Source organism: Glycomyces sp. NPDC049804 (assembly GCF_040674615.1).
Lineage (GTDB): Bacteria > Actinomycetota > Actinomycetes > Mycobacteriales > Micromonosporaceae > Glycomyces > Glycomyces niveus.
The window spans coordinates 288,358-343,981 of sequence record NZ_JBFAMQ010000003.1; the positions used below are offsets into that span (position 1 = coordinate 288,358).

General features: G+C 70.0%; 54 protein-coding genes, 3 tRNA genes and 2 pseudogenes (1 of these 59 cut by a window edge). 40 read left to right on the top strand and 19 right to left on the bottom strand.

The genetic code is table 11. From position 1 onward, the window contains the following. Positions 1-1,155: the 5' portion of a DUF222 domain-containing protein gene (locus AB0K52_RS06015; protein WP_363526784.1), read on the bottom strand. Its footprint begins 423 nt before the window's first position; the window shows 1,155 of its 1,578 coding nt (coding positions 1-1,155); it begins with the start codon at positions 1,153-1,155; its stop codon lies beyond the left edge, outside the window. 392 nt (positions 1,156-1,547) lie between these two features. On the opposite strand from AB0K52_RS06015, the gene AB0K52_RS06020 reads away from it, so the two are divergent. The 6 genes from AB0K52_RS06020 (at position 1,548) to AB0K52_RS06045 (ending at position 5,795) form a co-directional block, all read left to right on the top strand. Beyond that, positions 1,548-1,630, top strand: a tRNA-Leu gene (locus AB0K52_RS06020). Between the two features lie 497 nt (positions 1,631-2,127). Beyond that, complete coding sequence (locus tag AB0K52_RS06025; RefSeq protein ID WP_363526787.1) at positions 2,128-3,807, top strand: ATP-binding protein; 1,680 nt, start codon at positions 2,128-2,130, stop codon at positions 3,805-3,807. After that, entirely contained in the window at positions 3,807-4,238 is a 432-nt protein-coding gene (locus AB0K52_RS06030) for a roadblock/LC7 domain-containing protein (protein WP_208496753.1), read from the top strand. Before AB0K52_RS06025 ends, AB0K52_RS06030 begins: the two co-directional genes overlap by 1 nt. After that, positions 4,238-4,609 carry a DUF742 domain-containing protein gene (locus AB0K52_RS06035; RefSeq protein ID WP_208496752.1) on the top strand — a complete coding sequence of 124 codons (372 nt, stop codon included), beginning with the start codon at positions 4,238-4,240 and terminating at the stop codon, positions 4,607-4,609. Before AB0K52_RS06030 ends, AB0K52_RS06035 begins: the two co-directional genes overlap by 1 nt. After that, entirely contained in the window at positions 4,587-5,189 is a 603-nt protein-coding gene (locus tag AB0K52_RS06040; RefSeq protein ID WP_363526791.1) for an ATP/GTP-binding protein, read from the top strand. Before AB0K52_RS06035 ends, AB0K52_RS06040 begins: the two co-directional genes overlap by 23 nt. A 12-nt stretch (positions 5,190-5,201) precedes the next feature. Beyond that, on the top strand, positions 5,202-5,795 hold the full coding sequence (locus AB0K52_RS06045) for a GAF domain-containing protein (RefSeq protein ID WP_363526794.1): 594 nt from the start codon (positions 5,202-5,204) through the stop codon (positions 5,793-5,795). An 83-nt stretch (positions 5,796-5,878) separates the two neighbouring features. On the opposite strand, the gene AB0K52_RS06050 is transcribed toward AB0K52_RS06045, so the two are convergent. Further along, complete coding sequence (locus tag AB0K52_RS06050; RefSeq protein WP_363526796.1) at positions 5,879-7,075, bottom strand: acyl-CoA dehydrogenase family protein; 1,197 nt, start codon at positions 7,073-7,075, stop codon at positions 5,879-5,881. Positions 7,076-7,472: 397 nt separating this feature from the next. On the opposite strand from AB0K52_RS06050, the gene AB0K52_RS06055 reads away from it, so the two are divergent. The 3 genes from AB0K52_RS06055 (at position 7,473) to AB0K52_RS06065 (ending at position 10,471) form a co-directional block, all read left to right on the top strand. Continuing rightward, entirely contained in the window at positions 7,473-9,206 is a 1,734-nt protein-coding gene (locus AB0K52_RS06055) for a bifunctional metallophosphatase/5'-nucleotidase (protein ID WP_363526799.1), read from the top strand. A gap of 155 nt (positions 9,207-9,361) precedes the next feature. Beyond that, positions 9,362-10,135, top strand: coding sequence for a Bax inhibitor-1/YccA family protein (locus AB0K52_RS06060; RefSeq protein ID WP_363526802.1), 774 nt, complete (start codon positions 9,362-9,364; stop codon positions 10,133-10,135). A 63-nt stretch (positions 10,136-10,198) separates the two neighbouring features. Next, positions 10,199-10,471 carry a hypothetical protein gene (locus AB0K52_RS06065; protein WP_363527229.1) on the top strand — a complete coding sequence of 91 codons (273 nt, stop codon included), beginning with the start codon at positions 10,199-10,201 and terminating at the stop codon, positions 10,469-10,471. On the opposite strand, the gene AB0K52_RS06070 is transcribed toward AB0K52_RS06065, so the two are convergent. From AB0K52_RS06070 to AB0K52_RS06080, 3 genes are read right to left on the bottom strand one after another with little or no spacing between them, the layout of a single operon-like run. Beyond that, positions 10,468-10,782, bottom strand: a complete 315-nt coding sequence (locus tag AB0K52_RS06070) for a helix-turn-helix transcriptional regulator (protein WP_363526804.1) — start codon at positions 10,780-10,782, stop codon at positions 10,468-10,470. The two genes, AB0K52_RS06065 and AB0K52_RS06070, sit on opposite strands and share 4 nt — an antisense overlap. Continuing rightward, positions 10,782-11,150, bottom strand: coding sequence for a type II toxin-antitoxin system RelE/ParE family toxin (locus AB0K52_RS06075; protein ID WP_363526807.1), 369 nt, complete (start codon positions 11,148-11,150; stop codon positions 10,782-10,784). The genes AB0K52_RS06070 and AB0K52_RS06075 overlap by 1 nt, the downstream gene beginning before the upstream one ends. A gap of 23 nt (positions 11,151-11,173) precedes the next feature. Beyond that, on the bottom strand, positions 11,174-13,255 hold the full coding sequence (locus AB0K52_RS06080) for an FUSC family protein (protein WP_363526810.1): 2,082 nt from the start codon (positions 13,253-13,255) through the stop codon (positions 11,174-11,176). Positions 13,256-13,312: 57 nt separating this feature from the next. On the opposite strand from AB0K52_RS06080, the gene guaA reads away from it, so the two are divergent. Both guaA and AB0K52_RS06090 read left to right on the top strand, forming a co-directional pair. Beyond that, the gene (gene guaA, locus AB0K52_RS06085; RefSeq protein WP_363526813.1) at positions 13,313-14,857 is read left to right on the top strand and encodes a glutamine-hydrolyzing GMP synthase; all 1,545 of its coding nucleotides are present in this window, start codon (positions 13,313-13,315) and stop codon (positions 14,855-14,857) included. Positions 14,858-14,888: 31 nt separating this feature from the next. Then, a complete protein-coding gene (locus AB0K52_RS06090) occupies positions 14,889-15,806 on the top strand; it encodes an NUDIX domain-containing protein (protein WP_208496743.1) in 918 nt (305 codons plus the stop codon). Here AB0K52_RS06090 and AB0K52_RS06095 read toward each other — a convergent pair. Beyond that, positions 15,803-17,053: a phosphatidylserine decarboxylase gene (locus AB0K52_RS06095; protein ID WP_363526816.1), complete on the bottom strand. Its 1,251-nt coding sequence runs from the start codon at positions 17,051-17,053 to the stop codon at positions 15,803-15,805. The genes AB0K52_RS06090 and AB0K52_RS06095 overlap by 4 nt on opposite strands. Positions 17,054-17,290: 237 nt before the next feature. Between AB0K52_RS06095 and AB0K52_RS06100 the strand changes: the two genes are divergently transcribed. The 4 genes from AB0K52_RS06100 to pcrA all read left to right on the top strand — a co-directional run bounded on the left by AB0K52_RS06100 (position 17,291) and on the right by pcrA (position 22,741). After that, positions 17,291-18,403 carry a Cys-Gln thioester bond-forming surface protein gene (locus AB0K52_RS06100; RefSeq protein ID WP_363526819.1) on the top strand — a complete coding sequence of 371 codons (1,113 nt, stop codon included), beginning with the start codon at positions 17,291-17,293 and terminating at the stop codon, positions 18,401-18,403. A 412-nt stretch (positions 18,404-18,815) separates the two neighbouring features. Next, on the top strand, positions 18,816-19,925 hold the full coding sequence (locus AB0K52_RS06105; RefSeq protein WP_363526821.1) for a thioester domain-containing protein: 1,110 nt from the start codon (positions 18,816-18,818) through the stop codon (positions 19,923-19,925). A gap of 241 nt (positions 19,926-20,166) precedes the next feature. Beyond that, positions 20,167-20,445 carry a chorismate mutase gene (locus AB0K52_RS06110; protein ID WP_363526824.1) on the top strand — a complete coding sequence of 93 codons (279 nt, stop codon included), beginning with the start codon at positions 20,167-20,169 and terminating at the stop codon, positions 20,443-20,445. 67 nt (positions 20,446-20,512) lie between these two features. Then, a complete protein-coding gene (gene pcrA / locus AB0K52_RS06115) occupies positions 20,513-22,741 on the top strand; it encodes a DNA helicase PcrA (protein ID WP_363526827.1) in 2,229 nt (742 codons plus the stop codon). Positions 22,742-22,843: 102 nt separating this feature from the next. Here pcrA and AB0K52_RS06120 read toward each other — a convergent pair whose 3' ends face one another. Both AB0K52_RS06120 and AB0K52_RS06125 read right to left on the bottom strand, forming a co-directional pair. Continuing rightward, positions 22,844-23,623: a M23 family metallopeptidase gene (locus AB0K52_RS06120; RefSeq protein ID WP_363526830.1), complete on the bottom strand. Its 780-nt coding sequence runs from the start codon at positions 23,621-23,623 to the stop codon at positions 22,844-22,846. Positions 23,624-23,796: 173 nt separating this feature from the next. Beyond that, on the bottom strand, positions 23,797-24,777 hold the full coding sequence (locus AB0K52_RS06125) for a biliverdin-producing heme oxygenase (protein ID WP_363526832.1): 981 nt from the start codon (positions 24,775-24,777) through the stop codon (positions 23,797-23,799). A gap of 273 nt (positions 24,778-25,050) precedes the next feature. Here AB0K52_RS06125 and AB0K52_RS06130 point away from each other — a divergent pair, with 273 nt between their 5' ends. The 7 genes from AB0K52_RS06130 to AB0K52_RS06160 all read left to right on the top strand — a co-directional run bounded on the left by AB0K52_RS06130 (position 25,051) and on the right by AB0K52_RS06160 (position 29,181). Then, positions 25,051-25,212: a hypothetical protein gene (locus AB0K52_RS06130; protein ID WP_363526835.1), complete on the top strand. Its 162-nt coding sequence runs from the start codon at positions 25,051-25,053 to the stop codon at positions 25,210-25,212. A 35-nt stretch (positions 25,213-25,247) separates the two neighbouring features. Then, entirely contained in the window at positions 25,248-27,773 is a 2,526-nt protein-coding gene (locus AB0K52_RS06135; protein ID WP_363526838.1) for a bifunctional diguanylate cyclase/phosphodiesterase, read from the top strand. Between the two features lie 98 nt (positions 27,774-27,871). After that, a tRNA-Thr gene (locus AB0K52_RS06140) sits at positions 27,872-27,944 on the top strand. Positions 27,945-28,014: 70 nt separating this feature from the next. Continuing rightward, a tRNA-Met gene (locus AB0K52_RS06145) sits at positions 28,015-28,086 on the top strand. Positions 28,087-28,184: 98 nt separating this feature from the next. Next, the gene (gene rpmG, locus AB0K52_RS06150; protein WP_363526841.1) at positions 28,185-28,352 is read left to right on the top strand and encodes a 50S ribosomal protein L33; all 168 of its coding nucleotides are present in this window, start codon (positions 28,185-28,187) and stop codon (positions 28,350-28,352) included. A gap of 65 nt (positions 28,353-28,417) precedes the next feature. Beyond that, a complete protein-coding gene (locus tag AB0K52_RS06155; protein ID WP_363526844.1) occupies positions 28,418-28,768 on the top strand; it encodes a MaoC family dehydratase N-terminal domain-containing protein in 351 nt (116 codons plus the stop codon). Then, positions 28,765-29,181, top strand: a complete 417-nt coding sequence (locus AB0K52_RS06160) for a MaoC/PaaZ C-terminal domain-containing protein (protein ID WP_363526847.1) — start codon at positions 28,765-28,767, stop codon at positions 29,179-29,181. Before AB0K52_RS06155 ends, AB0K52_RS06160 begins: the two co-directional genes overlap by 4 nt. Before the next feature lie 75 nt (positions 29,182-29,256). Here AB0K52_RS06160 and AB0K52_RS06165 read toward each other — a convergent pair. Continuing rightward, positions 29,257-30,099: pseudogene (locus AB0K52_RS06165) on the bottom strand (3-hydroxyacyl-CoA dehydrogenase family protein); the annotation flags it as partial. A 24-nt stretch (positions 30,100-30,123) separates the two neighbouring features. On the opposite strand from AB0K52_RS06165, the gene AB0K52_RS06170 reads away from it, so the two are divergent. From AB0K52_RS06170 to AB0K52_RS06215, 10 genes are all read left to right on the top strand, one after another. After that, positions 30,124-30,705, top strand: a complete 582-nt coding sequence (locus AB0K52_RS06170; RefSeq protein ID WP_363526850.1) for a cob(I)yrinic acid a,c-diamide adenosyltransferase — start codon at positions 30,124-30,126, stop codon at positions 30,703-30,705. Positions 30,706-30,888: 183 nt separating this feature from the next. Further along, on the top strand, positions 30,889-31,875 hold the full coding sequence (locus AB0K52_RS06175) for an ABC transporter substrate-binding protein (protein WP_208496732.1): 987 nt from the start codon (positions 30,889-30,891) through the stop codon (positions 31,873-31,875). A gap of 92 nt (positions 31,876-31,967) precedes the next feature. Continuing rightward, positions 31,968-33,488 carry a sugar ABC transporter ATP-binding protein gene (locus AB0K52_RS06180; RefSeq protein ID WP_363526853.1) on the top strand — a complete coding sequence of 507 codons (1,521 nt, stop codon included), beginning with the start codon at positions 31,968-31,970 and terminating at the stop codon, positions 33,486-33,488. Between the two features lies 1 nt (position 33,489). Beyond that, positions 33,490-34,572 carry an ABC transporter permease gene (locus AB0K52_RS06185; protein WP_363526856.1) on the top strand — a complete coding sequence of 361 codons (1,083 nt, stop codon included), beginning with the start codon at positions 33,490-33,492 and terminating at the stop codon, positions 34,570-34,572. Further along, positions 34,569-35,597 (top strand): sugar ABC transporter permease YjfF, encoded by a 1,029-nt coding sequence (locus tag AB0K52_RS06190; RefSeq protein ID WP_363526859.1) that lies wholly within the window; start codon positions 34,569-34,571, stop codon positions 35,595-35,597. The genes AB0K52_RS06185 and AB0K52_RS06190 overlap by 4 nt, the downstream gene beginning before the upstream one ends. 135 nt (positions 35,598-35,732) lie before the next feature. Next, positions 35,733-36,656 carry an ABC transporter ATP-binding protein gene (locus AB0K52_RS06195; RefSeq protein ID WP_363526862.1) on the top strand — a complete coding sequence of 308 codons (924 nt, stop codon included), beginning with the start codon at positions 35,733-35,735 and terminating at the stop codon, positions 36,654-36,656. Beyond that, positions 36,653-37,504: an ABC transporter permease gene (locus tag AB0K52_RS06200; RefSeq protein WP_363526866.1), complete on the top strand. Its 852-nt coding sequence runs from the start codon at positions 36,653-36,655 to the stop codon at positions 37,502-37,504. The genes AB0K52_RS06195 and AB0K52_RS06200 overlap by 4 nt, the downstream gene beginning before the upstream one ends. Positions 37,505-37,544: 40 nt before the next feature. Then, positions 37,545-37,739: a helix-turn-helix transcriptional regulator gene (locus AB0K52_RS06205; protein ID WP_205324374.1), complete on the top strand. Its 195-nt coding sequence runs from the start codon at positions 37,545-37,547 to the stop codon at positions 37,737-37,739. 103 nt (positions 37,740-37,842) lie between these two features. Beyond that, on the top strand, positions 37,843-38,457 hold the full coding sequence (locus AB0K52_RS06210) for a transposase (protein WP_363526869.1): 615 nt from the start codon (positions 37,843-37,845) through the stop codon (positions 38,455-38,457). Positions 38,458-38,474: 17 nt separating this feature from the next. Further along, positions 38,475-38,678 carry a hypothetical protein gene (locus AB0K52_RS06215; protein ID WP_363526872.1) on the top strand — a complete coding sequence of 68 codons (204 nt, stop codon included), beginning with the start codon at positions 38,475-38,477 and terminating at the stop codon, positions 38,676-38,678. Positions 38,679-38,721: 43 nt separating this feature from the next. Here AB0K52_RS06215 and AB0K52_RS06220 read toward each other — a convergent pair whose 3' ends face one another. The 8 genes from AB0K52_RS06220 to AB0K52_RS06255 form a co-directional block, all read right to left on the bottom strand. Beyond that, the gene (locus AB0K52_RS06220; RefSeq protein ID WP_363526875.1) at positions 38,722-39,159 is read right to left on the bottom strand and encodes a DUF2550 domain-containing protein; all 438 of its coding nucleotides are present in this window, start codon (positions 39,157-39,159) and stop codon (positions 38,722-38,724) included. A gap of 3 nt (positions 39,160-39,162) precedes the next feature. Next, complete coding sequence (locus tag AB0K52_RS06225) at positions 39,163-39,444, bottom strand: F0F1 ATP synthase subunit epsilon (protein ID WP_208496724.1); 282 nt, start codon at positions 39,442-39,444, stop codon at positions 39,163-39,165. Between the two features lie 163 nt (positions 39,445-39,607). Next, positions 39,608-40,285 carry a Crp/Fnr family transcriptional regulator gene (locus AB0K52_RS06230; RefSeq protein WP_030144656.1) on the bottom strand — a complete coding sequence of 226 codons (678 nt, stop codon included), beginning with the start codon at positions 40,283-40,285 and terminating at the stop codon, positions 39,608-39,610. Positions 40,286-40,623: 338 nt separating this feature from the next. Then, positions 40,624-41,820, bottom strand: a complete 1,197-nt coding sequence (locus AB0K52_RS06235; RefSeq protein WP_363526879.1) for a MarP family serine protease — start codon at positions 41,818-41,820, stop codon at positions 40,624-40,626. A gap of 12 nt (positions 41,821-41,832) precedes the next feature. Then, positions 41,833-42,480, bottom strand: a complete 648-nt coding sequence (locus AB0K52_RS06240; RefSeq protein ID WP_363526882.1) for a CoA pyrophosphatase — start codon at positions 42,478-42,480, stop codon at positions 41,833-41,835. Continuing rightward, complete coding sequence (locus AB0K52_RS06245; protein ID WP_363526885.1) at positions 42,477-43,037, bottom strand: TlpA disulfide reductase family protein; 561 nt, start codon at positions 43,035-43,037, stop codon at positions 42,477-42,479. Before AB0K52_RS06245 ends, AB0K52_RS06240 begins: the two co-directional genes overlap by 4 nt. Further along, positions 43,034-43,819, bottom strand: a complete 786-nt coding sequence (nth, locus tag AB0K52_RS06250) for an endonuclease III (RefSeq protein ID WP_363526887.1) — start codon at positions 43,817-43,819, stop codon at positions 43,034-43,036. Before nth ends, AB0K52_RS06245 begins: the two co-directional genes overlap by 4 nt. Then, positions 43,816-44,913 (bottom strand): S8 family serine peptidase, encoded by a 1,098-nt coding sequence (locus AB0K52_RS06255; RefSeq protein WP_363526890.1) that lies wholly within the window; start codon positions 44,911-44,913, stop codon positions 43,816-43,818. Before AB0K52_RS06255 ends, nth begins: the two co-directional genes overlap by 4 nt. A gap of 316 nt (positions 44,914-45,229) precedes the next feature. Here AB0K52_RS06255 and AB0K52_RS06260 point away from each other — a divergent pair, with 316 nt between their 5' ends. The 6 genes from AB0K52_RS06260 (at position 45,230) to AB0K52_RS06285 (ending at position 53,163) form a co-directional block, all read left to right on the top strand. Further along, the gene (locus AB0K52_RS06260) at positions 45,230-47,608 is read left to right on the top strand and encodes an SseB family protein (protein WP_363526893.1); all 2,379 of its coding nucleotides are present in this window, start codon (positions 45,230-45,232) and stop codon (positions 47,606-47,608) included. Then, on the top strand, positions 47,605-47,970 hold the full coding sequence (locus AB0K52_RS06265) for a hypothetical protein (RefSeq protein WP_363527232.1): 366 nt from the start codon (positions 47,605-47,607) through the stop codon (positions 47,968-47,970). Before AB0K52_RS06260 ends, AB0K52_RS06265 begins: the two co-directional genes overlap by 4 nt. Before the next feature lie 264 nt (positions 47,971-48,234). After that, positions 48,235-49,392, top strand: a complete 1,158-nt coding sequence (locus tag AB0K52_RS06270; protein WP_363526896.1) for a Gfo/Idh/MocA family oxidoreductase — start codon at positions 48,235-48,237, stop codon at positions 49,390-49,392. Continuing rightward, positions 49,389-50,480 (top strand): dihydrodipicolinate synthase family protein, encoded by a 1,092-nt coding sequence (locus AB0K52_RS06275; protein WP_363526899.1) that lies wholly within the window; start codon positions 49,389-49,391, stop codon positions 50,478-50,480. Before AB0K52_RS06270 ends, AB0K52_RS06275 begins: the two co-directional genes overlap by 4 nt. Positions 50,481-50,485: 5 nt before the next feature. Then, positions 50,486-51,289 (top strand): sugar phosphate isomerase/epimerase family protein, encoded by an 804-nt coding sequence (locus AB0K52_RS06280; protein ID WP_363527235.1) that lies wholly within the window; start codon positions 50,486-50,488, stop codon positions 51,287-51,289. Positions 51,290-51,489: 200 nt separating this feature from the next. Beyond that, positions 51,490-53,163, top strand: a complete 1,674-nt coding sequence (locus tag AB0K52_RS06285) for a hypothetical protein (RefSeq protein ID WP_363526902.1) — start codon at positions 51,490-51,492, stop codon at positions 53,161-53,163. 4 nt (positions 53,164-53,167) lie between these two features. Here the strand turns inward: AB0K52_RS06285 and AB0K52_RS06290 are convergent, their stop codons facing one another. Both AB0K52_RS06290 and AB0K52_RS06295 read right to left on the bottom strand, forming a co-directional pair. Further along, positions 53,168-53,917 carry a class F sortase gene (locus AB0K52_RS06290; RefSeq protein ID WP_363526905.1) on the bottom strand — a complete coding sequence of 250 codons (750 nt, stop codon included), beginning with the start codon at positions 53,915-53,917 and terminating at the stop codon, positions 53,168-53,170. Further along, positions 53,901-54,374, bottom strand: a complete 474-nt coding sequence (locus tag AB0K52_RS06295; RefSeq protein WP_363526908.1) for a hypothetical protein — start codon at positions 54,372-54,374, stop codon at positions 53,901-53,903. Before AB0K52_RS06295 ends, AB0K52_RS06290 begins: the two co-directional genes overlap by 17 nt. Before the next feature lie 239 nt (positions 54,375-54,613). Between AB0K52_RS06295 and AB0K52_RS06300 the strand changes: the two are divergent. Both AB0K52_RS06300 and AB0K52_RS06305 read left to right on the top strand, forming a co-directional pair. Then, positions 54,614-55,045 (top strand): annotated as a pseudogene (locus tag AB0K52_RS06300) (4Fe-4S binding protein); the annotation flags it as partial. 44 nt (positions 55,046-55,089) lie between these two features. Continuing rightward, on the top strand, positions 55,090-55,611 hold the full coding sequence (locus AB0K52_RS06305) for an NADH-quinone oxidoreductase subunit J (protein WP_208496710.1): 522 nt from the start codon (positions 55,090-55,092) through the stop codon (positions 55,609-55,611). Positions 55,612-55,624: the final 13 nt, after the last annotated feature.

A 55,624-nucleotide genomic window follows, 5' to 3' on the forward strand; every position in this document is an offset into this window, starting at 1 on the left:
AATGTCCCATTTGCCCGTGTGAATTCTACTGTGGTGGAATCGGCAGAGCAGGATCAAGTTCTCGGCGGCGGTCAAGCCCCCGTCCGCCCAGTGCTCCAGGTGGTGCGCCTCGGTCCAGGAGATCGGTGCCCGGCACCCGGCCCAAGCGCACCCGCCCGGTTGCTCGAGCTCCAGCTTGTGGCGGAGGGCCACGTTGGGGAGGCGCTTGGCGCGGCCCAGTTCGATGGCCTCGCCGGTGCTGTAGTCGAAGACCGAGGGGATGACGCCCGCTTCGCAGGCGAGGAGGCGGGCCTTGGAGACCGAGATGGGCTTGCCGTCGAGCATGGGGAGCCGACCGGTCTTCTCGCCCCGCAGGGTGGCCAAGTCGCAGGTGAGGTTCAGGGTCGCGGTGTGGCCGTGCCGCTTCGGAGCCGAAGGGTCGGTGCCGTAGGCGGCCGCCATCTGGTGCAGGGCTTCGGCATGTCGGCCGGAGACGCGGGGGAGCAGGCCGTCCTCATCCGCCTCATCCTGGCGGGGAGGGGGAACTGCGGTCCTGAGGACGTTGCTGATGAGCTTCCCGGTGTCATCGGTGAGCAGCCCTTCGATGTCCCACATGCCATCCGGACGCTGGTTGACCTCCAGCCAGGCGAGGGACTGCTGGCTCATCTCATCGAGCAGCGACTGCTGGTCGAAGAGCTCGGCGCAGATGCGGTCCAGGTGCTCGGCGAGTTCGGAGCGGGTGGAGTGGATGCAGTACTCCCGGATCAGCTCTTCGGGTGTCCGGCAGAGCGTTGCACCGTAGGGGGACTCGACCGGGGCGGAGTAAGGAACCCGGGAGTAGACGGCCAGCCCTTCGCGTTCGATGCGGCGCATGGCGTAGGCGATGGCGTCGATGCGGGCGGACCCAGAGAGGGCGGCCTCGGTGAGGTGCTTGAACTTCGGGGAGAGGCGGGCGATGGAGGCGATCTGCCCCGCGCAGGCCTCGTTGAGGTTGAAGGACTCCTTGATCCAGTCCCGGATGCCCGAGAAGCCGTCGCACTCCTTGTGCAGCCCTTGGGAGGTATAAGCGATGACCGCTTGCAGGAGATTGGCCTCGACAGCGCACAGCTGAGAAGTGAGGGAATCGATCTGGGGGCGCAGTGTGGCTGCCTGGGAGATTCGGTCTGTGCCATTCATCCTGCTCACCCCCTTGGAGGCTATACGTTTGTGCGTCTGACTGTTATAGGTCAATGGTGACAGGTATGGGGGGCGGTGTCATCACTCGGAAGAGTGAAAGATTGTCTACAGTGGATTGATGCGTGGCCTGGTTCTGTCCCGAGGCCGCCCGCGCGCCCAGGCCTCCTGCTGCCGCTTCGTCGCTGCCGCTTGAACCTTGTGTACAGACGAGGTCAATGCCGAGGTGGTGCAATGGGAACACTCCCACTTGTCGCCGCCGCTTGCACCGCAAGGGAACTGAACCTCCAAGTGTCGGGATCCCGACACTTCGGCGTTTCCTCAGGTGAACGCGCTTGCGCCGCAACTCGGGGTGACCACGGCACCGTATTTCCCGCTAGCGTGGCAGCATACGGGCCCGAGTGGTGGAATCTGGTAGACACAGTCGGCTTAAAACCGGCCGTCGTGAGACTTGCGGGTTCAAATCCCGTCTCGGGCACGGCGTCGGGAACGAGTTGCCGGACAACGGGATCGGACGGAGTGGGGCCGTCCGGTCCTGGAGTGTCTTACATCGCACCTTCGTTGCCCCCGCTCGAACGGGTGATGAGTCGGCCTCTCCCCCAAGCCCTTCACTCTCCGTGTCGACACGCCTCCTGAGCTGCTCTTCGTCCCTTCGGACGGCGATCTCCGGCCGCACGGCCGATTGCATCTCCAGGTTGACTCGACAAGACAGCCATGCTATCCAGGGAACTGAGCGCTGATACCATTCTGTCGAAACAGCCGGTGGGGACATGGCTTTCCCTTCTGCTGCAACGACTTTGTGACTTCCCGGTATCACGGAAGCCGATTGGCCATGTCGTAAGGATGGCGATGCCCGAAACATCTCGGTCCACAACCCATACTTATCAACCCCCCGGGCCAGCGTCCCTCCCCTCCGGTTCGTACACCGGAGACGAGTCCGCCACCCCGGCCGACCTCAAGCCCCGCCTGCTCCGCATGGCACTGCTGCCCCTCGGCGCCGCAGTGGTCCTCGGCGCCGGCGTCGCACTCGCCCTGACACAAGCCCCACTGGACCGTCCCGCCTGGATGGTCCCCGCGGTCATCGGCACGGCGCTGCTCCTCGCCGCGCTGATCGCCTACTTCGCGGCCAGCGCCGCCGCCAAGACCGACGCCGACCTCAACCGCCGGATCCTCTCGGTCCGCCGTGCCACGGTCGAGACGCACTACAAGGTCTGGCACGTGCTCGACGACCTCCAGAGCGACCTGCCCGCCGAGCAGCGCTGGTCCGTCCCGCTGCCCAACCCGGGCGCCAGCGCGCCCACCACCGATGAGGCCCTTCGCCTCCTGGCGGCGGAGGCCCGGCACCTGCGGGCCGCCGCGGAGGCCGTCGCGGCCCGCGGCCCGCGCCGTCCGGCGCCGGTGCCCGCGAGCGCCCCTGCCGCGGTGACGTCGGGTCCGATCGACGCGGTGGACGTGAACTCGCGCGTCGGCATCTTCGTGAACCTGGCCCGGCGGCTGCAGTCGCTGGTGCACCGCGAGATCGAGCAGCTCGACGAGTTGGAGAACCAGGTAGAGGACCCGGACCTCCTCAAGGGCCTGTTCTCGGTGGACCACTTGGCGACGCGGATCCGCCGCCACGCGGAGAACCTCGCGGTCCTCGGCGGTGCGACCTCGCACCGGCAGTGGTCGCGTCCGGTCAACGTGTACGAGGCGCTGCGTTCGGCGGTGGCCGAGGTGGAGCAGTACGCCCGTGTGAAGCTGGTGCGCCCCATCGACGGCACGCTGAAGGGCCACGCGGTCGCGGACATCATCCACTTGGTGGCGGAGCTGGTGGAGAACGCGACGACGTTCTCGGCGCCGAACACGCAGGTGCTGATCCGCGTGGCGCGGGTCCGCACGGGCCTGGCGGTCGAGGTCGAGGACCGCGGCCTGGGCATGGAGCCGCATGAGCGGGACCGGTTCAACAAGATGCTGGCGACCCCGGACCAGGTGGACTTGGACGAGCTGCTGGCGGACGGCCGCATCGGCCTGTACGTGGTCTCGTCGCTGGCGCACCGCCACGCGCTGACGGTGCAGCTGCAGTCGAACATCTTCGGTGGGACGCAGGCGATCCTGGTGGTGCCCGAGGTGCTGCTGGGCGATGACACGCCCGCACCGCCGAAGGCGCCTGAGCGCCGCGAGATCCCGGTCGCCGAGCCGATGCCGGTGCGGCAGCCGGGTGCGGCGACGCCGCCGCAGCTGCCGGCGATGCAGTTGCGTCCGCTGCCGACTGCGGGGACGGGGCGTCATCAGACGGCGTCGCCGGAGCCGCGCATGGACTCGCCCGTGTTCACGCCCGCGTACGCAGGCGCCAATGGCGCGCCTTCGGTGGACACCGGTGCCCTGCCGGTGACGGCCGAGCTCCAAGCCGTGACGAGCTACCCGGAGGACCGCGTGAACGGTTCCGATGGCGCCCATGCCTTCGAGTCGGACGGGCGTCCGGCCCTGCCGAAACGCAACAAGCAGACGCACCTGGCCCCGCAGTTGCGGGACGCCCCGCAGCAGGGGGCGCGCGGTTCGGAGGTCGGGCACGACCCGGGCTTGATGCGGGCGTTCCAGCAGGGCCAGCAGCGCGCGGACGCCGGTCCGCAGATCCCCGCAACCGACGGTTCCCCGTATAGGAATGAGGAGTTCTAATGGCAGGCGACGAGGCAGGCGTGCAGTCGGATCTGAGCTGGCTGCTGGCGGGGCTGGTGCGGAAGGTTCCGCACACCCGCAGTGCGCTGCTGCTGTCTTCGGACGGCATGAAGAAGGCGTTCCACGGGCTGGGGGTCGACCAGGCCGACCAGCTCTCGGCGATCGCATCGGGCATGTTCAGCCTGGCGCGGAGCGCGGGCGCCCAGTTCGGTTCGGCGGGCGGGGTGCGCCAGGTCGTGGCGGAGCTCGACGACACGCTGCTGTTCGTCTCGACGGCGGGTCAGGGCGCGGTCCTGGCGGTGACGGCGGGGCGCGAGGCCGACGCGGGCGTGCTCGGTTACGAGATGTCCATTCTGGTGAAGAGCGTGAGGCCGTACCTGGAGACGCCGGTGCGCAGGCCCGCGGCCACGAGCGGCGAAATGGTCGGCTGATGGCCGAGTTCGAGCACCGGCCGCTGCTCGACGAGGATGCGGGGCCTCTGGTCCGGCCGTACACCGTCAGCAATGGGCGCACCGCACCCACCGCGAAGCTGGACCTGCTCTCGCTGGTCCGGTCGACCGGGCAGATGCGCCCTTCGCAGCTGGAGAACGAGCACGCCGAGGCGCTGCTCCTGTGCCACGAGCCCATCTCGGTGGCGGAGGTGTCGGCGCATCTGCGGCTCCCGGCGATGGTCATCAAGGTCCTGCTGTCCGATCTGGTCGACTGCGGGGCGGTCATCGCCCACGCGCCCGATCCCGCCGTCGATCCCACTGACAGAAACGTATTGGAGGCACTCCTCAATGGCCTACAACGGCGACTCTGACCGATCGCCCGCACAACAAGCCGCTTTGCCCACCGCCATCAAACTCCTCGTCGCGGGTGGTTTCGGTGTCGGGAAGACGACGTTCGTCGGGGCGGTCTCGGAGATCGAGCCGCTGTCGACCGAGGAGACCATCACGATGGCCTCGATCGGCACCGACGACCTGACCGGCGTGGGGGACAAGGTGACCACGACGGTGGCCTTGGACTTCGGCCGGATCACGCTGGACGCGCGGCACATCCTGTACCTGTTCGGCACCCCCGGGCAGGACCGGTTCTGGTTCATGTGGAACGAGTTGTCCGACGGGGCGTTCGGGGCGGTGGTCCTGGCCGACACGCGGCGGCTGGAGGACTGCTTCCCGGCGCTGGACTTCTTCGAGCGGCGGGGCACCCAGTTCATCGTGGCGGTCAACGAGTTCGAGTCGGGCTTCCACTACGAGCCGGAGGAAGTCAGGTCCGCCCTGGACCTCAAACCGAATATCCCGATCGTCTGCTGCGATGCGCGCGATCCTCGTTCCGCAACGTTGGTGCTGGTCACCTTGACCAAGCACCTGATGTCGGCCGCTGCTTCGAGCGTCCGGTAGAAGGAGCCCAGCATGTCTAGTCCCGAGCACGAGTTCCGTCTCACGATCACGCCCGACGACCCGGGCGCCTCCGAGCGGGCCAAGCGCCTGCGCGACCTGGGGATCGGCAATCTGCCCGACCCCGAATTCGACGAGCTCGCCCATGAGCTGACCGTGCTGACGGGCGCCCCGTACGCGATGGTCAACTTCATCGACGAGGACCACCAGTACTTCGCGGGGCTCGCGGCCCCGACTCCGGGCGGGGCGAACCAGGCGATCGCCGGGGCCGAGGAGGCGCCGGAGGTGGGCCGGGAGATGGACCGCGACCACGGCTACTGCCCGCATGTGGTGGTGCGCGGCAAGGCGCTCGTGCTCGGCGACGTGTGCGACTACCCGCGTTTCGCGGGGAACCCGGTGGTCGACAAGATCGGGATCCGCTCCTATCTGGGGGCGCCGCTGATCGACGACGACGGGAACACGCTGGGGACGGTGTGCGTGGTCGACACGGAGACCCACGACTGGGGCCGGCCGGGCCTGGAGATCATCAAGGGCATGGCGGAGAAGGTGATGGACCGGATCCGGGAGCGCAACGCCGCTGAGCGCCAGGCCGATCCGTACCAGGGGTAGACGCGAAAATGAGGAGGCCGCGTGAGCTGCCTCCTCGTTTTCGCATATCGCGACGGTCCGGCCGATCCTCCGGATCTCGCGCTCTAGTTGCGGGCGGTGACGGGTTCGCCGTGGACGATGCGCTGGGACCACTGGCCCTTGGTCCTGCCCATCGCGGCTTCGGCCAGTCGCAGGCGCTGGACGTCGGAGGTGCCTGCGGGGGCGAAGATGTGGTAGGCGTCGCGCAGGTACCGCTCGATCGGCCGTTCGGTGGTGAGTCCGATGGCCGCGTGGATCTCCATGGCCTCCCGGGCGGAGTCCATGGCTGATTCGACGTTGACGAGCTTGGCGTTCATGAGTTCGATGTCGCAGGGCTGGCCTTGGTCGAGCAGGTGCACGGCGTGGTAGGCGGTGATGCGGGCGGTCATGAGCCGGGAGGTGATCTGGCCGATCTTCTGCTTGATGTTGTCGAGTTCGGCGATGGGCTTGCCGTAGAGCTCGCGGCTGCCGGCGTACTCGACGGTGGCGTCGAGGATGGCCTGGTGGATGCCGAGGGACACGGCGGTGAGGTTGGAGCGGCCGTAGAGGGCCGAGGACGAGTACGCGACGGCGAGGCCGTCGCCCTCGCTGCCGAGCCGGTTGGCGGCCGGGACGCGGCAGTTCTCGAACAGGAGCTCGCCGAAGCTGAACCCGTGGAGGCCCATCGTGGACTGCTGCGGTGCCAGCGCGAACCCGGGGCGGTCGGATTCGACGAGGAACGCGGTGAGGCCCTTCGGTCCGAGGCCGGTGCGGACGACGACGCCGTGGACGTCGCCGACGTGGCTGTTGCCGACGAAGACCTTGTGGCCGTTGAGGATGTAGTCGTCGCCGTCGCGGACGGCGCGGGCGCGCATGCCGAGGACGTGTCCGCCGGAGGCGGATTCGGTGACGGCGATGGTGGGCAGGCAGGTGCCGCGGGCGACGTGGGGGAGCCAGGTCTTCTTCTGGGCGTCTGATCCGAAGTGCAGGATCTTGGCGACGCCGAGCTGGGAGGCCTGGACCATGGCGCCCATGGCGCCGGAGACGCGCGCGAGCTCCTCGATGATGATGGTCTTCGCCAAGTGGCCCATGCCCATCCCGCCGTACTCGGTCGGGATGGTCACGCCGAGCCAGCCTTGGGCGGCGATGCGGCGGGACAGTTCGTGGTGGACGGTCCGCCGCGTCTCCATCTCGGGGACGCGCGGGGCGATTTCGCGTTCGGCGAAGGCTCTGACCTCGGCTCTGAGGGCGTCGTGCCGTGCTGTGGTGAAATAACCGGTCAAGTGGTTACCCCCTGTGGGCTTCAGGCTCGTCTATGACCGCTCCGCAGCAGTCCCCACCAAGTGACAAGCTGTATATGCGAGTTGTTCTCGCAGTGACTGTAGCAACCGTTATCGCATGGGGCAAGAGACTGCAATGTGGACATTATGTTGTCGCAGGGAAGTAACGAGGTGTTGCGACGCAACGCATCACGTGCGGATTCGTTCTTCCCAGATCCCGGGAGTGAGGGTGTGCGCACGGTTGCGGTGTGCTACCGGAAATGGTCTCGGGAGGGTTCCCCGGTCTTAGTGAAGCCGTTATGCTCAGTTGACCCGGGCGCAATCGTCCCATGATTGGATCACGATCGGGCGAATGCGCCCGCGCCGTCCCCGAGCCCCGTCACGTCCCCCTGGGAGAGCAATGAAGCCCAAACACAAGCGCCTCGCGGCGGCGGGAGCCGCCGCCGCGCTCGCCGCGACCACCCTCGCCGTCGGCGCCTGGTCCGCGAACGCCGGCCAGCCCGACCGCCACCGCGAGGTGGACCTGCAGCTGCTGGCCCTGAACGACTTCCACGGCCACATCGAGGCCAGCGCCTCCGACACCTACCCCGTCGACGGCGTCAACACCCCCGCGGGCGGCGCCGAGTATCTGGCGACGCACCTCGAGCAGGCCCGCGAGGGCGAGCGGTACTCGACGACGGTGGCCGCGGGCGACCTCATCGGCGCGAGCCCGTTCCTGTCGGCCGTGTACGACGACGAGCCGACGATCGAGTCCTTGAACGCGATGGGCGTGGAGGTCTCCTCGGTCGGCAACCACGAGTTCGACGCCGGTTTCGAGGAGCTCAACCGGATCATCGAGGGCGACGAGGACTTCGAGGGCGCGGACTTCCCGTACCTCGGCGCGAACGTCGTGGACGAGGCGACCGGCAGGCCGGTCCTGGACCCGTACTGGGTCAAGGACTTCGGCCGCGGGATCAAGGTCGGGTTCATCGGCATGACCCTCGAGGGCACGGGCGACATCGTCTCGCAGGCCGGCATCGAGGGCCTGGAGTTCACCGACGAGGTCGAGACCGCGAACAAGTACGCGGGCGAGCTGAAGCGCAAGGGCGTCAACGCGATCGTGGTGCTGCTGCACGAGGGCGGCGTGCCGGTCGCCCAGGACACGGGCCACGAGTGCGAGTCGCTGGACGGCACGGCCGTGGGCATGTCGGGTCCGATCGTGGACATCGCCGAGACGATGACCCCGCTCGTCGACGTGCTGGTCACCGGCCACACCCACAACGAGTACGTGTGCTCGGTGCCCGACCCGGCCGGGAACCCGCGCATGGTCACCTCGGCGTCGTCGTACGGGCGCGTGTTCACGCAGATCGACGCGACGTACGACCGGCGCACCAAGGACATCGTGCGCTCCTCCGTGACCGGTTCGAACACGGTCGTGACCCGCGACGTGGACCCGGATGAGGACCAGTCGGACATCCTCGCCTCGTACATGGGCGACGGCTACGACGAGGTCGCGAACCGGCTCGTCTGCTACATCGGCGAGGACATCAAGCGCGGGCCGAACAACGCCCGCGACGTGGAGTTCCCGCTGGGGAGCCTGATCGCGGACGCGCAGCTGTGGAACACCGCGGGCGCGGACGTCGGCGGGGCCGAGCTCGCGCTCATGAACCCCGGCGGCGTGCGACAGGACCTGGTCTACGAGGCGGGGACGCCAGGCGAGGTCACGTACAAAGAGGTGTTCGAGGTCCAGCCGTTCGCGAACTACGTCGTGACGCTCGACCTGACCGGCGAGCAGATCCTGGCGGGCCTGCGGCAGCAGCTGCCGATCCCGGGCGTCCGCTCCACGACGCTGCAGCTGCAGGTCTCCGAGGGCTTCACGTACACATGGGACAAGACGAAGACGGGCACCGACCAGATCGTGGCCGACTCGCTCATGCTCAACGGCGAGCCGATCGCCATGGACCGGACCTACCGGGTCACGATGAACTCCTTCCTCGCCGACGGCGGCGACTCGTTCTCGGCGTTCAAGGACGGCACCAACCGGCTCTTCGGTGAACTCGACGTCGACGCGTTCGAGGACTACCTCGCCGAGTTCGGCACCGCCTCGGCGCCGCTCCAGGCGCCGGAGCTCGGCCGGGTCACAGTGATCTCCTAGCTACATCAAAGAACTCACAGGCGGCGGGGCAGGGAATGCTCCGCCGCTCTGTCGTGTTTCAGGCGGTGACCGGATAGTCTGGGAACCACCCTTGAACATCCAACGGAGGACCGCAGGTCATGGCAATGCAGAGCAGGAACTCATCCCTTCGCAATATGGTGAAGACCCAGTACAACGAGCAGCACATGGGTGCCGCGTACGGGCCTTACGGGCAGATGACCCAGGCGCCGCAGGCCGAGACCATGCGGATCGACGACGTCATCGTCCGCACCGTCGCCCTCGTCGGCGCGACCTTCGTGGCCGCCATGCTCACCTGGGGCATGTTCGCCAGCGGCGACAGCTCGCAGCTGGGCACCGCCGGCCTGCTGATGACGCTCGGCTCGGTCGTGGGCATCGGCATCATGATCTTCTCGATGTTCAAGCCCATCACGAACCCGTTCGTGGCCTTCGCGTACGCGATCGGCCAGGGCTTCCTCCTCGGCGGCGTCTCCGCGATCTTCGAGGCCCAGTTCCCGGGCATCGTCGTCAACGCGCTCGTCGGCACGATCCTGGTGTTCGCGGGCATGCTCGCGCTCTACAAGTTCCGCATCCTCAAGAACTCCCCGATGTTCACCAAGGTCATCGTCGGCGCCGGCTTCGGCATCGCGGGCCTGCTCCTGGTGAACTTCGTGGCGAGCCTCTTCGGCGCCAACCTCGGCCTGTTCGCCACCCCGGGCGGCGACCCGACGACCCTGCAGTGGATCATCGCGATCGCCCTGACCCTGTGGGCCGCGTTCTCGTTCATCCTCGACTTCGACATGATCGAGTACTCCGCCGCGAACGGCGCCCCGAAGAAGTACGCGTGGGCCGGGGCCTTCGGCCTCACCGCGGGCCTCATCTTCCTGTACTGGAACCTGCTGCGCCTGCTCTCCTACTTCCAAGGCGAATAGCCGCGGAAGCATGAAGCACAGCCAGGGCGAGTAGCGCATTTGAGCACCGAACTCGAGCGGGCGATCAGGCGTGTCGTCGAAGGCACGCGCCACTGGTCGCCCGCTCGCTGGTCTTCCAGGGCCGATGCCATGCACGCGCTCCTGCAGGCCCTCGCCGACCTCACCGCCGACGCCGAGGGCCGCCCGCACCGCCCGGTCCCGCGCCTCCCGAATGACATGAACCTTCCTGACCAGCTCCAGGTGATCGGCCTCGACCTGCTCGAAGTGGAACTCACTGAAGAGCAGCGAGCCCGGATCGCGGAAGCGATCCGGGCAGCGAGGGAAGTGCTGTTCTAAGCGATCTGAAGCACGTCGCCGTCCTCGAAGAAGATCGCCTGCTTCAGGTGTCCACCGAGGGCCTCGGCGTAACGCGCGAGGTCTTCCTGTCCGGAGATGTCGCCGCGCTCGATCAGGGAGACACGGCCCTTGGTGACACCCACGCGCTCGGCGATCTCCGCCTGCGTCAGGCTCCGGGCTCTGCGGGCTTCTGCGAGCCGGAATCCCTGCGCCTCGGCCCTGAGCCGCTTGACGCCTTCGACCCGCTCTTCGCCTCCGGCGCGGGCGATCATCTCATCTCGGATGTCGTTCCGATTGACGTACCCTGCCATCAGTCACTCCCTTCGCTTCGGCGTTCCTTCAGGTAGCTCGCATAACGCCGTTCTGCCAGCGGGATGGCTTCCTTGTACCACTGCTGCCACTTTCCGGTCTTGTCTCCGGCCACCAGCAGGACGCTCCTACGCCAAGGGTCGAATGCGAACAGGATTCGCATGTTCCCGGGGTGCAGTTCCTTGAGGTTGGCGAGATTCGATCCCTTCAGTGTGTCGACCATCGGTCTCCCAGCCTGAGGACCCTCCGAGATCTCGCGCGCCTTCTGATCGAGGTCGTTGATCCAGCTGAGCACTTCAGGCAGGACGTGGAGTTCCCAGGGGAGTCGTCGTTGCTCACTCCGGGGAGTTTGGGAATAACGAAACCTCAAAACCGGGAGGAAACGCCGTGTCCTCAGGTTCGGTTCCAGTCGGCCATCAGGAGCGCCGCGTCGTCCAACGCCTCGACGATGTTGTCCGACTCCCAGCGCAGCACGCTCCGCCGCGTCCGCGTCTCGCGGTCCTCGATCGCGGCGAGCCGGAAGTCGAGCCGCTGCACCGCCTCGCTCAAGTCCACGCCGCGCGGCGGCGCCTCCCCGCGCGCCAGCGCCGCCAGCCGCAGATAAGCGGCATCGAGCGAGTCCGCGAACGCGTCCACGCCCGCGAGCCCCTTCGCCTGCTCCTCGCGGCCGAGCGTCGCGTTCACCGCCACGAGCGCCCTTCCGGCCCTTGACAACGCGGCCTCCGCGCCGAGCGCGTCCGCCGACAGCGGCCCCGGCCCGGCGACCGGTTCGGCCTTCGCCTGGTCGGCCGCGCTGGTGAGCGCGGCCCGGCGGGCGCGGATGCGGTCGATCGCGGCGTGCATGACCTTCCGGTCGTAGTCGGCGGGGTGCGCCTGGCGGTCGAGGGTGAGCCGCGCGTAGTCGCGGTAGGCGTCCACGAGGTCCCCGAGGAGGTCGCCGAGGCGGCGGGTCTGCCAGGTCGGGACGAGCACGTAGAAGCCGATCGCGAGCGCCGCGCCCACCAGGGTGCAGGCGCCCCGGTCGAACGCGGCGATCACCGGGCTCTCGCCGGAGAGGTCGATCTGGAACACCGTGAAACCCGAGACGGCCGCGGCGAACACGAGCATCGACACCGGCCGGGTGAGGTACGCGATGAGCGCGTACGCGAGCACGATCAGGCTGAGCCACAACTGGTCCTGCGGGATGAGCAGCCCCAGGAGCGAGGCGAGGACGACACCGCCGGTGGTGCCGACGGCGCGGGTGACGCCGCGCGTGAGCGTCCCCGAGAAGTCCGCCTGCAGCACCAGCCAGGCGGTGAGGGGGATCCAGTAGCCGTGCCCGGTGGGCCAGGCGAGGCCGATCGTCATCGCCAGGGCGATCACCCCGGCCCGGCGCAGGGCGTGGTGGATGACCGGGTCGTGCCGGTGGAGGCGGCCGCGGAGCTGGCCGAGCGCCTGGCGGGCGGTGCTCGTGGCGTGCGCGAGGGCGGGGTCGGCGACGACGTCGTCGCCGCCGGCGGTGATGCGCTCGGCGAAGCCGCCGGTCTCGTGGAGGGTGCGCAGGAGCCCGCCGATCTCGGTGGGCATCGTGCCCGTGGCGGTCGCCATCGGGTTCTGGGAGAGGCCGTCGAGGAGCGCGTCCCAGTCGAGGTCGACGTGCGAGCGGGCGGTGATCTGCTCGGCGAAGTGGGCGAGGAGCCGGGCGGCGAGTTCCAAAGCCTCCGAATAGAACTCGACGGTGTCGCGGTCCTGGGCGTCGGCGCGGGCGCGCGCCGAGGCGGTGCGGCCGATCGCGCTCGAGACCGCGTACAGCTGGCGGCGGGCCTCGAGGATCGCGGCGGGCAGAGCCCGGCGGCGGTCGAGCTCCTGCGCGGCCTCGAAGAGCGGCTCGGTGCGGAACGGCGCGTTCGGGTCGGCGGCGAGCGCGTCCGCCTCCTCGGCGAGCGCCCGCCACGCGTCGGCGAGGGTGCGGCGGTCCTCGGCCCACCGGAAGTACGGCGGCAGGAGCGCGGTGAGCGCCTGCACGGCGCCGCCCGCGGCGACCGCGAGCGCGGCCCAGAGGACCCCGGCCTCGGCCGTGAGGTGGTCGGCGAGGAAGAACATGATGCCGGAGACGGTGAAGGTGACGCCCGCGAAGTGTGTGACGGAGCCGATGAACGTGAGCGTGAACGCATAGGCGGCCGCGGCGGCGATGAGCACCACCGGGTGGTCGATCGAGCCGAGCACCACCCCGAGGGACCCGGCCGCGCCGACCAGCAGCGGCAGCGCCGGCCCGGTGCGCGTGCCGGGGGTGAGCATCGCGACGCCGCCCAGCCAGGCGCCCATAACCGCAGCTGGGCCCCATGACGGGTGGTCGAAGAAGGCGACGGCGCTCATGGCGGCGGCGATGCCGAACGCGGCCCGGACGGCGAGCACGGGCACGGCCTCGCCGGGCGTCCACGACCGCAGGTCCCGGCCGACCCGGCGGAACGATTCGCGGACCCCAGGGTTGAGCACGTCATCAGGGTAGCCGCGCCTGCTGGTGTGAGCACCGCTACCGGTTACGCTGGTGTCATGCGACAAACGGTGCTGGTGGTCGACTTCGGGGCCCAATACGCGCAGCTCATCGCGCGCCGCGTCCGGGAAGCCAACGTCTACTCGGAGATCGTGCCCTCCTCGATGCCCGCGAGCGAGATGCTCGCCAAGGAGCCGGCCGCGATCATCCTCTCGGGCGGTCCTTCGAGCGTGTACGCCGAAGGCGCCCCGCAGGTGGACAAGGCCCTGTTCGAGGCCGGCGTGCCGGTCCTCGGGATCTGCTACGGCTTCCAGGCCATGGCGAACGCCCTCGGCGGGACGGTCGCCAAGACCGGCCTGTCCGAGTACGGAGGGACCGAGCTCGACGTGCTGTGCCCGTCGAAGCTCCTCGACGGCCTGCCCGAGCACCAGTCGGTGTGGATGAGCCACGGCGACTCCGTCACCGAGGCCCCCGCCGGGTTCGAGGTCGTGGCCCGCACCGCCGGCGCGCCCGTCGCCGCGTTCGAGAACCTCGAGGCGCGCCTCGCGGGCGTCCAGTACCACCCCGAGGTCGCCCACACCCCGCACGGCCAGGCCGTCATCCGCCACTTCCTGCTCGACATCGCCGGCATCAAGCCGAACTGGACGAACTCGGCGATCATCGACGAGCAGGTCGCCGCGATCCGCGAGCAGGTCGGCGACAAGCGCGTCCTGTGCGCCCTCTCCGGCGGCGTCGACTCCTCCGTGGCCGCGGCGCTCGTGCACCGCGCCATCGGCGACCAGCTCACCTGCGTGTTCGTCGACCACGGCCTGCTCCGCGCGGGCGAAGCCGAGCAGGTCGAGAAGGACTACGCGCAGCTCACCGGCATCGACGTGCGCGCCGTGGACGTCTCCGAGCAGTTCCTCACCGCCCTCAAGGGCGTCACGGACCCCGAGGAGAAGCGCAAGATCATCGGCCGCGAGTTCATCCGCACCTTCGAGGCCGCGGCCCGCGAGATCGCCGAAGAGCAGGGCATCGACTTCCTCGTCCAGGGCACCCTGTACCCCGACGTCGTCGAGTCCGGCGGCGGCACCGGCACCGCCAACATCAAGAGCCACCACAACGTGGGCGGCCTCCCCGACGACCTGCAGTTCGCGCTCATCGAGCCGCTGCGGACCCTCTTCAAGGACGAGGTCCGCGCGATCGGCCTCGAACTCGGCCTGCCCGAGGCGATGGTCTGGCGCCACCCGTTCCCCGGCCCCGGCCTGGGCATCCGCATCGTCGGCGAGATCACCCGCGAACGCCTCGACCTGCTCAAGGCAGCCGACGCGATCGCCCGCGCCGAGCTCACCGCCGCCGGCCTCGACCGCTCGGTGTGGCAGTTCCCGGTCGTGCTCCTCGCCGACGTCCGCTCCGTCGGCGTCCAGGGCGACGGCCGCACCTACGGCCACCCGATCGTGCTGCGCCCGGTCTCCTCCGAGGACGCCATGACCGCCGACTGGTCCCGCCTGCCCTACGAGCTGCTGGCGAAGATCTCCACGCGCATCACCAACGAGGTCGCCGACGTCAACCGCGTCGTGCTCGACGTCACCAGCAAGCCGCCGGGGACCATCGAATGGGAATAGTCATTCGATGATCACGCCGTACAGTTGAGGGATGCAATTCCGGATAGCTGCGTACGGGGAGGTCCGTGACGAGAACGGCCGGGTCCTGCTGACGAGGCGGACCCGCGGGCGCGAAGCGGGCCCCTGGCATCTGCCGGGCGGCGTCATCGACCACGGCGAGCCCCCCAAGCGGGCCGCCGGGCGTCTGGTCGGCGAGCACACCGGCTACGAGGTCGCCGTCGGCGCACCCCTCGAAGCGGTCGCCGTCGCCAGGCGCGGCGTCCACACCAACGCGATCATCTACACCGCCACGGTCGCCGGCGGCCCCGCCGGGGACTTCGCCGGCGACGCCGCCGAATGGGTCGACCCGGCCCGCGCGGCCGCCGAATCGCACTCGCCGTTCGTCTCGGCGACCCTCGGCCTCGCCGACGACCGGCTCGCCGGACGCGTCGACAAGGCCCCGCAGGAGACCCGGCCCGTCCCGCCCGCGAAGGCCAAGAAGGGCCGCCGCAGGCGCGGCCAGCGCTTCGGCGCGTACGGGGTCGTCGCCGACGGCGACGGCCGCATCCTCCTCGCCCGCATCGCCGAGGGCTACCCCGGCGGCGGCACCTGGCACCTGCCCGGCGGCGGCGTCGACTTCGGCGAGTCGCCGCGCGCGGCCGTCGCCCGCGAGATCTACGAGGAGACCGGCCAGGAGGCCTTGGTCGGCGACCTGCTCAACGTCACGTCGTTCCGGCACCGCCGCGCGATCGGCCCCGAGGGGTACCCGCTCGACTGGCACGGGGTGCGCGCGATCTACTCCGCCACGGTGCCCGACCCCTCGGCCGCGCAGGTGGTCGAGGCCGCGGGCGGCTCCACGAGCGAGTCGCGCTGGTGGAACGCGGACGCCCTCGACGACCTGCCGCTGTCGGCGGCCGTCGAGGACGCGCTGCAAGTGGTCGACCTGAAGAATCTGGCCGCCCAGGCTTAGCGCCAGCGGGCGATCACCGTTTCTCCGGCGCGGACGGTCTCGCCCGGGTCGACCGCGGCTTCGGCGGCGCCCGCGGGCAGGTAGACGTCCGTGCGGGAGCCGAACCGGATGAGGCCGTACCGCTCGCCCTTCGCCACGGCCGCACCGGGCTTGGTGCGGTTGACGATGCGGCGCAGGAGCGCGCCGGTGCGCTGGGCGACGACGACGCGACCGCGCGGGGTCGACAGGACCGTGTAGCAGGCGGCGTTGTGCTCGGCCTCGGGTGCGCTCACCTTCGAGTAGCCGCCGCGCTCGGTGAACACGTCGACCACTTCGCCGGCGACGGGCGCGCGGTTGATGTGCACGTCGGTGACCGACAGGTACGCGCTGATGCGCAGCCACTCGGACCCGGCGGTGCCGGTCGCGGCGCCGAAGCGCTCGTCGACGACGGTCTCGACGGCCATGACGGTGCCGTCCGAGGCGGCCAGCACCGCTTCGGGCTCGTCGTCCTCGCCGCGCAGGTCCGCTTCGCGCTGCGGGTCGCGGAAGAACGCGGCCACGGGCACGGCGGCGAGGGCGGGCAGGACCCAGGCCTTCGAGGAGGGCCGGATCTTCTTCGCGGCCCAGGCGGTCCCGAGGAGCAGCCCGGCGGCGATCACGCCGTTGGAGTCGAGGTGCATCGAGGGCGTGACGGCGACCGAGGACGCGCGCCAGGCGGGGGCGAGGTCTTCGGCGGGGGCGATCGCGTACGGTTCGCCCTCGCGCTTCGCGGCCGAGCCGATGCGGAGCTTGTGGATGCGCACGGGCGGCAGCGACCGGACGATGAGGTCGGTGCCGATCCCGTACTCGGCGACGAGTTCGGCGATCTCCTCGCGGGCGGGCGCGGTGAGGGTCGCGGCGAACGAGAGGACGCCGCCGGGCTCCACTTTCGTGCGCAGCAGCTCGATGTCGGCGATGAACGCCTCGGCCTCCACAGTGACCGGTGAGGCGAGCATGACCTCTTCGGCCGGTTCGGCGTCGGCGAGCGCGGCGACGGCGGTGACGTTGCCCGCGGTCCAGGACCCCTCGGCTGCCAGGGAAGCCTTCAGGTCCTCAATGGAGACCGGGTCGGCGACGACGGTGAGCCGGTCGGCGGGCATGAGCGCCTCGAGCGCGGCCGTCAGCACCGGGTTCCCCCAGGCCGCGCCCACGACCAGACCGGTCTTGGGACCCCTCCGGCGAGCGAATTCGTCGGTGATGCCGCGAGCGGCGGCTTTCGAGATCGGCATGACTCCGACTATAGAGCGCCGACCTGACGGGTCCGGGTCGCGCTCGCGTGTTGCCCGTGGGTGAGACATGACCCTTGTCCGGGTTTGGGATCGTACTTTCGGCGGGTTCTGCACATCGTTCGGTCGAGTGGCCGCGCCGTCACCGACGGTCCTCTCGTTTCCCCTCATGTCAGGTCGACCCGGCACTCCACTCACGACCCGCCACCTCAAGTCCGCTCCCAGGAGGACCGAACCACGATGAGACTCAAGACGATCCGCACTCCGCTCGCGGCGGCCGCCGCGCTCCTCGCCATCGCCGCGGGCGCTCCCGCCCACGCCGAGGAGCCCGAGCCGGTCACCGGCGACATCGTCACCGCCCCGGGCCTGGAGCTGCGCGGGCGGTTCGCGGAGGAGCGCTACGACGTGTGGGCCAACGTCCTCGGCCTCAAGCCGCACGGCGGCGAGGAGGTGCTGGTCGTCTACTGCATCGACATCCACACCCCGCTCGACACCGAGCACCCGTACACCGAGGGCGGCTGGGAGGAGTCCGGCGTCGCGAACCTCGAGGAGGTCCGCTGGGTCCTCTTCAGCGGCTACCCGAGCGTCGGCGCCGAGGACCTCATCGAGGCCGCGGGCGGCGAGGTGAACCCCGACTGGTCCGACGAGGAGGTCGCCGAGGTCGCCTACGCGGGCACGCAGGCCGCCGTCTGGCACTTCACCGACGACTGGGACCTGTTGGAGGACAACCCGGTCAAGGGCGGCAACAACGGTGAGGACGAGGCCGTGCTCGCGGTCTACGAGCACCTGACCGAGGAGCCCGGGCGCGTCCCGGACCCGTCCGGGTTCGCGGTGGACCTCGAGGGCGAGGAGCAGGCGACGTTCGAGGACGGCCGCTTCGGGCCGTACACGATCCGCTCCAACGCCGGCCCGGTCGAGCTCACCGCCGAGGGCGGCCGCCTCGAGACCGCCGACGGCGGCGACGTGGACTCCCTGAGGGACCGCGAGCAGTTCTGGATCGTCCTCGACGACGGCGCCGGCGAGATCACCGTCAAGGGCAGGGCCGCGTACGACCTGCCGGTGGGCCGGATCTTCGTGGCCACCACCGACGAAGCGCTCACCGGCGCGGCGGACAACCCGATGACCGCCGGCGACTCGCAGCAGCTCATCCTCGCGCAGCCGCGCGAAGGCGAGGTCCCCGCCGAATGGCGGTTCGCCCTCGACGCCCCCGAGGCGAGCGCGCCGCCGAAACCGCAGCTGCCCGTCACCGGCTCGACCTTGAGCGTCGCCTTCGCGGCGGGCCTGGCGCTCCTCGTGGGCGGCATGACGGTCATCGCACTCGGCAAGCGCCGCAGCAAGGCCGCGGACCACTAAGACCTGAGGGACGCGGGCGCCGCTGGCCGATGGCGAGCGCCCGCTGCCGCAGGAGCGTTCCGGACCACGTCGAACGGTCCGGACCCGGGCGCGCTCCGCGGCTCGACACAACGCCCGGCGCATGGTGCGGCCGGGACCGGAGGAAGCGATCCCCTCCGGTCCCGGCCACTCTGGTCACTCCAGTGACGGCACCAGCACCCGATACCGAATCGTTACAGTGGCGCGGCTCTCTCGAGCCGCGCCTTTTCCGTTGCCCTGCAATCGAACTGCAGCTGAGGAAATTTCACCCGAAGCATGCAACCGGCATGGTCCCGCTAACGTGTCGCATGAAGAGTCTGTACTGATTTATGACTCGCAAGCATCGTCAAGACTGCGTCAATCCCTCGGAAAAGCAAAGGGACTTCTACCAATGATGACCAAAGCCCTGAAAGGGACGATGGCCGCTGCCGCGGGCGTCGCGCTCGGCCTCAGCGGCGTCGCCGCAGCCCAGGCCCAGGACGAAGAGGCGGGCATCCTCGCCGCCGGCAACGTCGTGATCGAAGACGGCGGCATCCAGCTGTACGGCAAGGCCGGCGGCGTGGACAAGAAGCCGCACGCCTCCATGATCGCCCTCGACCTCGGCGACGAGGACTACCGCTCCGTCTACTGCATCCAGCTCGAGGTCGACCTCGAAGAGCAGTACCTGCACGAAGAGCGCCCGTGGGAGGACGTGCCCGTCGAAGACCTCCCGATGGTCCTCGGCGTCCTCCTCGTCGGCTACGACGGCACCAACGCCGGCGAGCTCCTCGAAGAGGCCGGCCTCGCCAGCGACGACTACGGCGACGTCACCCAGGACCAGCTGGCCTACGCCGCCACCCAGTCCGCGATCTGGTCGCTGACCGACGGCTGGGTCATCGACCCCAACGACCCGACCGAGAACGACGTCGCCGACGAGATCGTCCCGGCCCTCCAGGCCTACATCCTCGAGAAGGCCGAGCCGGTCGACGAGCCCGACCTCGAGCCCTACTTCGACGTGGACGACTCGCAGGCCAAGACCGAGGGCAGCACCGTCGGTCCGTTCACCGCCTCGACCAACGTCGACGCGATCAACTTCTCCCAGCCCGAAGGCGCCACCATCGTCGACGAGAACGGCGAGGAGCTCACCTCCCTCTCCGACGGCACCGTCTTCTACGTGAAGTTCGACGAGGCCAAGACCTCCACGGTCACCCTCGTCACCGACACCTTCACCTGGACCACCCCGGCCGGGCGCACCTTCGTCCCCGTCGACGCCGAAGGCGCCGACGTCGAGGGCCAGCGCCTCATCCTCGCCGAGGAGTACACCGAGGAGTACAACGCCGAGATCGAGTTCGAGATCACCGTCGAAGAGGTCCCGAGCGAATCCCCGAAGCCGCAGCTGCCCGTCACCGGTTCCAGCCTGACCACCGTCGCCGTCACCGGCGGCGCGGTCCTGCTCGCCGGCGTCGTCGCGATGGTGCTCATGCGCCGCCGCGCCGCCCGCGCCGACTGGGGCTCGGACGCTTAACGGCGCCTGAACACTGCGATAACCGCCACACGCCCGCTGGTCAGACCGGTGGGCGTGTGGCATACTTGGCCCGTGACTCAGAGCGCGCGATTTTACTTTTACTACGGCCGGAACCGTCCGAGCCGTAGGTCTTCGCGCTGAACACAGACCTACTGGCCCCGGGCGAACAGCCCGGGGCCTTTTTCACGCCCAGGGCCACCGCCCGGAGTCAGATGAGACATCGCTCTAAGGAGAAGCCCTGATGACCGCCAGCACCACTGCACTTCCCAACGACGCGGCTCCTGAAGAACTCCAGGAACTGCGCACCGAGATCGACGCGCTCGACGCCGAGATCATCCGCCTCTGGCAGCGCCGCGCCGAGGTCTCCAAGCGCATCGGCGAGATCCGCATGGCCAACGGCGGCACCCGCCTGGTCCTCGACCGCGAACGCGCCATCCTCGAGAAGTACCGCGCGGCGCTCGGCGACGACGGCATCCAGATCGCGATGCTGGTGCTGCGGTCGGGTCGCGGACCGCTCTAAGGAGCGCTCGAAAGAGTCGATGCCGCGCCGGTCGAGTGTCGTACCCGGCGCGGCATAATTGTTCGTGATGAACGACCTTCTGACCGGCCTCAACGAACCGCAACGCCAAGCCGTCGAGCACGCCGGGTCCCCGCTGCTCATCGTCGCGGGCGCGGGCTCGGGCAAGACCCGCGTCCTCACCCACCGCATCGGCCACCTCCTGGCCGAGCGCGGCGCGCACCCCGGCGAGATCCTCGCCATCACCTTCACCAACAAGGCCGCCGCCGAGATGCGCGAACGCGTCGACGCGCTCGTCGGCCCGCGCTCGCGCGCCATGTGGGTGCTCACCTTCCACTCCGCGTGCCTGCGCATCCTGCGCCGCGAAGCCCACCGGCTCGGCTGGAAGTCCAGCTTCACGATCTACGACACCGACGACGCCCGCCGGCTGCTCACCCAGATCGTCAAGGACCTCGGCCTCGACTCCAAGAAGCAGTCGCCGCGCTGGTTCGCCGCCGAAATCTCGCGCCTCAAGAACGAGCTCATCGGCCCCGATCAGGCCGCCGCGAAGGCCGACGACGCGCGCGGGAAGCTCGTCGCCGACGTCTACGCCCAGTACGACGAGCGGCTGCGCCTGGCCCAGGCCGTCGACTTCGACGACATCATCGGGTCCACCGTGCACCTGTTCCAGGCGTTCCCGGAGGTCGCCAAGTCCTACCGGATGCGGTTCCGGCACGTCATGGTCGACGAGTACCAGGACACCAACCACGCCCAGTACACGCTCGTGCGCGAACTCGTGGGCACCGGCGACGACCGGGCCGAGCTGTGCGTCGTCGGCGACGCCGACCAGTCGATCTACGCGTTCCGCGGCGCCACGATCCGCAACATCATCGAGTTCGAGCGGGACTTCCCCGACGCCAAGACGATCCTGCTCGAGCAGAACTACCGCTCCACGCAGACGATCCTCGACGCCGCCAACGGGGTCATCCGCAACAACACCGAGCGCGGCCGCGAGAAGCGGCTGTGGTCCGACGAGGGCCCCGGCTCATCGATCCTCGGCCACACCGGCGAGAACGAGCACGATGAGGCCGCGTGGGTCGCCAACCGGATCGACGAGCTCGTCGACGCCGGCGAGACCAGCTTCGGCGACAGCGCGATCTTCTACCGCACCAACGCGCAGTCGCGCGCGTTCGAAGAGGTGTTCGTGCGCCGCGGCATCCCCTACAAGGTCGTCGGCGGCGTCAGGTTCTACGAGCGCAAGGAGGTGCGCGACATGCTCGCGTACCTCAAGCTCACCGCGAACCCCGACGACACCGTCTCGGCGATGCGCGTGGTCAACACGCCCAAGCGCGGCGTCGGCGACCGGGCCGTGGCCGAGGTCGAAGCGCTCGCCGCGCGGCTGCGGATCTCCTTCCCCGCCGCGCTGCACCGGGTCGACGAGGCCCCCGGCGTCTCCGGGCGGGCCCGCACCGGGATCAAGCGGTTCTGCGAGATCCTCGACGAGGCCACCGCGCTCGCCCAGACCGCGCCGCCGGAGGAAGTGCTCGACAAGCTCATCGCCGATACCGGCTACCTCGAAGGGCTCGAGCAGTCCACCGACCCGCGCGACGAGGGTCGCGTCGAGAACATCCAAGAGCTCGTCGCCGTCGCCCACGAGTTCACCGAGGCCGTCGTGCGCGGCACGACCGACGACGACGAAGCCGACCTCACCGCGGACGTGCCGTCCTTCCTGGAGCACGTCGCGCTCGTCTCCGACGCCGACTCGATCCCCGATCCCGAGGCGGAGGATGGCGGCGTCGTCACGCTCATGACCCTCCACACCGCGAAAGGCCTCGAGTTCGACACGGTGTTCCTCACCGGGCTCGACGACGGCCTGTTCCCGCACGAGCGGTCCATGAACAAACCCGGCGACATGGAGGAGGAGCGGCGCCTCGCGTACGTGGGGCTCACCCGCGCCCGCAAGCACCTCCACCTCACCCGCGCCGGGACCCGCAACATCTTCGGGCAGCCCGAGTACTACGCGGCCAGCCGGTTCCTCGCCGAGATCCCCGGCGACCTCATCGAATGGTCCGAGTCGGCCCCGCCGCCGCGCGTGGTCAAGCCCAAGTCGACCGCGAACTTCGGCTCGCCGATCGTCATGCGCAACGCCGCCGACATCCCCTCGCTCGACGTGGGGGACAGGGTCACCCACGACAAATGGGGCCTCGGCCGCGTCGTCGAGCTCAAAGGCTCCGGCCCGCGGGCCCAGGCCCGCATCGACTTCGGCGACGGAGAACCCAAATGGGTCATCCTCCGCCTCGCGCCCGTCAGCAAGCTGTGACGCCCGAATGTCGCACCGGTGCGGGACGCCGCCCTCGGCAGTGGTGAAGGCGGGACCGGGAGGGCACCCGGGACCGCCCGCAGGTCCGCCGCTCGACGGCCGTCAGCGCAGGTCGAGCCCGGCTTCCGCGAGGTAGTGCAAGGGCTCGACCGGCTGGCCGTTCACATGCACCTCGAAGTGCACATGCGACCCGAACGAGCGGCCCGTGTTGCCCGCGTTCGCGATCTGCCCGCCCGCGTCCACCCAGTCGCCCTCGTCCACGAGCACTTCCGAGTTGTGGGCGTAGTACGTCTCCACGCCGTCGCCGTGGTCGATGACCACGAGGTTCCCGAACCCCGACTCCCAACCCGCGTGCGTCACCGTCCCCGGGTACGCCGCGTAGACCGGGTCCCCCGTCTCGGCGTCGAAATCGACCCCGTTGTGGTTGCGGCCCCAGCGCTGCCCGAACAGCGACGTGATCGTGATGTCGTCCAGCATCGGCGTCCACTTGATCTGCGCCGCCTGCCCCGTCACCGGCGACGTCCGCTCCACCGCGACCACCTCCTCGGCGGTCGCCGTGCCGATCGGCGCGTCCCCGACGGCGCTGCTCGCCGCCGTCGATTCCGGGACGCTCGCCTCCTCGGCCAGCGCGGCGATGTCCGCGACCGCCCGCGACGGCCCCGGATCCTCCTCTCCCGCTGAGAAACCGGCCCCCGTCGCCATGGCGACGACCGAGGCCCCGGCGACGGCCGAGCCGACGACGGCGGTGTAGCGGCGCTGCGTCCCCGACAGCAGCGGGGCGAGCTCTGCGGCCCACGAGGCGCGGTGCTGGCCCCTCGTGCGGTGCGGCCGGGCGGCGTGCCGCCTGATTGCAGCGGCGGGTACCGGTCCGGTATCGGACATTGAGACTCCGAGATCGTGGCGGTGCCCATCGGCGGCGCTTTGGACTGGGTCAGTCCTGGGGGGCCGGCCGTGGGCTTGGCACCGCCACACGGTAACGCCGCGAACGGCGGGCAGGGGAGATTCGTCACCGCCCGGCGTGTCGCGACGATCAAGGCAATCCCGGGAGGTAGTGCTCAGACGTTCTCCAGCTGCGCCTTCGACTCGGTGAACAGCCGCACGATCTCCGGCCGCACCTCCGCGCGCTCCGAGAGCGGTGCGGCCCAGTCGATCCGGACCGGCACCTCCACACCGCCCACGACCGCCGCGAAATCCGCGCCCTCCCCGTCGAAACCGGTCATGCGGGCCGACTCGGCGCCGCGCCGGCCGCCCGTGCCCTGGCAGATCACGAGCGTGTCGGCCGCGTGGTCGGTGTTCATGTGGTGGCAGATCGCGGCGATCACCTCGGGTTCGAACGGGTTGCGGCCCAGGCCTTCGCCGAGGGCCGCGAGGACGGCGCCGTTGTGGTCGTAGGCGAGCAGGATCTCCTCGATGACGCGTGCCTGGTCGGCCCCGGTGAGGTCGGCCGCGTCCAGGCGGGAGCGGTATTCGTCCTTGAAGGCCTTGGGGCTCTTGATGTCCGCGAAGTCGTAGAAGGTCGCGCCCGCGTCCTCGAAGCCGTAGTTGCGGCGCGCGGCCTTGCCGAACGCCTGGCCGCCGGAGAGGTCGCCGAGGTAGCGGGTGTACGCGTGGGCGATGTAGCCGCCGGGCCAGTCGGCCGCGACCTCGTTGATCCGGTCCACGTACGCCTTGGTGGCCGGGAGCGGCTCGATGCCGGAGCGCCACTTGGGGCCCATGAGGAATCGCAGGTCGGCTTCGATCGCGGGCACGCGGGCGAGTTCGGGGAACACGAACGGGCCGGCGACCGGGTCGTCCGCGTAGCGCGCGGCCGCGGCCTCGATCGCCGCGTAGACGAAGTACTGCTGGGCGTGCCAGCGGGTGTAGTCGGCGACGGTGAGGGTGCCGTCGAAGAGCCTGTCGAACACGCCGGGTGCCTTGTCGGCACCGGCGTCGGCCGACGGGTCGAGTCCTTGGTGGCGCGACCAGGAGGCTTCGCGGATCCGGGCCGAGAAGCGGATCGCCCCGGGCTCGCTCGCGGCGGCGGTGTCTGCAGGCATGTGCGTATTCCTTGTCGAACAGCGATCGTATTCCCCTGTAAGGCAAGGCTAACCTACCTGATCGGGAGCGGGCGGGTGTGCGAACGTCCGACCCGTGAGCGAGCCGGGTGCGGGCATCGGCGAGAATGGTGTGAGCCGTGCTCACCCGTACGGCTGAACCGGAAAGAGCGCGAGAATCACGGTCGCAAGCCTTCCCCAGGAAGAGCCGACTGTGGCACCATGGGCTCTACTGGTCCCCTTGACAGCACATTCCCACACCTCACGGGAGGCCTCGTGAAACCCGCCAGACTGATCAAGAAAGCCGCAGCGGTGGTCGCGGCAGCCTTCATTGCGCTCGGCATCGTCGCCGGCACCGCCTCCGCCGCGTCGGCGGACGCGGCAGACGCCGCCGCCGTCGAGTACCACCTGGCTGGCAACTCCGGCGACCTGCAGTAGCCGTCAGGCCGGCGCTCGAGAGGGGTAGCTCATCGGTGATCCGCGAACTGCACCCTCGGATCTTCAGTGCGCTCGCGTGGACGCTGAACGGGCTCATGCTCGTCGCCGTCGCCGCCGCGCTCGTACTGACGTGGACCCCGGAGCAGCTGCCTTACCTGGAGGCCGCCACATTCGTGGCGGCCTTCGTGGTCGCCCAGAACCTCCAGGTGATCCAGCACTTCCGCCAGCACCGCATCGCGTTCAACCTCGCGGACATCCCACTGGTGCTGGCGCTGTTCTACCTGCCGCCGTTCGCGGTGATCCTGGCCCGCCTCATCTCCTCGCTGATCTTCTTCGCGGGCAGGTACATCCGCTCGGACGTCGGCCCGCTCAAGCCGATCTTCAACGTGGGCATGTCGACCCTCGGCGCGGCATCGGCCGTCGCGGTCGCCGAGTACGCCGGGCTCGGCGCCGGACACGACCCGCGCACATGGCTCGTCGCCGTCCTCGGCGTGTGCGCGGCCGGGCTCATGACGACGGTGCTCCTGTCGCTCATGCTGTTCATCCTCAACGGCTGGACGAGCATGCTCAAGGCCTGGTCGGGGTTCGCGCTCACGTTCATCGGGCCGATCATGGCCGCCTCGGTCGGCCTGATGATCCTCATCATGCTCGAGGCCACGCCGTGGTCGGCGATCCCGATCGTGATCCTCATGCTCACCACGATCGGCCTGGCCCGCAGCTACATGAAGCTGCGGAGGCAGCGGCAGATCCTCGACGAGCTCAACAACTTCACGCAGCTCGTGGCCGACTCCGTGCGCTCCAACCGGCTCATCGACGCGACGCTGGGGCGGCTGCGCGAGATCTTCGCCGCCGAGTCCGCGACCGTGTGGGTGCCGGCCGAGGGCCGCTACCCCGAGATCAGGCTCACCTCCTCTGTGGACGATGTGGGCCTCACCGACCTCGACCCGGTGCCCGAGGCGCTCCAGCAGGCCGTCATCGCCAGCGGCGAGCCCACGCTCATCGGGCCGCGCCACGGCAGCCGCGAGCGGCGGGCCGTCCTCGAAGCGGGCGGGCTGCGCAGCGCGATCCTCGTGCCGCTGCGCTCGGGCGACGAGGTGTACGGCTGCCTCTCGGTCGCCGACCGCATCGGCGGCGAGATGTCGACGTTCCTCCCGGTGGACCTGCAGCTCTTGGAGACCGTCGCCGCGCACGTGAGCATCGCCGTGGACAACTCGCGCCTGGTCGACCAGCTGCGCTATGACGCCTACCACGACCCGCTCACCGGGCTCCCCAGCCGCCGCCGGTCGTTGGCGGCGCTGCAGGAGGCCCTGTCGATCACCGTCCCGAACGAGGTCGTGGCGGTGTTCATGTTCGATGTGGACTCGCTGCACGAGATCAACGACGCGCTCGGCCACGAGGCCGGGGACACCGCGCTCAAGGAGTTCGCCAGGCGGCTCCAGGACCACGCGCCCGCCGCGTCGTTCCTCGGCCGCATCGACTCCGACGAGTTCATCCTCCAGACCCGCCTGGCGTCCACCGACGAGGCGCTCGACACCGCGCGGCGGCTGCGGGCGGCCGTGCACGGGCCGTTCGAGGTCGGCGGGGTGTCTGTCGGGCTCTCGGCGGCCGTGGGCGTGGTCACGCACCCGGACTTCGCGGCCGACGCCGACGAGATCCTCAAACGCGCCGACGGCGCGACCCGGCAGGCCAAGAACGCCGCCGACGGCGTGCAGCTCTACCACTCCGGTCTCGAATCCGAGAGCCTGCGCCGCATCGGCCTCGCCGCCGACCTGCGCAAGGCCCTCGACCGAGGCCAGCTCGAAGTGCACTTCCAACCCAAGGTCCGCCTCGACCGCGCCCTGAACGACCCCGGGGCCGTGATCGGCGCCGAGGCGCTGGTGCGGTGGCCGCACCCGACGTTCGGGCTCGTGGCCCCCGAGGAGTTCATCCCGATCGCCGGGTCCACCGGCCAGCTCGGGCACCTGACCGAGACCGTCCTCGACGAGGCCCTGCGCCGCTCCGCCGCATGGGCCGGCGACGACGGGCCGCTGCCGATGGCGGTGAACCTCTCGCCGCGCACCCTCGCGGACGCGGACTTCCCGGACAAGGTCGCGGCGCTCCTGGAGCGGCACGGCGTCCCGGCCGACCGGCTCACGTTCGAGATCACCGAGGACGACGTGGTGTCGGGCGAGCCGCTGCTCACCCCCGCGCTCGACCGGCTGCACGAGATGGGCGTGCGCCTGTCGGTGGACGACTTCGGCACCGGGTACTCCTCGCTCGCGTACCTGCGGCGGCTGCCGGTGCAGGAGATCAAGATCGACCTGCGGTTCGTGCAGGGCATGGCCACCGACGCCGACGACCGCGCGATCGTGGAGGCGGTCCTGGGGCTCGCCCGGCACTTCGCGATCGACGTCGTCGCCGAGGGCATCGAGGCGCACCAGACCGTCGAGCAGCTGCGCGAGCTCCACTGCGAGGCCGGCCAGGGCTACTACTTCTCGCGGCCGCTGCCCGCCGACCGGTTCGCGGCGTGGCTCGAGCATCAGGGCGGCGGCACCGGCCGGGCCCGCCTGCGGGCGGTCTAGCCGCCCTGTTGTGGCCCGCACCGCAAGGCCGCCCCCGCGTTCGATCTGGGCGGCCCGTCATGTACTCTTGTCAAGGCCGCGAGGGAAGCCTCGCGAACGCCCCCTTAGCTCAGTCGGCAGAGCGTCTCCATGGTAAGGAGAAGGTCTACGGTTCGATTCCGTAAGGGGGCTCGGAAGCACTCAGGAACCATTCGAGTGCTGTACTGCTCACACAGAGCCATTCTGTAGGCAGTGAGCGCACGGCGGTGTAGCTCAGTGGTAGAGCAAACGACTCATAATCGTTGTGTCGGCAGTTCGATCCTGCCCATCGCTACTTTGTAAAGCGTCAACCATTGAGATACGCTGGTTGGCGCTTTGTTTTGTTCAGCGGCCCGTCATCCCGGCGGTCCGAGCTAGAGGAAGGCACTCATCGTGGCCAAGGCTACTGACGTCCGCCCCAAGATCACCATGGCGTGCGTGGAGTGCAAGGAGCGCAACTACGTCACGAAGAAGAACCGTCGGAACCACCCCGACCGGCTCGAGCTCAAGAAGTACTGCCCCAAGTGCAAGGTCTCGCAGGTCCACAAAGAGACCCGCTAACCCCACTTTCGCGGTACATGCTCAACACTTCGTACGCAGGCAGGTCCTTGCCGCCCACTGAACCGGTGCAGATCACCCCGGCTTCGGTGACCCGTTTCGCCCAGGCCCTCGGCCTGGCCGACGACGGGACGGTTCCGCCTACGTTCTTGATCTCGCTCACGCTGCCCGCGGCGGAGCGGCTTGTCGAGGACCCCGAATTCGGGCTCGACTGGAGCCGCGTCCTGCACCGCGAGCAGCGTTTCGCGTACCACCGCGAGCTGCGGGCCGGTGCCGCCGTGACGTGCGCCTCGACCATCGAGTCGATCAAGACCGTCGCCGGGAACGACCTCCTCGCGCTGCGCACCGACGTGGCCGACGACGCCGGGTTGGTGGCCGAGGTGTGGACCACCTTGTTCGTGGCGGGAGACCCGCAGTGACGCTCCCCGAGTTCGAAGTCGGCGCCGTCGTCTTCACCACCTCGTTCCCCGTCGAGCGGGCGGACCTCCAGCGGTACGCCGACGCCTCCGGGGACGACAACCCGATCCACCTCGACGAGGCCGCCGCGAAGGCGGCCGGGCTCCCCGACGTGATCGCCCACGGCATGTACACCATGGGCCTGGTCTCGCGGGCGATCCTCGAATGGCTCGCCGCCGCCGGCGTCGACGCCCGGATCACCGAGTTCTCCACCCGGTTCGCCAAGCCCGTGGTCGTGCCCGCGGGCGGCACCGCCGTCGAGGTCGAGGGCAAGGTGCGCAAGGCCGAGGGGGACACCGTCGAGATCGCGATCACCGCGACCAGCGCGGGCGAGAAGGTCCTCGCCCCGGCGCGCGCGACCATCACCGCGAGCTAGAAGACTGCGAAGAACGGCGCGGACCCGCGGGTCCGCGCCGTTCTCCGTTGTCCACAGGCCTGTGGATAACTCGCTGTAGTCGTAGAAGCCCTTGCCGCTCTTGCGGCCGATCTCGCCGGCCGCGACGAGGCGGCGCAGCAGCGCGGGCGGGAAGAACTGCGGGTCCGCGGTGTCCTCGTAGATGTTCTCGGTGGCGTGCGTGATGACGTCGATGCCGGTGAGGTCGGCGGTGGCGAGCGGGCCCATCGGGTGGCCGAACCCGAGCCGGCAGGCGGTGTCGAGGTCCTCGGCGGAGATGACGCCGTCCTCGACGAGGCGGGCCGCCTCGTTCACGAGGGCGCAGATGAGGCGCGTGGTCGCGAACCCGGCGACGTCCCGGTTGACGACGACGCAGGTCTTCCCGGCGGACTCGGCGAAGCGGCGGGCGGCGTCGAGCGCCTCGTCGCTGGTGTGGAGGCCGCGCACGAGCTCGCAGAGCCGCATCATGGGCACGGGCGAGAAGAAGTGGGTGCCGACGACCCGTTCGGGATGCGTTGCGGCGGCGGCGATCTCCGTGATCGGGATGGCCGAGGTGTTGGTCGCGAGGATCGTCTCGGGGGTGCAGACCGCCGAGAGCCTGCGGAAGACCTCTTGTTTGACCTCGAGGCGCTCGAAGACCGCCTCGACGACGATCTGCGAGCCGGCGGCCGCTTCGATGTCGCGGGCGACGGTGATCCGGGCCTGGGCGGCCTCGGCGTCCTCCGCTGTCACCTTCTCTTTGGCGACGAAGCGGTCGAGTGAACCGCGGATCGCCGCCCGCGCGCGGTCGAGCGCGCCCGCGTCAGTGTCGATCAACCTGACGTCCCAACCGCCCAGGCTCGTGACCTGCGCGATCCCGGAACCCATGAGTCCCGAACCGATTACCGTGACTGTTGCCATGGGGCGAGGCTATATGGTCGGTGCATGGCGGTCAATCTCACCAGGATTTACACGAAGACCGGCGACGACGGCACGACCGGGCTCGCCGACTTCTCCCGCGTCCCGAAGACGCATGTCAGGCTCGCCGCGTACGGCGACGTCGACGAGGCCAACGCGGTCATCGGCACGGCGCTCGCCCTGCAGACGGGGGAGATCGGGGAGCGGGAGCGGGAGATCCTGCTCGCGGTCCAGAACGACCTGTTCGACGTGGGCGCGGACCTCTCGACGCCGGTGTCGGAGGCCCCGAAGTACCCGCCGCTGCGGATCGACGACTCCTACGTGACCCGGCTCGAGGGCTGGATCGACGAGTGCAATGCGGACCTGGAGGCGCTGCGGTCGTTCATCCTGCGCGGCGGGACCCCGGGCGCGGCGCTGCTGCACCAGGCGTGCACGGTGGCGCGGCGCGCCGAGCGGAACACGTGGGCGCTCCTGGAGGCCGAGCCGGACACGACGCACCCGGTGCCGGTGACGTACTTGAACCGGCTCTCGGACCTGCTGTTCGTGCTCGCGCGCAAGGCCAATCCTGGCGGCGACGTGCTGTGGGCACCGCGCGGCTCACAGGGCTGAAACCGGACTGAAATCGCTATCTACGCTGCGATTTCTTCGGCGTGTTGCTGAATCGTTACCGCTTTACAGCTGCTTTACGGCTTGACGAGACCGGTAACACAGGTGAGTATATGAGCGGTAACATGCGTTCACGCAAATATCGAAAACCCTCAGATTCAACACGCTTGAAAGGCGACCCCCAACGTGTTCAAAAAAGCTCTGGCCGGCATCGGCGCCGGCGCACTCCTCTTCGGACTGACCGCCTGCGGCGGCGGCGGTGACGACTCCGGCGACGGCGGTGGCGACGGCCTCGTCATCGGCTTCGCCCAGGTCGGCGCCGAGTCCGCTTGGCGTACCGCCAACTCGGCCTCGATCCAGGCCGCGGCCGAGGCCGCCGGCCACGAACTGAAGTTCGTCGACGCTCAGCAGGAGCAGGAGAAGCAGATCGCCGCGGTCCGCGACTTCATCACCCAGCAGGTTGACGCCATCGTCCTGGCACCTGTGGTCGAGACCGGCTGGACCGACGTGCTCCAGGAAGCGGCCGACGCCGAGATCCCGGTGATCCTCGCCGACCGCGGCGTCGAAGCCGCCGACGAGGACCTGTACGTGACCCGCCTGGGCTCTGACTTCGCCGAAGAGGGCCGCAAGGCCGGCGCGTGGGCGGCCGAGACGTTCGCCGACGACGCCGACGGCACCAAGATCCTCGAGCTCCAGGGCACCACCGGTTCCGCTCCGGCGAACGACCGCAAGTCCGGTTTCTTCGAGGTGCTCGACGCCGAGGGCCTGAACTACGAGATCGTCGACTCCCAGTCGGGCAACTTCACCGCCGAAGAGGGCAAGGCGGTCATGGAGACCTTCATCACGACCCACGGTCTCGACGGCATCGACCTGCTGTACGCCCACAACGACGAGATGGGCCTCGGCGCGATCCAGGCCATCGAAGAGGCCGGCAAGGTCCCGGGCCAGGACATCCAGATCATCATCGTGGACGGCTCGAAGGCCGGCTTCCAGGCCGGTGTCGACGGCAAGGTCAACTACATCGTCGAGTGCAACCCCGCCTTCGGCGACCAGCTCATGGACGTCGTCGAGTCGGTCGTGAACGGCGACGAGGTCGAGAAGTTCACGCCGGTCGAGGAGGGCGTCTTCGACGCCACCCAGTTCGAGGCCGAGCTCCCGAACCGCCAGTTCTAAGCGGCGTTCACCGAGGTCCGGGCGGGTCCTAGCGGCCCGCCCGGACCTTTCCACTCAAGCGTCTTCCAACCCCACAGCGAAGGTCCAATCCCATGTCTGACGACCCGATCGTCCAGATGACCGGGATCAGGAAGGACTTCACCGGTGTCCGCGCCCTCGACGGCGTGGACTTCACCCTCAGGCCTGGAGAGATCCATGCCGTCATGGGGGAGAACGGCGCCGGGAAGTCCACTCTGATCAAGGTGCTCACGGGCGTCCACCACCCGGACGCCGGCGAGATCCTGCTCGACGGGAGGCCGGTCCGGTTCCACAGCCCGGGCGCGGCCCAGGCCGCCGGGATCTCCACGGTCTACCAGGAGGTCAACCTCACCGACAACCTGTCGGTGGCCGAGAACCTCTTCGCCGGGCGCGAGCCGCGCCTCGGCCCGTTCATCAACTTCCGCGCCATGCGCCGCAAGGCGAAGGCGCTCCTGGACGACATCGGGATCGACCTCAACGTCGCCGCGCCGCTGTCGTCCTACTCGATCGCGATGCAGCAGCTCGTGGCGATCGCCCGCGCCGTCGACATCGAGGCCAAGGTCCTCATCCTCGACGAGCCGACCTCCTCGCTCGACCGCGACGAGGTCGCGGTGCTCCTGGGGGTCATGCGCCGCCTGGCCGAGAACGGCACCGCGATGGTGTTCATCTCGCACTTCCTCGACCAGGTCTACGAGATCTGCGACCGGATGACGGTGCTGCGCAACGGCCAGCTCGTGGGCGAGTGGGCCACCGCGGACCTGCCGGAGAACGCGCTCATCGGGCACATGCTCGGCCGCGAGGCCGCCACGCTCGAGCAGATCGAGCGCACCGCCGCCGCGCACCACGTCGAGGACGAGGCGCCGCTGGTGCGGGCGACGGGCCTGGGCCGCAAGGGCTCCATCGCGCCGTACGACCTGGAGGTGCGCCGCGGCGAGGTCGTGGGCCTGGCCGGGCTGCTCGGCTCGGGGCGCACGGAGACCGTGCGGCTCATCGCCGGCGCCGACCGCGCCGACTCGGGCTCGCTGGTCTTCGACGGCGAATCCACCGGGTTCCACAACCCGCGCACCGCTTCGGCGCGCGGGATCGCGTACTGCCCGGAGAACCGCAAGACCGAAGGGCTCGTGGGGGACCTGACGGTCGCCGAGAACATGATCCTGGCGATGCAGGCGTCGCGCGGGTGGGCCCGGTCGATTCCGGTGGCCCGCCGCGACAAGCTGGTGGCCGAGTTCATCGAGAAGCTCGACATCCGCCCGGCGAACCCGGACATGCCCGTCAAGAACCTCTCCGGCGGGAACCAGCAGAAGGTGCTGCTCGCCCGCTGGATGCTCATCGAGCCGAAGCTGCTCATCCTCGACGAGCCCACGCGCGGCATCGACGTGGGCGCGAAGGCCGACATCCAGAAGCTCGTCGCCGAGCTGTCGGCGGACGGCATGTCGGTGCTGTTCGTCTCCGCCGAGCTCGACGAGGTCACGCGCCTGTCCGACCGGATCGCGGTCCTGCGCGACCGGGAGCTCATCGCGGTGCTCGAAGCCGAGGCGGACATGACGACCGAGAAGATCGTCGACACGATCGTGGCCGGGGGGCATGGTGAATAGGGTGTTTACTCCTGTCCGGGCGGTGGCGGGCGACGGGCGGGCGAACAGCTATGCGAAGCGCCTCATGTGGCCGGTGCTCGTCCTGGTGGCGCTCATCGTCATCAACATCAGCGTCACCGGCTTCGACTTCATCGTGCCGCACGTCAACGACGGCCGCCTCTCCGGCGCGTTCGTCAACATCCTGCGGCGCTCGGCGCCGCTGCTGCTCATCGCGCTCGGCATGACGCTCGTGATCGCCACCAAGGGCATCGACCTCTCGGTCGGCGCGGTGTACGCGATCGGCGCGGCCATCGCCTGCCAGATGATCATCGACGCGCCCGACCAGTCCGCGGCCGGGCTCATCTTCTCCGCCATCGCGCTCGCGCTCGTCGTCACCGCCGTGATCGGCGCGTGGAACGGGACCATGGTGGCGTACTTCGGCATCCAGCCGATCGTCGCCACGCTCATCCTCATGATCGCCGGGCGCGGCATCGCGCAGCTCATCACCGGCGGGCAGATCCCGAAGGTCGAGGACTCGAGCCCGTTCACGCAGCTGGGCCGCGGGGAGCTCCTCACGGTCCCGCTGCCGATCGTCATCGCCGTGCTCATGCTCCTCGCGCTCGCACTGCTCACGCGCCGCACCGCGCTCGGCATGCTGCTCGAATCGGTGGGCGGCAACCCCGAGGCGAGCCGCCTCGCGGGCATCCGCGCCAAGGGCATCACCGTCCTCGTGTACCTGGTGTGCGGGCTGTGCGCCGGCCTCGCCGGTCTCATCGGCGCGGCCAACCTCGGCAGCGCCGACGCCAACAACGGCGGCCTGTGGATCGAGCTCGACGCGATCCTCGCCGTGGTCATCGGCGGCACCGCGCTGCTCGGCGGCCGGTTCTACCTGCTGGGCACCGCGATCGGCGTCGTCATCATCGGCACGCTCGAGGACACGATCATCAACGTCGGCCTCTCCAGCCAGTGGCAGTTCACCGCGAAGGCCATCGTCGTCTTCGTCGTCGCGCTGCTGCAGAGCCCCGAGTTCCGGGGCTGGATCCTCAAGCCGTTCAAGCGGAGGCCCGCGGCCCCCGCGCCCGCAAAGGAGGTCGCGGCGAAATGAGCACGCAAACGCTGACCGAGCGACCCGCGCGCTCGACGCTGTTCGACGGCGTGACCAGGTACATCCCGATCGGCGCCACCGTGGTGCTGCTGCTCGTGCTGTACCTCGGCGGGATCGCCAGCTTCCCGAAGTTCGACAGCCCGCAGGTCATCGCGAAGCTGTTCATCGACAACGCCCCGCTCCTGATCATCGCCGTCGGCATGACGTTCGTGATCCTCGCGGGCGGCATCGACCTCTCCGTGGGCTCGGTGATGGCGTTCTCGACGATGTGCTGCGCCTGGCTCACCGTCGACGCCGGGCTCAGCGCGCCGCTCGTGGTCGGGCTCGTGCTCGCCTTCGGCACGCTCTGGGGCCTCGGGATCGGCGCGGTGATCCACTACTTCAACGTGCAGCCGTTCATCGCGACCCTGGTGGGGCTCTTCCTGTTCCGCGGCCTGACGCTGCAGATCTCCGACACCGACGTCTCCATGCGCGACATCCAGTTCTTCCACTGGGGCATGGAGCACCTCGTCGAGGTCGGCAAGATCCGCACCGGCGGGTTCTGGCTGCCGAACCTCTCGTTCGTGGCCTTCGCGGTCGTGATCGTGGCGTTCGTGGTGCTGCACTACACGCGCTTCGGGCGCGGCGTGTACGCCGTCGGCGGCTCCGAGCAGTCCGCGCTGCTCATGGGCCTCCCCGTGGCGCGCACCAAGATCGGCGTGTACGCCGTCAGCGGTTTCTGCGCGGCCCTCGCCGGCGTCATGGCCGCCATGGGCACCAAGAGCGCCAACCCGCTCGCCAACGTCGGCGCCGAGCTCGACGCGATCGCCGCCGTCGTCATCGGAGGGACGCTGCTCACCGGCGGCGCCGGGTTCGTGCTCGGCACCGTCGCCGGGGTCATGGTGTGGGGCCTGCTCAACACCCTGATCGCCTTCCAGGGGGACCTGTCCTCGTGGTGGGCGCGCATCGCGATGGGCGTGCTGCTCCTGGCGTTCATCCTGCTGCAGCGCGTGCTCGCCCGCTCGGGCGAGAAGCGCCGGACCTAGACCACACTCTCCGCACCGCGAGGGCCGCCCACCAGCAGGTGGGCGGCCCTCGTCGTTTACCGGATGGCGGAGGTCTACGGCGAGATGTAGTATGTGTGCTACCAACGAACGAACTACTACTGCGGAGAGGTGACCATGGGACACCCCCCGGCTTACGACGGGCCCGCCATCGCCGTGTCCGACCTGCGGATGCGCTACGGCGACAAAGACGTGCTCACCGGGCTCGACCTCGAGATCGAACCCGGCGGCGTCACCGCCCTCCTCGGCCCCAACGGCGCCGGCAAGACCACCACCATCGAGATCTTGGAAGGCTTCCGCGCCCGCTCCGCCGGCGAAGTCCAGGTCCTCGGCACCGACCCGGCCATCGGGGGCGAGGCCTGGCGCGCGCAGCTCGGCGTCGTCCTCCAGGAATGGCGCGACAACGGCAAATGGAAGGTGCGCGACATCGTCGCCCACTTCGCCGAGTACTACCGGCCCTACGCGGCGCCCTGGGGCGCCGGCGAACTGCTCGACCTCGTCGGCCTCACCGCGCAGGCCGGGCAGCGCGTGCAGACCCTCTCCGGCGGCCAGCGCCGCCGCCTCGACGTGGCCCTCGGCATCATCGGCAGGCCCGCGCTCCTCTTCCTCGACGAGCCCACCACCGGCTTCGACCCGCACGCCCGCCGCGAGTTCCACGAGCTCATCCACCGGCTCACCGACCTCGACGGCACCACGATCCTGCTCACCACCCACGACCTCGACGAGGCCGAGAAGCTCGCCGAGCGGATCCTCATCCTCGCGGGCGGTCGCATCATCGCCGACGGCTCGCCCGACCAGCTCGCGCGCGCCGCTTCGACCACGGCCGAAGTGAAGTGGATCCAAGACGGGCGGCTCCAGATCCACGCGACCGAGGACGCCACGGACTTCGTCCGCAAGCTCCTCGCCACCGACGACGGCAAGGTCACCGAGCTCGAGATCCACCGCGCGAGCCTCGAAGACGCCTACCTGGAACTGGTCGCCAAGTTCGAGGCCGGGGAGACCGCGACCGCCGTCGACACATTCAAGGAGGTCACCCGATGAGCACCAACACCCTCCACGAGTACCGGACCGGCTGGAAGCGGGCGCTCATCGAGACGAAGGTCTCGCTGACGTCCCCGGGGGACCTGATGGGGTTCCTCATGCCCACCGGCATCGCGATCGTGGTGCTGCTCTTCATGCAGCGCGCCGACTTCGAGGGCGCACCGGTGTCCTTGGGCGCCATGAACATGCCGAGCCTCATCGGCATGAACGTCGTCTTCGGCGGCATCACCGCGATGGTCGGCGCGCTCGCGATGGACCGCACCAACGGCACGCTGCTGCGCGCCAAGTCGATGCCCGGCGGCATGACCGGCTACCTCGTCGGGCACCTCCTGTCGACCGCGATGTTCATCAGCGTCACCGTCATCGCGCTGCTCGCCGTGGGCCTGCCGCTGTTCGACGGCCTCGAGTTCGGGACCCCCGACCGGTGGCTGCTGTTCATCGCCGTGCTGCTCACGGGGATCATCGCGGCGCTGCCGATCGGCGCCGTGCTCGGGGCGATCATCGACAACCCGCGCAACATGGGCCTCGTGATCTTCCCGGTCATGGGCCTGGTCGCGATCTCGGGGATCTTCTACCCGATCACGGCGCTGCCGGGCTGGCTGCAGGGGATCGGGCAGGTCTTCCCGATCTACTGGATGGGCCTGGGGATGCGGCACGCGCTGCTGCCGGACGCCATGGCGGCGGTGGAGATCGGCGGCGAGTGGCGCACCGCTACCATGTTCGCCGTGCTCGCGCTGTGGGCCGTGGCCTCGATGGCGCTGGCGCCCAGGCTGCTGCGGCGGATGTCGCGGCGCGAATCGGGTTCGGCGGTGGCGGCGCGCCGGGCCGACATGCAGAGGGACTGGTGATCGGGCCGTGGCGGGGGACGAGGTCTACAACCGGATCGCGATGCTGCGCGCCGAGCGGGGCGTCTCGCGGCGGCAGCTGGCCGACGCCCTCGGCGTCCACTACCAGACGGTCGGCTACCTCGAGCGCGGCGAATACAGCCCGAGCCTCCATCTCGCCCTGAAACTCGCCGAGTACTTCGAAGTCCCGGTGGAAGTGGTCTTCTCGACCAAACCGTTCCCGAGAATCGGCGCCTGAACCGCACACCCGCCCCGCTCCCCGGCAACACCACGGCGCAAGCCGACCGGGGAGCGGGGCCCCTTTGTTCACTCGCGCGCCACTTACGATTGATTTCCTCGGCGTGGACATGGGCATCGTCAACATCGCCACCAGCTCCGATGGCGACAACCACGCCGGGGCCGGGCTGCGGCGCTACCGCAAGTGCATGGCCAAGGTCCGCGCCGAGCTCCAGGCCAAGGCCACCAAGTCGGCCAAACGAAAGCTCAAGGCCCGCGCAAGGCGTGAAGCCCGCGCGGTCAAAGGCCAGAACCATCGGATCGCGAAGCAGCTCGTAGCGTCGGCTGAACGCACCGGTCGCGGGATCGGCATGGAAGACCTTGCCGGCATCCGCGACCGGGTACGGCTCCCAGCCACCCAGCGAGGCGAGCTCAACGCGTGGTCCTTCCACCAACTCCAGGCCTTCATCGCCTACAAGGCCAAGCGCGCAGGAGTCCCGGTCGTCGTGGTCGACGCCCGCAACACCTCGCGGCGGTGCCCGCACCGCGGGCACACCGCCAAGGCCAACCGGCCTTCTCGTGATCATTTCGCTTGTGTCGGCTGCGGACTCGCTGGGCCTGCCGACCAGGTAGCCGCGGTCAACATCCGTGACCGCGCACGCACGACTTGGGCTTTCGTCAACACGCCCAATGTCGCCGATACGCCGCAGCCAGCGGCGGACACGAGCGACAAACCCTGAGCCTCAAACCGGGGTAGTTGACGTACAACCTCCTGGACCGAATACTCTGCCCGGAGGCGGTGTTCGTGCAGGCGCCTCCGGCCGCGAACACGTCGCCCGCGCTGGGCTTCCAGTTCTTCGGGGAGGTCGCGATCGACGCCGAGACCGAGGTGTTCACGGTGTCGCTCAAGGACCTCGACGGGGAGACGCTGTTCACGAAGGCGCTCGAACCGGCGGCTTAGGAAACGACGGCGCCTCCTCCGTTGATCCGGAGGAGGCGTTCGTTCATTCGCGGCCGCTGTAGAACTCGGCCCCGGGCGGGGCCGCTTCGAGCCAGGAGAGGAAGCCGGTGACCGCCGAGGTGGTCATCGCGAGCTCGACCTCGCCGGTCGTGCTCTTGCAGCGCAGGATCGCCACTTCGGGGGGGAAGATCTGCGCTTCGGGGCCGGCCGGCTTGCGGCGCTCGGAGACCTGCACGTCGTGGCGCAGCAGCGAGTAGCGCGGGCCGAACGCGAGGGAGAACATCCGGTACCAGCGGAGTGTGCCGCGCTCGTAGACGGCGAAGCCGGGGGCCCAGCCGCGCCCTTCCATGTGCCGTGAGAGCCTGGCGGCCATGGCCACCGAGCCCGAGCGGGACAGGAAGGAGCGGCGGACGTAGGTCAGCACCAAGAACACCGCGACGGCCGCCGCCAGTGCGGCGACGACGAGCAGTGCCTTCAGCATGCGCTACGCCGAAGCGGGGGCGACCGCCTCGGCGGTCTCGGCGAGGATGGTGACGCCGTCGGTGGTGACCGACAGGAACCCGCCCTCGATCTTCCAGGCCAGTTCGGCGCCGTCGACCGGCTGCACCCGTACGGTGCTGTCGACGCGCAGCTCGCCCAGCAGCGGCTGGTGCTTCGGGAGGATGCCCAGTTCGCCTTCGGTGGTGCGCGCGTACACGGCCTTGGCCGTGCCGGACCACACCTTCGAGTCGACTGCTACGACTTCGACGTTCAGTTGCCCTGCCACAACGCTCCTTCAGCAGACTCCGGGATGGTTACCGGAAGTCTAGACGGGCGCGGCCGCGAACGTCGAATCGGCCAAGGGGCGTGATCGAAGGATCACCCCATAGAGCTGGGCAAGTAGAAAGGCCCCCGGCATCGCCAGGGGCCTCGATGTTCATCCGTGAGCGTTACACGCGGGCGCGCCGAGCCAACCGCTCGGGGTCCATGATGATGACGCTCTTGCCGTCCAGGCGCAGCCAGCCGCGGCCGGCGAAGTCGGCGAGGGCCTTGTTCACGGTCTCGCGGGAGGCGCCGACCAGCTGGGCGAGCTCTTCCTGCGTGAGGTCGTGGGTGACGCGCAGGACGCCGCCGTCGCGGGTGCCGAAGCGGCTCGCCATGTGCAGCAGGGCCTTCGCGACACGGCCGGGCACGTCGGTGAAGATGAGGTCCGCCATCGAGTCGTTGGTGCGACGCAGCCGGCGGGCTATCACCCGGAGCAGCTGCTCGGCGATCTCGGGGCGGTTGGCCAGCCAGGGGCGCAGCGCCGTCTTCGACAGGCGGGCCAGGCGGGTGTCGGTGAGAGCGGTGGCGGTGGCGGTGCGGGGACCGGGGTCGAACAGCGCGAGCTCGCCGACCATGTCGGACGGGCCCATGACCGCGATCAGGTTCTGGCGGCCGTCGGCCGAGCGGCGGCCGAGCTTCACCTTCCCGGACATGACGATGTACAGACTGTCACCCGGCTCGTTCTCGGTGAAGACGGTCTGGCCCTTGTTGACGTCGATGTACTCCATCTCTTTGATGAGCGACTCGACAGCTTCGGGGTCTACGCCCTTGAACAGGGCGGCCCTGGCCAATACATCTTCCATGTCCGTTCGCACCTTTCTTCAACGCACCGCTAGTGCAAGTACTGAGTCTATGCCTCTTGTCCGCATTGCGGGAGCGAGACCCCCGTAAATCCACATGCGCACCGTAGACGCCGAAATCGACATTCGTATCCGAATGAATGCGTTCCGCCGGTTCCGAGCGTCACCCCGAGAGACTCACCACGCCGTCTCAGCTCCGCAAACTTATGGCTCGCAAGCTTCGCCAAGGCGGTTTATCTTCCGGAAAACGGAAAGCGTCGACAGCGACCGGTACAGCCTACCTGCAATGTGACGCCACGCCCAGTACCAGGCAATGGCGCAATCCCACAGGAACCCACAGATCACGTGCACGATCCGGTGCCGACCGGACCCGAGGCGGTGCGCCCCGCGTCCAGGACGGGCGCGGACTCGTCCATGGTCAGCGCGTATCCGGTCTCGGGATCGTCGACCGCGGCGGCGAAGATGACACCGATCACCTCGCCGTCGGGGTTGAGCAGCGGGCCGCCCGAATTGCCGCCGATGATGTGGGCGTAGAGCTGGTAGACCTCGCGGGTGACGGTGCCGGCGTCGTAGATGTCCGGGCCGGTGACGATGCGGGCCTCGCGGACGCGAGCGGCCGTCGCCGTGTACGGGCCGCCCGCCGGGTAGCCGAGGACGATCGCGTCGTCGCCGGATCCGGCGGTGTCGGACCGGAGCGGGAGCGGCGCGGCGTCGAGCTCGGGCACGGAGAGGATCGCGAGGTCCTTCTCGGGCTCGAAGACGACGACCTCGGCGTCGTAGAGGTCGCCGTCGGACTCGACCTGGACGTCGTCGGTCCCGGCGACCACGTGCGCGTTCGTGGCCACGAGGCCGTCGTCGTAGACGAAACTGGAGCCCTCGATCTGGCGGTCGCACGAGGGCGCCGAGCCGTGGACCTTGAGGACCGAGTCCTCGGCGTTCACGACCACGCCCGACGCGGCGAGCTCGGGGTCGGGCGGCGCGACCGAGCGGGCCTCGGTCGGGTCGAGCCCGGAGAACACGTCGGGCATCCCCGAGGTGTTGAGCGATTCGCGCATCGACTCGTAGACGCCCTTGACGGCCTCGGGCATGTACTCGTCGATGCCGCTCACCAGGCTCGAGTTGCGCACGGCCGAGGCGACGGCGGGCATCGAGGAGTTCGCGAGCGGCGCAGCCGCGACCCAGGTGACCAGGAGGACCGCGGCGACCGAGACGATCGGGCCCGCGAGGTGGTCGAGGCGCTTGGAGCCGTCGCGGCGCAGGCGCTTGCGGAGCCGGTAACCGAGGGCGGTGGCGAGTGCCATGCCGCCCAAGGCGAGTGCGAAGACGACCAGGAGCGAGGCGATGAGCTTCGCGAGTGCCTCGGAGTAGAAGTCGGCGGCGAACGGCGCGAGGTTGATGCCGAGGACCGCCCCGCCGAGGAAGCCGATGAACGTGGTCGCGGAGGCGATGAAGCCCTCGCGGTAGCCGTTGATGGCGAACAGGAGCGCCAGCAGCACGATCACGACATCGACGAGGAGTCCCGCGGTGGTCGGCTCCATGCGCCCCTCCGTTCAGTGCCGTTCGAGCTCCATCGTCCGGCCGGTGTCCCAGGGGCGGGTCCAGCCGCCCAAGTCCAGGAGCCACGACAGTACCCCGGCGGTGAAGCCCCAAATCAGCGGCACGCCTTCGATCTGGAAGCCGGGGCCGCTGCGGCCCGAGGGGAAGGTGACGGTGCCGCGGGAGTCCGGGTCGGCCAGGAGCGGCAGCGGGACCTGGTGCGCGGCAGCGACTTCGGAGGCCGCCTGCGGTGCGACCAGGTGCGGGCGCGTCCACAGTGCCAGGACGGGCGTGACCGCGAAGCCGGACACGGGGATCCAGAGTTTCGGGAGGGACCGGCCGACGGCGACCGAGTCCGGGTCGACGGCGAGCTCTTCGGCGGCCTCGCGCAGGGCGGTCGCGGCCGCGTCGGCGTCGCCGGGTTCGGTGCCGCCGCCGGGGAACGCGACCTCGCCGGGGTGGTGGCGCAGGGTCGCGGCCCGCTGCTGGAGCAGGACCGAGGGGCCGTCCTCGTCGTCCCGCAGGAGCACGAGAACGGAAGCGGTGCGGGCGTCGGCCTCCTCGTAGGCGAGGAGGTGGTCGGCGATGACGCGGCCGATCACGGGCGGCCGCGCCTCCGCGGCCGCTTTGAGCAGCGGCGGCCACCAGTCCGGTTCGCTCATGTGAGCTCCAGCCCGAACGCGCCCTCGGCGGTCTCGGCGAGGCTCTCGGTGGTGACGCCCGGTTCGGCCACGAGCGCGGCGACCGTGCCGTCCGGGTTCACGAACGCGACGCCGGGCAGGCCCGGCACGCCGAGGCCGATGCGAACGGCCTCTTCGGGATCGAACACGGAAGGAAAGGTCATGCCGAACTCCTCGGCGAAGGAGCGGCCCATGTCGCGGGTGTCGGCGGTGTCGACGCCGAGCACGTCGACCTGGTCGCCGTACGCCTGGTGGAACGCCTCGACCTCGGGGGCCTCCGCTTGGCACGGCTCGCACCAGCTGGCCCACAGGACCACCACGAGGGGCTTGCCGGCGGGACCGACCGGGGTGGGGGCCTCGTCACCGAGGCAGTCGAGGTCGAGGTCGCCGACGCCGTCGATCGCGGTCGCGCCGGGGGCGCACGCGACGGACCAGGTCGGTTCGGGCGCTTCGGCGGTGACGCCCGGCGCGGCCGGGGACTCGTTGGAGCAGGCGGCCAAGAGGAACAGTGCCGCGGCGGCGGTCAGGACCTTCTTCATCGGTTCACCGCGTCCTCGATGCCCGCCAGGCGGATCAGCTCCTCGACGTTGTCGCCCTTGAGGAGTTTCGCGGCTTCGGCGGGGTCGGTCGGGCCTTCGCCGTAGGAGGGGCAGATCGAGGCGAGCGTGCACGCGCCGCACGCGGGCTTGCGGGCGATGCAGACGCGGCGGCCGTGGAAGATGATCCGGTGCGAGAACATGGTCCACTCGCGCGGCTCGACGAGCTTCTGGAGCTGGAACTCGAGCTTGACGGGGTCCTTGCCGTCGACGAGGCCGAGCCGGTTGGTGATGCGGATCATGTGGGTGTCGACGGTGATGCCGGGAACGCCGAAGGCGTTGCCGCGGATCACGTTCGCGGTCTTGCGGCCGATCCCCGGGAGCTTCACGAGGGACTCCATGTCCTCCGGGAGCCGCCCGTCGTGGTGCTCGACGAGGGCTTTGCCGAGGCCGATGATCGACTTCGCCTTGTTGCGGTAGAAGCCGGTGGGCCGGATGATCGCCTCGACGTCCTCGGGGTTCGCCTCGGCGTAGTCGGACGCGGAGCGGTACCGCTTGAACAGCGTGGGCGTCGTGAGGTTGACGCGGACGTCGGTGCACTGCGCTGAGAGGATCGTGGCGACCGCGAGCTCGAGCGGATCGGTGTAGTCGAGTTCGCACTTGGCGTCCGGGTGCGCCGCCGCGAGCAGGCGGTCGGCTTTGCGGGCCCGGCGCTTCTTCGCCAGTTCGCTCTCGGTTCCCTTGCTGCGGGTTCTCGGAGCCCGGCGGGCGTCGGCGGCGGTCACCCCGCCATGGTACGCGGGCGGCCCGGCAGCCGGCCGCCGCCGCGAGCGCCGCGTCCGCCGCGCAACAGCAGCGCGGACATGCCGATGAGACCGCCCCCGGCGGCCGTCGCCGCCGCGCTCCACACCGGTGAGAGCTGGGGCTCGGCGGGCTCCGCCGGCCGCGGCAGGACCTCGGCGGCGACGGCCGCCGCCACGTCGACGATGCCTCCGCCGAGGGCCGGGTCGCCCGCGGTCGCGGTGCCGGTGAGCGCGCGGCGCACCTGGTCGGCGCTCCAGTCCGGGTGCGCCGAGCGCACCAGGGCCGCCGCGCCCGAGACCATCGCGGAGGCGAACGACGTGCCGGTCACGGACTTGTAGCCGCCCCCGGCCCGGGGCGCGTCCAGGTTCGCCCCCGGCGCGGCCAGGTCGGTCTCGGCGCCGGTGACGGCGGTCCGCCAGCGATGTCCGTGCTCGTCGGAGCCGGTCACCGCGAGCACGTCCGAGACGCGCGCGGGGAACCACACCTCCTCGTCGGGTAGGTCGGCGTCCTGGTTCCCGGTGCAGGCGACGATGAGCACGTCGTGCCGCTCCGCGTACGCGATCGCCTCGGCGAACGGCGGCGAGTCGTAGTGGCCGCCGAGGGAGAGGTTGATGACGTCCGCGCCGTTGTCGACGGCCCACTCCACGGCCGCGCCGACCATCGCCGAATCGTGGTACCGGTTCTCGTCGTCGAGGACCCGGACCGGCAGGATCGCCGCGTCCGGGGCGACGCCCGGGTGCCGCGACTCGGCGCTGCCGGCGATGAGCCCGGCGACGGCGGTGCCGTGCCCGACCGGGTCGGCCTGGCCGAACGCCCGCTCGTAGACCGGGCTCGGGTCGGAGCCGAACGCGAGGAGGCGCGGCTCGTCGCCGGGGTCGACGTCGACGTAGCTGCGGCCGGGGAGGACCCGGCCTTCGAGGGCCGGGTGGTCGGCGTCCACACCCGAGTCGACGACGGCGACCGTGACGCCCTCGCCGGTCGCGACCGGCCACGCTTCGGGGGCCCGGACGGCGGCGAGGTGCCAGGCGACGGGCGCGGAGGCGCGGCCCGTGTGCGCGGAGAGCAAGAGCGCCAACAGCGTCGAGCACAGACAGGCGAGAACGTAGCGTGCAGAGCGGTCCCCCATGAGAACCGGATCGTTACACAGCGACAGGCCCACAGCGTGGGAATGACACACGTTCTCCTTTATGAATTCGTTATTCTCGCCCTACTGACGGAAACTTGACAACCCCCTCGCGTTACGGTGACGATCGCGAGGGGACACCGCGTTCTCTCGACACGCTCGGCGAAGCTTGCGAGCCGCGAATGAGCGGCCTCGGCGAAGCCCGCGAGCCGGTACATGTGCAAGGCCCCATCCAGGACCGGTAGGGGGGAAGGGCTGAGTGGGATCGATGTGGGAACCCAGTAACGAGATCGAGCACCGCCTCCGGGAGGCACTGCGAGGCGAGGACCAGGACGGATACTTCCGCATCCTGGCGCAGATCGAACTCGTCCTCCCACTGTCCTATGAGGATTCGAACGGTGCGGGGGCGGACACCTGGGCCACCTGGACCACCGACGACCGCACCCACATCCTCGCCTTCACGTCCGAGTCCGCGCTCCAGGTGTGCCTGCGCGACAACGCCGGCGCCTCCCGCCGCGTCTCCTTCGCCGCGCTCGCCGAGGCCTGGCCCGACGAGGAGTGGTGGCTCGCCGTCAACCCCGGCCTGCCGATCGAGGGGTACCTCCCGGCCTGGTTCGTCGCCCAGGTCGCGCAGGGCATGACCACCGTTCCGGCCGACCCGGCACCGGCACCGGAGCCCGCAGCCGACCCGTACGGCGACACCTTTTCCTCTGGGCCGCAATCGTCTCCGTTCGCGGCGGCGCAGTCGGACCCGTTCGCGAACCCCATGGCCCCGGCCCCTGAGCAGCGTCGCGAGAGCTTCATGCCCCCGGCCCCGCCGGTGCCCGACGTGCCGCCCGCGCCCCGCCGCTCCTCGGATCTGAACGGCACCGCGCAGCAGCAGTCCACGGTCGGCGGCACCACCTCGGCGGGCCTGCCGCTGCGGCAGCCGCCGCGCGACCCCGAGGCGCCCGAGGCCGACCCGTTCAACGGGCACTCGTTCGCGTCCCAGCCGCCGCCCGAGCCCGAGCCGCCCCGCTCGCAGGGGTTCGGCTCCCAGCCCCGCGGCACGGGCTCCCAGCCGCGCGAGTTCGGCTCGCAGCCGCAGGGCTACGGCTCCCCGCCGCCGGCCTACTCGCAGCCGCCGACCCCGCAGGGCTTCCCGGCCGACGCGCAGTGGCCGAACCCGCAGCAGGACCAGTGGCCCGACGCGCCGGACTGGCTGCGCGAGCAGCAGCCCGACCCGTCCACGCTCCCGACCCGCTCTCCCGCGCCCCCGGCCGGCGCGCCCGAGCCGTACCCGGCCGGCGAGTCCTTCGGGAACGCCGGCGCGTTCCAGAGCAACGACTCGTTCGGCAACGACGCGTTCGGCGGCGAGGCCTTCGGATCCGAGCCGCAGCGCTCCGCCGAGGCATTCGCGTCCATGTCGAGCGCGTTCGGCCGCCGCCCCGCCGAGCCCGAGCCGCAGCCCAGCGCCCAGGCGCAGGGCCGCCCGGTGGAGCTCTCGGGTGAGGAGGCCGAGCCGCTGCTCGCCACGGCCGCGTCCGCCGGCGACACCGCCGCGTTCCTGCAGACCCTGCTGTGCGCCAGCGTGATCCTCCCGATCGGGGACCCCGAGGCCGCGCACCTGCGCGTCGGCGACCCGGCGTTCCGGTGGTCGAGCGACATCGTCGACGGCAACATCGGCATCACCGTCTACACGACGACCGAGCGCATGGCCGAGCGCGCGGGCGCGGACCTCGCCCACACGGTCGTCCCGTTCGGCTGGCTCATCCAGCACTGGCCCTCGCAGGACTACGCGCTGTACGTCAACCCGGGCACCTCGGTGGGCGCCAACATGAGCGGCCCCGAGATCGAGCCGCTCATCAAGTGGGCCGAAGCGAAGGACCTGCTGGCCTTCGCCACCGAGATGGAGCAGCGCCAGGCCGCGGCCGCGCGCGCCAACTCGCCCGCGCACAAGGTCCAGCCGGTCCTGTGGCAGAAGACCATCCCGCACCAGCAGGTGCCGTTCTACCTCGAGCGCGGCTACGACCGCGTCGGCGGCTTCGTGCACCCGGCCGGGGCCGTGGAGCACCTGCGCACGCCCGCGCAGCTGTACCTCGCGCTGGGGCTCATTCGCTCCAGCGAGGAGTTCAGCCCCGCCGACGACTCGGTGCACGTCCTGCGCTGGATCGGCTACCGCACCGACCTCTACCCGGTCGCGCTGGGCGGCAACGACTACGCGACGGCCGAGGCGCGCGGCGGCACCGTCGTCGAGCCCGGTCCGTTCCGCGGCGACGGGTTCGCGCCCTCCGAGGGCGATGAGCGCATCCCCGAGCACAAGGTCGACTCGGTGCGGCTCCCGCACGGCGCGAAGATCCTCCGGATCGACTCGCGCGGCGAGGTCACCGAGATCGCGCTCTACGACGCCGACTCCCGCGAGTGGACCCCCGTCGACGGCGCCTTGGGCGGCCCCGCGGCCATCGAGGCCTCCGCGATCCCGGCCCTGCCGTCGTCGCCCTCCGCGCCCGCCCCGAGCGGCCCGATGGGCGAGGCCTACGGCTACGAAGGCGCGCTCGGCGAGGCCTGGGGCGACGCCGACGGCCACTACGACCTGGTGCGGCCCAACCCCGAAGACCGGGCCGCGCACGTGCTCGACACCCGCGACCGGGAATGGAAGGACGCCTGATGCGCGACGGCTACATCGCCCGCTGGAAGGGCGCCGAGTACGACTCGAGCCCCGACGGGGCCCACGTGCGGCTCTACTCGCCGACCGGCGGCGACGGCTTCGTGGAGGTCGCCGACGGGCGGTTCCGCCGCGGCGTGCCGATCGGCGAGCTCGAGGACTTCTTCTACGTGCGCACGATCGCGACCTGGCGGGACGAGCCGTTCTTCGTGCTCGGCGCCTCGGGGGAGTGGCTGCGGCTCGAGTACCGCGGCGGCCGCAGCGACGTGGCCCGCGCGCTCGGGCTCGAGCCGTACGACAACGGCGTGTACCAGATCTGGGCGCCCGCGGACGAGGTCAAGGACATCAGCGAGCAGTACCTCTAGGGCTGCCCGACGCGAGCCCCGGCCGGGACGGCCGGGGCTTTTCCGTGCCCGGAAGCGGCCCGAATCCCCACTCCCCGAACACGATGCGTCCGGTTCGGCGAAACTGGGAGGAGACCGCTTTCACAAAGGTGTCGTTTGATGTATAGTTCAGGAAACTAAGAAAGCGTTTGCCTCGCCTTTCGGTGAAGCATGCGAGCTGTAAACGGGCTCAGTTCGCGGCGGACGCTTCCGCAGCCACGTCGGCAAGGTCTGGAGCACTTCCCTATGGCAGAGAGAATCACCGTCGGCATCGCCCTCAACGGGGTGACCGGTCGCATGGGCTACCGGCAGCACCTCGTGCGCTCGCTCCTCGCCATCCGCGAGCAGGGCGGCGTCGAGCGCGCCGACGGCAGCGTGATCTGGCCCGAGCTCACCCTCGTCGGCCGCAGCGCCGAGAAGCTCGCCGAGATCGCCGGCCGCCACGGCCTCGACAAGTACACGACCAGCCTCGACGAAGCCCTCGGCGACGACACGATCGACGTCTACTTCGACGCCCTCACCACCCAGCACCGCCTCGCCGCCGTCAACTCGGCCATCAAGGCGGGCAAGCACGTGTACACCGAGAAGCCCATCGCCACCAACCTCGACGACGCCCTCAACCTGGCCCGCGCCGCGCGCGACGCCGGCGTCAAGAACGGCGCGGTCGCCGACAAGCTGTACCTCCCCGGCCTGCGCAAGCTCAAGCGCCTCGTCGACTCCGGCTTCTTCGGGCGCGTCCTGTCCGTGCGCGGCGAGTTCGGCTACTGGGTCTTCGAAGGCGACTGGCAGGAGGCCCAGCGGCCGTCGTGGAACTACCGCGCCGAAGACGGCGGCGGCATGGTCCTCGACATGTTCCCCCACTGGTCCTACCTGCTCGAAGGCACCTTCGACTCCCCGATCAAGTCGGTCTCCGCCCACGTCACCACCCACATCCCCGAGCGCTTCGACGAGCAGGGCCAGGCCTACGCCGCCACCGCCGACGACGCCGCCTACGCCCTCTTCGAACTCCAGGACGGCACCGTCGTCCAGATGAACTCCTCCTGGGCCACCCGCGTCGACCGCGACGAACTCGTCGAGTTCCACGTCGACGGCACCGAGGGCTCCGCCATCGCCGGCCTCCGCAAGGCCCGCGCCCAGCACCGCGTGCACACTCCCAAGCCGGTCTGGAACCCCGACATCGACCAGCCCATCCCCTTCCGGCAGCAGTGGCACGAGGTGCCGGACAACGAGGTCTTCGACAACGGCTTCAAGATCCAGTGGGAGGAGTTCCTGCGCCACGTCGTGGACGACGAGCCGTGGCACCACGACTTCCTCGCCGCCGCCCGCGGCGTGCAGCTGGCCGAGGCCGGCTACCGGTCCGCCCGCGAAGGCCGCCGCATCGAACTGGAGGACCTGGACCTGTGACCCGCGAGTTCACCTCCCGCGTCATCTACTCCGCCGCCCACGTGGTCGCGGACCCGCTGGCGGACAACGGCCCCGGCCGCCCCGCCACCGTGGACTGGGACGCCACCCTCCGCTACCGCAGGCACCTGTGGGACCTCGGCCTCGGCATCGCCGACGCCATGGACACCGCCCAGCGCGGCATGGGCCTCGACTGGGAGGCCACCAAGCAGCTCATCCGCCGCTCGGCCGAGGCCGCCGGACCCGACGACCTCCTCGCGTGCGGCGTCGGCACCGACCAGCTCCCCGCCGCGCCGACCACCATGGACGAGATCCGCGCGACCTACCTCGAGCAGCTCGCCGTGGTCGAGGACGCCGGGGCGGGCACGATCCTGATGTGCTCCCGGGCGCTGGCCGCGAGCGCGAAGGGCCCCGACGACTACAAGGACCTCTACGGCGAACTCCTCGGCGAGGTCAGCGGCAAGGCGATCCTGCACTGGCTCGGCCCGATGTTCGACCCGGCGCTCGAAGGCTACTGGGGCTCCTCGGACCTCGAGGCGGCCGCCGACACGTTCATCGAGATCATCACCGAGAACGCGGCGAAGATCGACGGCATCAAGATGAGCCTGCTCGACGCCGAGGCCGAGATCGCGGTCCGCCGCCGGCTCCCCGAGGGCGTGCGCTGCTACACCGGCGACGACTTCAACTACCCGCGCCTCATCGCCGGGGACGAGTTCGGCCACTCCGACGCGCTGCTGGGCATCTTCGACCCGCTCGCGCCGCTCGCCGCGAAGGCCGTCAAGCGCCTCGACGAAGGCGACGTGGCCGGCTTCCACGCCATCCTCGACCCGACGGTGCCCTTGGCGCGCAAGGTTTTCGAGGCCCCGACGTTCAACTACAAGACCGGCGTGGTGTTCCTGGCGTGGCTCGGGGGCTACCAGGACCACTTCAAGATGGTCGGCGGGCTCGAGTCGGCGCGCTCCATCAAGCACTTCGGCGAGATCGTCGACCTCGCGCTCGAAGTGGACCTGTTCCCGGACGAGAACCTGGCGATGGACCGGTTCAACGCCCTGCTCAAGGTCGCGGGCCAGCCGAAGCGGACGCTCGCATGAGCATCATGGAGCGGTTCTCCTTCAACCACGCCACCGCGAAGTTCTGGGACCAGCGCGAGGCCGTCGAAGCCTGCGCGCGCACCGGTTCCGGTATCGGGCTGTGGCGCGAGCCGGTGCAGGAGATGGGCCTCGAAGCGAGCGCGAAGCTTGTGAAGGACGCGGGCGTCGAGGTCACCAGCCTCTGCCGGGCCGGGTTCTTCACCGACCCGACGCGCGAGGCGCTCGACGACAACCGGCGGGCGATCGACGAGGCCGCGGCGCTCGGCGCCCCGACCCTCGTCCTCGTCTCGGGCGGCATCCCCGAAGGCGGCACGATCGACAGCGCCCGCGAGGGCGTCAAGGAGGCCCTCGCCGAACTCGCGCCGTACGCGGGCGAGCGCGGTGTGACCTTGTCGATCGAACCCCTGCACCCGATGTTCGCGAGCGACCGCTGCGTCGTGACGACGATCGGCGAGGCGCTCGACCTCGCCGCGCCGTTCCCGGCCGCGCAGGTCGGCGTCGTGGTCGACACGTACCACATCTGGTGGGACCCGCAGGTCTGGCAGGGCGTCGCCCGGGCCGGGCACGAGGGCCGCATCGCCTCGTTCCAGTTCGCGGACTGGGTCACCCCGCTCCCCGCGGGCGTGCTGACCGGCCGCGGGCAGCTCGGCGACGGCTGCGTCGACTTCAAGCGCTACCTCGCCGAAGTGGACGCGACCGGCTTCGCCGGGCCGATCGAGGTCGAGCTGTTCAACGACGCGCTCTGGGCCCGCCCGGGCGCGGAGGTCTTCCAAGAGACCAGGGCCGCCTTCGAGCGGGTCCTGTCATAGGGCGCCGCGGGCGCGGCACCGGCTCAGCGGTTGGGCGAGCCGGGAAAGCGCCCGCGGTCGAAAGCCCCCTCGGTACACCGCGGGGGCGGGGACGGCAGGGGTCAAGCACTCCGTCCTCGCCCCCGCGGTCGGCGCTCCGTCCGCTGTGGCCGCTTCCCGATACCCTCGTGATGCTCTGACAGGAGAAGGGAGCACACCCCATGACCGGACCGGTCTCACGTCGAAACCTCTTCAAGGTCGGCAGCGGCGTCGCCGCCGCCGGACTGGGCGCCGCGATCGCCTCGCCCGCCCGCGCGCAAGGCCCTGAAACCGAGGTGATCTGGCACTCCAAGCTCGTCTACCCGGGTGCGGACGGCAAGCTGAACTACGCCGCCGACAACGCCAGCGGCAGGAAGATCCCCAACTTCAGCTGGGCCGGATACCGCAACGGCGAAGCGCCGATCCCGGACGTCCCCACCGCCTTGACCATCGGCCCGCTCCCGCCGGGCCAGGACAACACTGCGCACATCAACGACGCCTTGGCCGAAGTCGGTGCGATGACCATGGACGCCAACGGCATCCGCGGTGCTCTGAAGCTCGAACCGGGCCTGTACGAGGTCGCCGGAACGGTCGAGATCAACTCCAGCGGCGTGGTCCTGCGCGGTTCGGGCCGCTCCGGCGATCCCGCCGTGGGCACGATCATCAAGTCGACGTCGACCGGGGGCTTGGAGCAAGGCGGTGTCGAATGCCCGGTCCGGATCCGCTCGGCGGACCCGAACGCCAAGTGGGAGCGGCCGGTCGGCCCCTCGATCCCCGTGATCGAGTCCGTGGAGGCCGGTTCCCGGCGGCTCAAGCTCGCACCCGGCAACGGCCTCGCGGTCGGCGACAACATCATCATCTGGCACCGGTGCACGGCCAAATGGATCGGCGAGATCGACAACGGCGGCGTGGACAACGACCCGCCGTGGCCGGTCGACTCCGAACCCATCATGTACAACCGCTTCGTCAAGGCGATCCAGGGCGAGGAGACGGTCATCTGCGCCCCGGTCTTCAACGATCTCGACATCGCGCTCTCGGAGATCACGGTCCACAAGTGGGACAACGCGAACGAGGTGCGCAACTCCGGCATCGAGGACCTGCGCGTGGACATGCCCGAACCGGTGACGGACGACCAGAACGCCCGCTCCGACAGCTGCATCGTGATCGAGCGGACCCGTGACACCTGGGTGCGCAATGTGGCCACGCTCCGCTTCAAGCAGTCCGGCGTCATGGTCCGCCGCAGCCACAGGGTCACCGTCGAGGACGTCTGGGCCCTGGAGCCGAGGTCCGAGCTCGAAGGGCGGCGGCGCTACAACTTCTGCGCGGGGTACATGGCCCAGCAGGTCCTGTTCACCGACGTCGTGGCCACCGAGGCCAGACACGCGTTCATCGCGGGAGGCGGCGCCTCGACCTCCGGTGTCGTCTGGCTCGACGCCGTATCGAAGAACGGCTACCTTGAATCCGGCGGTCACGCCCACTGGAGCCAGGGCCTGCTCTTCGACAACGTCTACGAGCAGATGAACGACAGCCCCCCGGGCACGCAGGAGAAGGACGTGGTGCTGAACCTCCACAACCGCCAGGACAGCGGCGGCGACGAGGCCGGCGGCCGACCCCATGGCTGGTCGTCCGTCTACAGCGTCTTGTGGAACTGCAAGCTGGACAACGACAACAAAGCCTGTGTGCAGCGCCCGCCGACCTCCCAGAACTTCGCCATCGGCACCAGCGGCAATCTGGCGGAGGTCGTCACCGACACGAACTGGCTCGTCACCGAGGAGCCCGGCTACGTCGAGGACAAGGCCGGCACCCTGGAGCCGGTGTCCCTGTACCGCAAGCAGCTGGCGGACCGCCTGGCCTGACGCGCTATTCGAAGTGGTCGCGGCCGTGCAGGGGGCGGTCGCGGTCCTTCTCGGTGGCGTCGCGGTGGCCGGTGTAGGCCGCGAAGACGACGAGGTTCTCGGTGTAGTCGCCTGACCTGCGGTCGAAGGCGCCGCCGCAGGTGATGAGGCGCAGGGCCGGCTCGGGCTCGACGCCGAAGACGTCCTCGTAGGGGAGGCGACGCTTGGCGTAGGACTCGACCGCGGTCACCTCGTAGGCGACGACGACGCCGTCCTCACGGGTGACCTCGACGCGGTCGCCTTCGTCGAGTTCCTTGAGCGGGTGGAAGACCGCGGGGCCGGAGCGCTCGGTGTCGACGTGGCCCATGAGGACGGTGGGGCCGAACTCGCCGGGGGTGGGGCCGGCCTCGAACCAGCCGGCCTCGTGGGGGCGCCACATGCGGGGGACCTCGAAGTTGCCCTCGTAGTCGAGGCCGAGCGCGGTGAGCGGGGCGTGGACGTCGACCGCGTCGATGTCGACGCGGGTCGGCTCGGAGCGGTCGAGCCAGGCGCCGCCCGCGGGGTCGGCGACGGCGAACGGGTCGTCGCGGAAGGGGCTTTCGAAGCGCGGCAGCTCGATCGGGGGGAGGGTCAGGACGCCGCCGAGCATGAGCCCCAGGCCCCCGGCGAGCACGAACGAGAGCGCGACGAAGGCCACCGGCCGGAACGCGGGTTCCGGCCGGTGGACAGGTCGCTCGGGCGAGGCGCCGCCCGCGGTCTCAGGCGGCGGTGACATTGCTGCGGCGCTTGAGCAGCCAGAGGCCCGCCGCGGCGATGAGCACCGCTGCGGCGCCCGTCCACAGGACCGCGGTGGTCGCCTGCGAGGCGGTCGAGCCGCCGCCGGTCGCCGCGCCGGTCCCCGAGGTCACCGTGAACTTCGTAGCGGCGGTGTCGGAACCGCAGGTCACCGTCACCGTGTACGTGCCGGGCTTCATCTTCTCCGTGACGGTGAAGCTGCCCTGGGCGTTGTTGTTGTTCTTCGGCAGTTTGAAGCTCGTGTCGGTGCTCTCGACGTCGCCGGTCGCGTCCTTGTCGCAGTCCGACGCGAGCACGTCCACGCGGGTGCCCACGGCGCCCGCCGTCGGCGAGAGCGTGACGGTGACGGCCGCGTTCGCCGGAGCGGCGGTGAGCGCGAGTACGAGCGCGGCGCTGAGGGCCAAGAGCATCCCTCGGATGGGCTGCGACATTCGCATGGGCACGGTTCCTCCCCGGACGGCGCCGGGTCGCACCCCGGCACGTGACGTGTCAATGGCTCACGGTAACGGCTCTTGTGGACGCACCAGACGGTTTCATGGGAAAACCGGCCCGCTCGGCCACGCCTGGGGAGTCGGGAATCGGACACCCCGGCGCCGCCGCGGCGCGGACCGCGATTCCGCCGCGCAGCGCGGCCCGGGGTCTGGAAAACACCGCCGTCATCTGCCACCATGAGGTCATGAGGCTTCCCGGGAGCGGACTGGTCAGCGGTCTCGCGCAGACCGCGCGCACCGCCGCGCGCCGCGCCGTCACGAGCCAGTACCCCGAGAACGAGCCCGAGCTGCCCGAGCGCAGCCGCGGCGTGATCGCCCTCCACGAGCCGAGCTGCACCTCCTGCATGCTGTGCGCCCGCGAATGCCCCGACTGGTGCATCTACATCGACTCCCACAAGGAGACGATCGAGGTCGAGGGCGCGGCCCGCCCGCGCCAGGTGAACGTCCTCGACCGCTTCGACATCGACTTCTCGCTGTGCATGTACTGCGGGATCTGCGTCGACGTGTGCCCGTTCGACGCCCTGTTCTGGGCCCCCGACTTCGCTTACGCCGAAGGCGACATCCGCGACCTGCTCCACGACAAGGAGCACCTGGGGGAGTGGCTGGGGAACGTGCCGGAGGCCGCCAAGACCGAGGCAGTGAAGGCCGAGGAGGCCGCCGAGTGACTCTCGCCGACGTGCTGCTGCTCGCCTTCGGGCTCCTCGCGCTCGGCGCCGGGCTCGCCGTCGTCACCACGAAGCGGATCGTGCGGGCCGGGCTGTGGCTCGCGGTCGCGTTCGCCGGGATCGCCGGGGCCGCGCTCGTGCTCACCGCCGAGTTCCTCGCGTGGGTGCTCGTGCTCGTCTACGTCGGCGCGATCGTGGTCCTGCTGCTGTTCGCGACCATGCTCACCAGGGCCCCCACCGACCCCTCGGACGACCTCGACCGCGCGAGGCTCCCCGGCGCGCTCATCGCCGGCGGCGTGGGCCTCGGCCTCGCCGCGGTCGTCACCGGCGCGTTCGGCTGGACCCGGGCCGGGCTCGGCGAGCGTGAGAGCGGCGGCGCGGCCGTCATGGGCGAAGCGGTCTTCGCGGACTGGGTGCTGCCGTTCGAAGTGCTGTCGCTGCTGCTCCTCGCCGCGCTGGTCGGCGCCGTGGTCGTCTCCACCCGCCCGAGCAACAATCACGTAACGAAGGATTACTAGCCGCGCGGTAAGC

What these genes read in the sequence shown, in the direction of transcription:
- AB0K52_RS06045 (WP_363526794.1), top strand. Translation starts at nt 5,202, where the DNA reads ATGTCTAGTCCCGAGCACGAGTTCCGTCTCACGATCACGCCCGACGAC.
- AB0K52_RS06090 (WP_208496743.1), top strand. Translation starts at nt 14,889, where the DNA reads ATGCAATTCCGGATAGCTGCGTACGGGGAGGTCCGTGACGAGAACGGC.
- AB0K52_RS06195 (WP_363526862.1), top strand. Translation starts at nt 35,733, where the DNA reads ATGGGACACCCCCCGGCTTACGACGGGCCCGCCATCGCCGTGTCCGAC.
- AB0K52_RS06295 (WP_363526908.1), bottom strand. Translation starts at nt 54,374, where the DNA reads ATGCGAATGTCGCAGCCCATCCGAGGGATGCTCTTGGCCCTCAGCGCC.
- guaA (WP_363526813.1), top strand. Translation starts at nt 13,313, where the DNA reads ATGCGACAAACGGTGCTGGTGGTCGACTTCGGGGCCCAATACGCGCAG.
- AB0K52_RS06025 (WP_363526787.1), top strand. Translation starts at nt 2,128, where the DNA reads ATGGCACTGCTGCCCCTCGGCGCCGCAGTGGTCCTCGGCGCCGGCGTC.
- AB0K52_RS06220 (WP_363526875.1), bottom strand. Translation starts at nt 39,159, where the DNA reads ATGCTGAAGGCACTGCTCGTCGTCGCCGCACTGGCGGCGGCCGTCGCG.
- AB0K52_RS06200 (WP_363526866.1), top strand. Translation starts at nt 36,653, where the DNA reads ATGAGCACCAACACCCTCCACGAGTACCGGACCGGCTGGAAGCGGGCG.
- AB0K52_RS06055 (WP_363526799.1), top strand. Translation starts at nt 7,473, where the DNA reads ATGAAGCCCAAACACAAGCGCCTCGCGGCGGCGGGAGCCGCCGCCGCG.
- AB0K52_RS06095 (WP_363526816.1), bottom strand. Translation starts at nt 17,053, where the DNA reads ATGCCGATCTCGAAAGCCGCCGCTCGCGGCATCACCGACGAATTCGCT.
- AB0K52_RS06105 (WP_363526821.1), top strand. Translation starts at nt 18,816, where the DNA reads ATGACCAAAGCCCTGAAAGGGACGATGGCCGCTGCCGCGGGCGTCGCG.
- AB0K52_RS06260 (WP_363526893.1), top strand. Translation starts at nt 45,230, where the DNA reads ATGTGGGAACCCAGTAACGAGATCGAGCACCGCCTCCGGGAGGCACTG.
- AB0K52_RS06100 (WP_363526819.1), top strand. Translation starts at nt 17,291, where the DNA reads ATGAGACTCAAGACGATCCGCACTCCGCTCGCGGCGGCCGCCGCGCTC.
- AB0K52_RS06240 (WP_363526882.1), bottom strand. Translation starts at nt 42,480, where the DNA reads ATGAGCGAACCGGACTGGTGGCCGCCGCTGCTCAAAGCGGCCGCGGAG.
- pcrA (WP_363526827.1), top strand. Translation starts at nt 20,513, where the DNA reads ATGAACGACCTTCTGACCGGCCTCAACGAACCGCAACGCCAAGCCGTC.
- AB0K52_RS06270 (WP_363526896.1), top strand. Translation starts at nt 48,235, where the DNA reads ATGGCAGAGAGAATCACCGTCGGCATCGCCCTCAACGGGGTGACCGGT.
- AB0K52_RS06245 (WP_363526885.1), bottom strand. Translation starts at nt 43,037, where the DNA reads ATGAAGAAGGTCCTGACCGCCGCCGCGGCACTGTTCCTCTTGGCCGCC.
- AB0K52_RS06120 (WP_363526830.1), bottom strand. Translation starts at nt 23,623, where the DNA reads ATGTCCGATACCGGACCGGTACCCGCCGCTGCAATCAGGCGGCACGCC.
- AB0K52_RS06070 (WP_363526804.1), bottom strand. Translation starts at nt 10,782, where the DNA reads ATGGCAGGGTACGTCAATCGGAACGACATCCGAGATGAGATGATCGCC.
- AB0K52_RS06235 (WP_363526879.1), bottom strand. Translation starts at nt 41,820, where the DNA reads ATGGAGCCGACCACCGCGGGACTCCTCGTCGATGTCGTGATCGTGCTG.
- AB0K52_RS06230 (WP_030144656.1), bottom strand. Translation starts at nt 40,285, where the DNA reads ATGGAAGATGTATTGGCCAGGGCCGCCCTGTTCAAGGGCGTAGACCCC.
- AB0K52_RS06110 (WP_363526824.1), top strand. Translation starts at nt 20,167, where the DNA reads ATGACCGCCAGCACCACTGCACTTCCCAACGACGCGGCTCCTGAAGAA.
- AB0K52_RS06040 (WP_363526791.1), top strand. Translation starts at nt 4,587, where the DNA reads ATGGCCTACAACGGCGACTCTGACCGATCGCCCGCACAACAAGCCGCT.
- AB0K52_RS06125 (WP_363526832.1), bottom strand. Translation starts at nt 24,777, where the DNA reads ATGCCTGCAGACACCGCCGCCGCGAGCGAGCCCGGGGCGATCCGCTTC.
- AB0K52_RS06035 (WP_208496752.1), top strand. Translation starts at nt 4,238, where the DNA reads ATGGCCGAGTTCGAGCACCGGCCGCTGCTCGACGAGGATGCGGGGCCT.
- AB0K52_RS06180 (WP_363526853.1), top strand. Translation starts at nt 31,968, where the DNA reads ATGTCTGACGACCCGATCGTCCAGATGACCGGGATCAGGAAGGACTTC.
- AB0K52_RS06190 (WP_363526859.1), top strand. Translation starts at nt 34,569, where the DNA reads ATGAGCACGCAAACGCTGACCGAGCGACCCGCGCGCTCGACGCTGTTC.
- AB0K52_RS06280 (WP_363527235.1), top strand. Translation starts at nt 50,486, where the DNA reads ATGGAGCGGTTCTCCTTCAACCACGCCACCGCGAAGTTCTGGGACCAG.
- AB0K52_RS06060 (WP_363526802.1), top strand. Translation starts at nt 9,362, where the DNA reads ATGGTGAAGACCCAGTACAACGAGCAGCACATGGGTGCCGCGTACGGG.
- AB0K52_RS06170 (WP_363526850.1), top strand. Translation starts at nt 30,124, where the DNA reads ATGGCGGTCAATCTCACCAGGATTTACACGAAGACCGGCGACGACGGC.
- AB0K52_RS06030 (WP_208496753.1), top strand. Translation starts at nt 3,807, where the DNA reads ATGGCAGGCGACGAGGCAGGCGTGCAGTCGGATCTGAGCTGGCTGCTG.
- AB0K52_RS06285 (WP_363526902.1), top strand. Translation starts at nt 51,490, where the DNA reads ATGACCGGACCGGTCTCACGTCGAAACCTCTTCAAGGTCGGCAGCGGC.
- AB0K52_RS06290 (WP_363526905.1), bottom strand. Translation starts at nt 53,917, where the DNA reads ATGTCACCGCCGCCTGAGACCGCGGGCGGCGCCTCGCCCGAGCGACCT.
- AB0K52_RS06205 (WP_205324374.1), top strand. Translation starts at nt 37,545, where the DNA reads ATGCTGCGCGCCGAGCGGGGCGTCTCGCGGCGGCAGCTGGCCGACGCC.